The sequence below is a fragment of the Pontixanthobacter aquaemixtae genome (assembly GCF_009827395.1).
GTDB classification, from domain to species: Bacteria; Pseudomonadota; Alphaproteobacteria; order Sphingomonadales; family Sphingomonadaceae; genus Pontixanthobacter; species Pontixanthobacter aquaemixtae.
Map to the genome: position 1 here is coordinate 682,607 of NZ_WTYX01000002.1, position 57,671 is coordinate 740,277.

At 59.5% G+C, this 57,671-nt stretch carries 48 protein-coding genes (1 of these 48 cut by a window edge); 21 read left to right on the plus strand and 27 right to left on the minus strand.

Going from position 1 to position 57,671, the window contains the following annotated elements:
* From ribA to pabB, 7 genes are all read right to left on the minus strand, one after another.
* On the minus strand, positions 1-517 hold the 5' portion of the coding sequence (gene ribA, locus GRI41_RS12250; RefSeq protein WP_160605862.1) for a GTP cyclohydrolase II. It extends 509 nt beyond the left edge of the window; only the first 517 of its 1,026 coding nucleotides appear in the window; its start codon is at positions 515-517; the stop codon falls past the left edge of the window.
* 41 nt (positions 518-558) lie between these two features.
* Positions 559-1,353 (minus strand): exodeoxyribonuclease III, encoded by a 795-nt coding sequence (gene xth / locus GRI41_RS12255; protein WP_160605263.1) that lies wholly within the window; start codon positions 1,351-1,353, stop codon positions 559-561.
* A 552-nt stretch (positions 1,354-1,905) separates the two neighbouring features.
* Positions 1,906-2,568 carry a LolA family protein gene (locus GRI41_RS12260; protein WP_160605264.1) on the minus strand — a complete coding sequence of 221 codons (663 nt, stop codon included), beginning with the start codon at positions 2,566-2,568 and terminating at the stop codon, positions 1,906-1,908.
* A 79-nt stretch (positions 2,569-2,647) separates the two neighbouring features.
* On the minus strand, positions 2,648-2,815 hold the full coding sequence (rpmG, locus tag GRI41_RS12265; protein WP_160601956.1) for a 50S ribosomal protein L33: 168 nt from the start codon (positions 2,813-2,815) through the stop codon (positions 2,648-2,650).
* A gap of 122 nt (positions 2,816-2,937) precedes the next feature.
* Complete coding sequence (gene arfB / locus GRI41_RS12270) at positions 2,938-3,363, minus strand: alternative ribosome rescue aminoacyl-tRNA hydrolase ArfB (protein ID WP_160605265.1); 426 nt, start codon at positions 3,361-3,363, stop codon at positions 2,938-2,940.
* Positions 3,356-4,042: an RluA family pseudouridine synthase gene (locus tag GRI41_RS12275; protein ID WP_160605266.1), complete on the minus strand. Its 687-nt coding sequence runs from the start codon at positions 4,040-4,042 to the stop codon at positions 3,356-3,358. Before GRI41_RS12275 ends, arfB begins: the two co-directional genes overlap by 8 nt.
* Entirely contained in the window at positions 4,039-5,850 is a 1,812-nt protein-coding gene (gene pabB, locus GRI41_RS12280) for an aminodeoxychorismate synthase component I (protein ID WP_160605267.1), read from the minus strand. Before pabB ends, GRI41_RS12275 begins: the two co-directional genes overlap by 4 nt.
* Before the next feature lie 118 nt (positions 5,851-5,968).
* On the opposite strand from pabB, the gene GRI41_RS12285 reads away from it, so the two are divergent.
* The gene (locus GRI41_RS12285; RefSeq protein ID WP_160605268.1) at positions 5,969-7,543 is read left to right on the plus strand and encodes a helicase HerA-like domain-containing protein; all 1,575 of its coding nucleotides are present in this window, start codon (positions 5,969-5,971) and stop codon (positions 7,541-7,543) included.
* Here the strand turns inward: GRI41_RS12285 and GRI41_RS12290 are convergent.
* The 6 genes from GRI41_RS12290 to GRI41_RS12315 all read right to left on the minus strand — a co-directional run bounded on the left by GRI41_RS12290 (position 7,532) and on the right by GRI41_RS12315 (position 13,423).
* Positions 7,532-9,001 carry a sensor histidine kinase gene (locus tag GRI41_RS12290; protein WP_160605269.1) on the minus strand — a complete coding sequence of 490 codons (1,470 nt, stop codon included), beginning with the start codon at positions 8,999-9,001 and terminating at the stop codon, positions 7,532-7,534. The two genes, GRI41_RS12285 and GRI41_RS12290, sit on opposite strands and share 12 nt — an antisense overlap.
* Before the next feature lie 2 nt (positions 9,002-9,003).
* Entirely contained in the window at positions 9,004-9,738 is a 735-nt protein-coding gene (locus GRI41_RS12295) for a response regulator (RefSeq protein WP_160605270.1), read from the minus strand.
* Between the two features lie 62 nt (positions 9,739-9,800).
* Positions 9,801-10,529 carry a hypothetical protein gene (locus GRI41_RS12300; protein ID WP_235901221.1) on the minus strand — a complete coding sequence of 243 codons (729 nt, stop codon included), beginning with the start codon at positions 10,527-10,529 and terminating at the stop codon, positions 9,801-9,803.
* Positions 10,530-10,754: 225 nt separating this feature from the next.
* Positions 10,755-11,150, minus strand: coding sequence for a cupin domain-containing protein (locus GRI41_RS12305; RefSeq protein WP_160605271.1), 396 nt, complete (start codon positions 11,148-11,150; stop codon positions 10,755-10,757).
* Positions 11,147-11,524 carry a VOC family protein gene (locus tag GRI41_RS12310; protein ID WP_160605272.1) on the minus strand — a complete coding sequence of 126 codons (378 nt, stop codon included), beginning with the start codon at positions 11,522-11,524 and terminating at the stop codon, positions 11,147-11,149. Before GRI41_RS12310 ends, GRI41_RS12305 begins: the two co-directional genes overlap by 4 nt.
* A gap of 81 nt (positions 11,525-11,605) precedes the next feature.
* Positions 11,606-13,423: an aminopeptidase P family protein gene (locus tag GRI41_RS12315; protein ID WP_160605273.1), complete on the minus strand. Its 1,818-nt coding sequence runs from the start codon at positions 13,421-13,423 to the stop codon at positions 11,606-11,608.
* Positions 13,424-13,530: 107 nt separating this feature from the next.
* Between GRI41_RS12315 and GRI41_RS12320 the strand changes: the two genes are divergently transcribed.
* The 3 genes from GRI41_RS12320 to GRI41_RS12330 are packed head-to-tail and all read left to right on the plus strand — an operon-like array spanning position 13,531 to position 17,392.
* A complete protein-coding gene (locus GRI41_RS12320; protein ID WP_160605274.1) occupies positions 13,531-15,717 on the plus strand; it encodes a S9 family peptidase in 2,187 nt (728 codons plus the stop codon).
* The gene (locus GRI41_RS12325) at positions 15,714-16,118 is read left to right on the plus strand and encodes an acyl-CoA thioesterase (protein WP_328600556.1); all 405 of its coding nucleotides are present in this window, start codon (positions 15,714-15,716) and stop codon (positions 16,116-16,118) included. The genes GRI41_RS12320 and GRI41_RS12325 overlap by 4 nt, the downstream gene beginning before the upstream one ends.
* 5 nt (positions 16,119-16,123) lie before the next feature.
* Positions 16,124-17,392 (plus strand): NADH:flavin oxidoreductase/NADH oxidase family protein, encoded by a 1,269-nt coding sequence (locus GRI41_RS12330; protein ID WP_160605275.1) that lies wholly within the window; start codon positions 16,124-16,126, stop codon positions 17,390-17,392.
* Here the strand turns inward: GRI41_RS12330 and ald are convergent.
* Positions 17,389-18,504, minus strand: coding sequence for an alanine dehydrogenase (gene ald / locus GRI41_RS12335; RefSeq protein ID WP_160605276.1), 1,116 nt, complete (start codon positions 18,502-18,504; stop codon positions 17,389-17,391). The two genes, GRI41_RS12330 and ald, sit on opposite strands and share 4 nt — an antisense overlap.
* Before the next feature lie 172 nt (positions 18,505-18,676).
* On the opposite strand from ald, the gene GRI41_RS12340 reads away from it, so the two are divergent.
* From GRI41_RS12340 to GRI41_RS12360, 5 genes are all read left to right on the plus strand, one after another.
* Positions 18,677-20,068, plus strand: a complete 1,392-nt coding sequence (locus GRI41_RS12340) for an OprO/OprP family phosphate-selective porin (RefSeq protein ID WP_160605277.1) — start codon at positions 18,677-18,679, stop codon at positions 20,066-20,068.
* 68 nt (positions 20,069-20,136) lie between these two features.
* Entirely contained in the window at positions 20,137-21,168 is a 1,032-nt protein-coding gene (locus tag GRI41_RS12345) for a substrate-binding domain-containing protein (RefSeq protein WP_160605279.1), read from the plus strand.
* A 279-nt stretch (positions 21,169-21,447) separates the two neighbouring features.
* Entirely contained in the window at positions 21,448-22,692 is a 1,245-nt protein-coding gene (locus GRI41_RS12350; protein ID WP_160605281.1) for a putative DNA modification/repair radical SAM protein, read from the plus strand.
* The gene (locus GRI41_RS12355; protein ID WP_160605283.1) at positions 22,689-24,131 is read left to right on the plus strand and encodes a UdgX family uracil-DNA binding protein; all 1,443 of its coding nucleotides are present in this window, start codon (positions 22,689-22,691) and stop codon (positions 24,129-24,131) included. The genes GRI41_RS12350 and GRI41_RS12355 overlap by 4 nt, the downstream gene beginning before the upstream one ends.
* A 98-nt stretch (positions 24,132-24,229) precedes the next feature.
* Entirely contained in the window at positions 24,230-24,610 is a 381-nt protein-coding gene (locus GRI41_RS12360) for a hypothetical protein (RefSeq protein ID WP_160605285.1), read from the plus strand.
* 58 nt (positions 24,611-24,668) lie between these two features.
* On the opposite strand, the gene GRI41_RS12365 is transcribed toward GRI41_RS12360, so the two are convergent.
* Both GRI41_RS12365 and GRI41_RS12370 read right to left on the minus strand, forming a co-directional pair.
* Complete coding sequence (locus GRI41_RS12365; protein WP_160605287.1) at positions 24,669-27,017, minus strand: DNA translocase FtsK; 2,349 nt, start codon at positions 27,015-27,017, stop codon at positions 24,669-24,671.
* 101 nt (positions 27,018-27,118) lie between these two features.
* Positions 27,119-27,667 (minus strand): thiamine phosphate synthase, encoded by a 549-nt coding sequence (locus GRI41_RS12370; protein WP_160605289.1) that lies wholly within the window; start codon positions 27,665-27,667, stop codon positions 27,119-27,121.
* 21 nt (positions 27,668-27,688) lie between these two features.
* Here GRI41_RS12370 and GRI41_RS12375 point away from each other — a divergent pair, with 21 nt between their 5' ends.
* Positions 27,689-28,351 carry a YggS family pyridoxal phosphate-dependent enzyme gene (locus tag GRI41_RS12375; RefSeq protein WP_160605291.1) on the plus strand — a complete coding sequence of 221 codons (663 nt, stop codon included), beginning with the start codon at positions 27,689-27,691 and terminating at the stop codon, positions 28,349-28,351.
* A gap of 72 nt (positions 28,352-28,423) precedes the next feature.
* On the opposite strand, the gene GRI41_RS12380 is transcribed toward GRI41_RS12375, so the two are convergent.
* The 3 genes from GRI41_RS12380 to GRI41_RS12390 form a co-directional block, all read right to left on the minus strand.
* Positions 28,424-30,748 carry a TonB-dependent receptor gene (locus GRI41_RS12380; RefSeq protein ID WP_235901222.1) on the minus strand — a complete coding sequence of 775 codons (2,325 nt, stop codon included), beginning with the start codon at positions 30,746-30,748 and terminating at the stop codon, positions 28,424-28,426.
* Positions 30,749-30,818: 70 nt separating this feature from the next.
* Positions 30,819-33,578 carry a [protein-PII] uridylyltransferase gene (locus tag GRI41_RS12385; protein WP_160605293.1) on the minus strand — a complete coding sequence of 920 codons (2,760 nt, stop codon included), beginning with the start codon at positions 33,576-33,578 and terminating at the stop codon, positions 30,819-30,821.
* Positions 33,579-33,596: 18 nt separating this feature from the next.
* Positions 33,597-35,297, minus strand: a complete 1,701-nt coding sequence (locus tag GRI41_RS12390; protein ID WP_160605295.1) for a class I adenylate-forming enzyme family protein — start codon at positions 35,295-35,297, stop codon at positions 33,597-33,599.
* A 172-nt stretch (positions 35,298-35,469) separates the two neighbouring features.
* On the opposite strand from GRI41_RS12390, the gene lgt reads away from it, so the two are divergent.
* The 8 genes from lgt (at position 35,470) to GRI41_RS12430 (ending at position 42,340) form a co-directional block, all read left to right on the plus strand.
* Complete coding sequence (lgt, locus tag GRI41_RS12395; RefSeq protein WP_160605866.1) at positions 35,470-36,393, plus strand: prolipoprotein diacylglyceryl transferase; 924 nt, start codon at positions 35,470-35,472, stop codon at positions 36,391-36,393.
* A complete protein-coding gene (locus GRI41_RS12400; RefSeq protein WP_160605867.1) occupies positions 36,393-37,454 on the plus strand; it encodes a class I SAM-dependent methyltransferase in 1,062 nt (353 codons plus the stop codon). Before lgt ends, GRI41_RS12400 begins: the two co-directional genes overlap by 1 nt.
* A gap of 104 nt (positions 37,455-37,558) precedes the next feature.
* Complete coding sequence (locus tag GRI41_RS12405) at positions 37,559-38,725, plus strand: isovaleryl-CoA dehydrogenase (RefSeq protein ID WP_160605297.1); 1,167 nt, start codon at positions 37,559-37,561, stop codon at positions 38,723-38,725.
* Between the two features lie 23 nt (positions 38,726-38,748).
* Positions 38,749-39,003 (plus strand): DUF5076 domain-containing protein, encoded by a 255-nt coding sequence (locus GRI41_RS12410; protein ID WP_160605299.1) that lies wholly within the window; start codon positions 38,749-38,751, stop codon positions 39,001-39,003.
* Positions 39,000-40,604, plus strand: a complete 1,605-nt coding sequence (locus tag GRI41_RS12415; protein ID WP_160605301.1) for a carboxyl transferase domain-containing protein — start codon at positions 39,000-39,002, stop codon at positions 40,602-40,604. The genes GRI41_RS12410 and GRI41_RS12415 overlap by 4 nt, the downstream gene beginning before the upstream one ends.
* 2 nt (positions 40,605-40,606) lie before the next feature.
* Positions 40,607-40,963, plus strand: coding sequence for a hypothetical protein (locus GRI41_RS12420; RefSeq protein ID WP_160605303.1), 357 nt, complete (start codon positions 40,607-40,609; stop codon positions 40,961-40,963).
* Between the two features lie 62 nt (positions 40,964-41,025).
* On the plus strand, positions 41,026-41,652 hold the full coding sequence (locus GRI41_RS12425) for a 1-acyl-sn-glycerol-3-phosphate acyltransferase (protein WP_160605305.1): 627 nt from the start codon (positions 41,026-41,028) through the stop codon (positions 41,650-41,652).
* Positions 41,653-41,713: 61 nt separating this feature from the next.
* A complete protein-coding gene (locus GRI41_RS12430; protein WP_160605307.1) occupies positions 41,714-42,340 on the plus strand; it encodes a hypothetical protein in 627 nt (208 codons plus the stop codon).
* Here GRI41_RS12430 and GRI41_RS12435 read toward each other — a convergent pair.
* The 5 genes from GRI41_RS12435 to gyrB are packed head-to-tail and all read right to left on the minus strand — an operon-like array spanning position 42,337 to position 49,810.
* Complete coding sequence (locus tag GRI41_RS12435; RefSeq protein ID WP_202388805.1) at positions 42,337-44,094, minus strand: bifunctional metallophosphatase/5'-nucleotidase; 1,758 nt, start codon at positions 44,092-44,094, stop codon at positions 42,337-42,339. The two genes, GRI41_RS12430 and GRI41_RS12435, sit on opposite strands and share 4 nt — an antisense overlap.
* Positions 44,095-44,140: 46 nt before the next feature.
* Complete coding sequence (locus tag GRI41_RS12440; RefSeq protein ID WP_160605309.1) at positions 44,141-45,325, minus strand: BaiN/RdsA family NAD(P)/FAD-dependent oxidoreductase; 1,185 nt, start codon at positions 45,323-45,325, stop codon at positions 44,141-44,143.
* 6 nt (positions 45,326-45,331) lie between these two features.
* Positions 45,332-46,432 carry an AI-2E family transporter gene (locus GRI41_RS12445; protein ID WP_160605311.1) on the minus strand — a complete coding sequence of 367 codons (1,101 nt, stop codon included), beginning with the start codon at positions 46,430-46,432 and terminating at the stop codon, positions 45,332-45,334.
* A 28-nt stretch (positions 46,433-46,460) separates the two neighbouring features.
* The gene (locus tag GRI41_RS12450; protein ID WP_160605313.1) at positions 46,461-47,252 is read right to left on the minus strand and encodes a M50 family metallopeptidase; all 792 of its coding nucleotides are present in this window, start codon (positions 47,250-47,252) and stop codon (positions 46,461-46,463) included.
* A 14-nt stretch (positions 47,253-47,266) separates the two neighbouring features.
* Positions 47,267-49,810: a DNA topoisomerase (ATP-hydrolyzing) subunit B gene (gene gyrB / locus GRI41_RS12455; RefSeq protein WP_202388806.1), complete on the minus strand. Its 2,544-nt coding sequence runs from the start codon at positions 49,808-49,810 to the stop codon at positions 47,267-47,269.
* A 126-nt stretch (positions 49,811-49,936) separates the two neighbouring features.
* Between gyrB and GRI41_RS12460 the strand changes: the two genes are divergently transcribed.
* Positions 49,937-51,319, plus strand: coding sequence for an L-serine ammonia-lyase (locus GRI41_RS12460; RefSeq protein WP_160605315.1), 1,383 nt, complete (start codon positions 49,937-49,939; stop codon positions 51,317-51,319).
* A gap of 4 nt (positions 51,320-51,323) precedes the next feature.
* On the opposite strand, the gene GRI41_RS12465 is transcribed toward GRI41_RS12460, so the two are convergent.
* On the minus strand, positions 51,324-52,172 hold the full coding sequence (locus GRI41_RS12465) for a PIG-L deacetylase family protein (RefSeq protein ID WP_160605317.1): 849 nt from the start codon (positions 52,170-52,172) through the stop codon (positions 51,324-51,326).
* A 91-nt stretch (positions 52,173-52,263) separates the two neighbouring features.
* Between GRI41_RS12465 and GRI41_RS12470 the strand changes: the two genes are divergently transcribed.
* Entirely contained in the window at positions 52,264-53,802 is a 1,539-nt protein-coding gene (locus tag GRI41_RS12470; RefSeq protein WP_160605319.1) for a class I adenylate-forming enzyme family protein, read from the plus strand.
* Between the two features lie 386 nt (positions 53,803-54,188).
* On the opposite strand, the gene GRI41_RS12475 is transcribed toward GRI41_RS12470, so the two are convergent.
* Complete coding sequence (locus GRI41_RS12475) at positions 54,189-55,421, minus strand: TCR/Tet family MFS transporter (protein ID WP_160605321.1); 1,233 nt, start codon at positions 55,419-55,421, stop codon at positions 54,189-54,191.
* 127 nt (positions 55,422-55,548) lie between these two features.
* Here GRI41_RS12475 and guaA point away from each other — a divergent pair, with 127 nt between their 5' ends.
* A complete protein-coding gene (gene guaA / locus GRI41_RS12480) occupies positions 55,549-57,138 on the plus strand; it encodes a glutamine-hydrolyzing GMP synthase (protein ID WP_160605323.1) in 1,590 nt (529 codons plus the stop codon).
* A 43-nt stretch (positions 57,139-57,181) separates the two neighbouring features.
* Here guaA and GRI41_RS12485 read toward each other — a convergent pair whose 3' ends face one another.
* Positions 57,182-57,550: a DUF7662 domain-containing protein gene (locus GRI41_RS12485; protein WP_160605325.1), complete on the minus strand. Its 369-nt coding sequence runs from the start codon at positions 57,548-57,550 to the stop codon at positions 57,182-57,184.
* Positions 57,551-57,671 lie beyond the last annotated feature (121 nt).

Genomic DNA, 57,671 nt, shown 5'->3' on the forward strand with positions numbered 1-57,671 from the left:
CGCGCATGTCATCCGCGCTGCGAAAGGCGATGATCTGCGCATTGTCGCTGGCGCTGACGGGGAGCTTGGCCCGCGTCGCTATGCTGAGGCGGGCGGTTTCGGACCATTCGCTCAGATCGCTTGCGGACACGCTTTCCGCTTCACCCGCTTCCGCAGGATCGACCAGAAAAGCCGGAAGAATGCCGGCGATGCGCGCCAGTTCCATCGCAGCGAGTGCTTGTTCGTGCCACGCAATCGGATCGGCTTTGAACGGGCCCTTGAGAGGGCTGGAAAGATCGAGCGCGGGATCGGCAATCGGCAAAGCGGTTCGCAAATCGAATGCCTCTGCCCCGCGAATCAGGACGGGAGCGTGGGGTTCTGCTGCGTCGCGCTGATTGGCGAGCTTCAAAGTCGCCGCCCGCGCAGAAGATATGAGCATCTGGCTCGAACTGGCGTGCGCGGCGATTGCGGTTTCAACGGGCAGCAATAGCGGGCCGCCGTCCAATGCAATGGGCCAGCCATGGCGCAGCGCATCGATTGCGTGCGCGACGCGCCGCGAAGGAGAGGGCGCGGCGGTGCTCAGAGAGCAAACTCCGTCACGATCGGAATATGATCGGAGGGTTTTTCCCAGCCCCGGCAATCTTCGTAGATGCGGTGACCAATCGCTTTCGCGGCAAGATCGGGCGATGCCCACATATGGTCGAGCCGCCGCCCGCGATCACCCACGCGGTAGTCCTTGGAACGGTAACTCCACCAGCTATAGTACCGGTCGGGATCCTTGATGAATTCGCGGCCCAGATCGACCCAGCCATGCGCATCCTTGAAGCGCTGCAATGTCTCGACTTCGATCGGCGTATGGCTGACCACTTTGAGCAGTTGCTTGTGGCTCCACACATCGCTTTCCAGCGGGGCGATATTGAAATCGCCGACGATCAGGGAGGGCCGGTCGATCTTGCCTGCCCAATCGGTCATCCGCCCCAAAAAGTCGAGTTTCTGGCCGAATTTGTCATTCACTTCACGATCGGGGACATCGCCGCCTGCGGGGACATAGACATTCTCGATCACCATATCCTGACCGGGGCCGGTCAGTTCGACACCCACATGCCGCGCTTCGCCATTGTCCTGCCAGTCATGGCGGCTGAACTCTTTCATCGGGATCCGGCTGACCGTGGCGACCCCGTGATAGCCCTTTTGCCCGTGCACCGCGTGGTGGGTGTAACCAAGCGCGTTGAACGCTTCGAAGGGGAACGTTTCCTCAACCGTTTTGATTTCCTGAAGGCACAGTATGTCGGGCGCTTGCTCCTGTAGAAACTGCGCCACGATGGGCATGCGAAGGCGGACGGAGTTGATATTCCAGGATGCTACAGAGACCATGGGGCCGCGATAAGGTGGCGAGGCCGCGCTGTCCATTCTCAGTTGTGCGAGTTGTGGTTGGCTGCCGGATCGCGAGGCGGCTTTTTTGTTTTTGCCCTCAAACGCCGGGCGCCTGCATCCGCAGGCTTGGCTCCTCGCATAAGCTCGGGCGGCCGGTCGGCCTTACGGTTCACTGGTCGTGAACCGAGCATTCCGAGCAATCAGTATCGCGCCCGCACTTGGTCGCGGCAGCCATAGGGCCGCGCGGCCCGCCCGCAGCGCAGCGACCGTCAGGGAGCGAAAGCGAGGAAGCAAGCGAGGCGGATACCTCGCGCCCGCAGGGACAAAACAAAAAACACAAAAAACCCCCGCGCCGGGGGCATTGGCACGAGGGTTTCCTTGTTAGCGTTCGTCACGCTGTCTGCAGCGGGGTTGTACCGAAGACTGGGATAACAGGGGGAAACCCGTCTTCAACCGCGTTGCACAATGAAGAATATGCCTGTCTGCCTTTCTACCCAATGAACAAATGCGTGCAGCCCGTCTTATTCGCAGGGCGATACAACGGCGATCTGTTTACCGGGGGCGGCGGGATGAGCGGCGCGGGTCCTTATAGGTAAATTCCTTGTCGGACACCGACATTCCATAACGGTGATTCGACAGACGAACCGTTGTCCGGTGGTTCTGCGAATCGAGCGCAACCCAGCTCGAAAGCTGCAATCCGCCGGGCGCGGAGCCTTTGCGGATGAAAATCAGATTCATCACGCCAAATTCGGGCCGGCCGGGGTCGCGCACTTCGACGCTGACCACATTGGGATTGGTGGTCTGGATCAGCTTTCCGTATTTCGCCACATCGCGGCTCGGATCAAGCAGCGCACCGAGCGGAGAATTGCGAATCGGCCAGCGCTGGACCTGATTCACTTCATAATCGATCAGTGTCAGCGATTTGCCGTTGGAAACGAGCAGCAGCGGCACCCCGTCCTGATACTGGAAACGGATCTTGCCGGGGCGTTTTAGCGTCAGCTTGCCCGAAACCGTCTGACCTTGGCGATCGGTCTGGGTGAAACTCGCCTGCATGGTCGAAATTCCGCGCAAAGCGGTAACCGCTTTGTCGAGATCGCCTGGCGCGGCTTCAACCGGCGCTGCGGGCGCCAGAACCGCCGTGGGAAGGGCAAACGCCAACGCACCGACAATCGCGGTGCGGACAGGCTTACGAAATAGAGATGTCATTGTGCTCATGCTCTGCTTTTTAGCGCCAGAGCGTTGAACAGTCACTGAACTAATGCACTTTGTGCGGTTCAGCTTTCCGGCAAGAAGCTTACTTGATTTTCGCTTCTTTGAACTCGACATGCTTGCGCACGACGGGGTCATATTTGCGGAAAGTCATCTTCTCGGTGATGTTCCGGGGATTCTTCTTCGTAGTGTAGTAGAATCCGGTGTCTGCGGTCGAGACGAGCTTGATCTTGACGGTTGCTGGCTTCGCCATGACAGTTTCCTAAAAAATCGAATGAGGCCGGAGCGAATCAGGCCGGAAAAACAACGGGCGACGAAGCCGCCGCCCTTCAAGCCGCGCCCAATGGGAGATGTGCGGGCGAAAGTCAAGCATTCTCACCAGTCGCGGCGGTTCACCTTGCCGCGATTGGCCTTGATCGCGCCGCGGTTCTTTTTCGCTTTGATACGTTTTTCTTTGCCGACCCTGTTCACCCGGCTTTTCTTGCGTGTCTTGGGCTGGCGCTGCGCCTCTTCGAGCATCGCCGCCAGGCGATTGCGCGCGTCTTCGCGATTCTGCTCTTGCGTGCGATAAGTGCGCGCGGTCAGCACAATTTCGCCTTTGGCGGTCATTTTGCTGCCCGCAAGCGCTTTCAGCCGGTTAAAAACCGGCGGGCTCAAGCGCAGAGCAAAGACATCAAGCCGCAATTGAACGGCGGTTGCGACCTTGTTGACGTTCTGCCCGCCGGGGCCCGAGCTGGCGATGAAGCTTTCCTGTGCGCGGGTCAGAGCGCGGTCCACCAGCGACGAGTTTGTGTCATCCATCGCCGAAGCCGAGAGCCGTAAAATCATCCGGCATCGGCGCGGTAGCGGAAATCTGCGGCTTGTTTTCGCGTTGGATGGTGATGGCAGAGGCGTGCAGCATTGTCCGCTTTGCGCCTTTCGATTGGCCATGCACCGGCCCGTAAACCGGATCACCGATCAGTGGGAGGCCCAGCCCGGTCTCTGCATGGACCCGGATCTGGTGCGTACGGCCCGTTTCGGGGCGAAATTCAACCAGCGTGTTTTCGCCGACAGTCTGCAGGACTTTCCAATGGGTGACAGAAGGTTTGCCATCGGGATCGTGCACCATCCGCCAGCCTTTTTCTGCACTGCTGATCTTGCCCAGAGGGAGATCAATCGTGCCTTCGCGCTGCGCCGGAAGCCCGCCAATAATCCCGAGATAGACTTTCCCGACCAAACGATCCTGAAAGGCCTGCGCAAAGCGTTTCACCGCCTTGGGATTGCGCGCAAGCAGCAAGCAACCTGATGTGTCGGTATCAAGCCGGTGGACCGCGATCGGGCGGCGTTTGAAACCCAGTTTCAGCCCTTCGAAATAGTCTTCCAGACAGGTGCCGCCATTGCGCGGTGGATCGACCGGTAATCCGGCGGGCTTGTCTATCACCAGCGCTTCACCGTCTTCATAGACAATCGGGATGCGTGCGATGATCGGGGCGGTGTTCATAGTTTCAGCTTTCCGGGGAATAGGCCGCGCACGGCGTTTCCAAGCAGGAAGCCCTGGGCCAAATCGTCGAGTGTCAGTTCGGCTTCTTCGGCCTTGCCCGCCTCGATCAGCGACCTGCGCAATATCCCGGGCAACAAGCCCAGCGACGCCGCCGGGGTCAGCAGCCTGTCACCGCGCTCGACAAAAATATTGGTCCAGCTGCCTTCGGTCAGCAGCCCGTCATCGCGCACCAACAGGGCTTCGGACGCGTCCTCTGCCTCTGCGACAGTGCGTGCTGCCTCGTAAAAACCGCGATCGGTGGTCTTGTGCCGCAAACGCCAATCGCTGGGATCGACCGGGATAGGCAAGGCGATACATTGCGCTGTGCCGGTCGGTTTCGGCGGAAGGTCCGATGTCACCAGCGATATTGCACCGCTGCGTGCCGCCAGCAGCCGCACTTTTGCCGGCCTTTCCAACTCAAAGCACAATGCATGAATCTGGTTGCGCGCCGCGTGCCTGTCGAAGGAAAAGCCAAGTTCGGCGGCGCTTGCCTTGATCCGTTCAAGATGCAGTTCGAGCAATTCGATCCCTGTTTCAGGATCGAAGCGCATCGTCTCGATAAGATCGAATTGCGCCGCCACATGATTGGGGGAGGATTGCCGCGCAAAGCCGCCTTTGATGATGCTTTCGCGCCATTCCTGCATAGCATCGCTATCAGCGACAATTGCCGATCCCACGCCAAGGATGGCATCGCCCTGCGCATTCTCGACAGGGCTGAGGCGCAATGTGCGGATCGCAACGTTGAACGCCGCATCGCCGTTGGCATCTATCCGCCCAATCGCCCCGCAATAGGGCCCGCGCGCATCGCGTTCGACTTCACCAATCAATTCCATCGCCCTGATCTTGGGCGCGCCGGTGATCGAACCGCAGGGGAAGATCGCGCGGATCAGATCGTCGGCGCCTTTGCCCTCTTGCAAAATTGCGCGGACAGTGGAGACCATCTGGTGAACGGTCGGGTAGCTCTCAACCGCAAACGGGGCATCGACTTGCACGGTCCCCGCTTTGGCAACGCGCGACAGATCATTGCGCATCAAATCGACGATCATCAGGTTTTCGGCCTTGTCCTTGACCGAAGCGGCAAGTTCATCCGCGAAAGCCTGATCCTCGGCTTCGGTCTGGCCGCGCGGGCGAGTGCCTTTCATCGGCTTCACTTTGGCGTCGCCGTCTTTCAGGCTGACAAACAGTTCCGGCGACAGGCTGAGCAGCCAGTGCGATCCATCGAACAGGATCCCGCCATACCCGGCCTTTGCCGCTGGCCGCAGCGCCCGGTAGAGCGCGATGGGATCGCCGCGATACGAGCCTGCGAGCGGGAATGTCAGATTTGCCTGATAAATATCACCGGCCCGGATCGCTTCCTGCATGGTCTCGAAATTGGCGACATATCCGCCGGGCGAAATTTGCGGCTCCAGCGGACCGATCGATGCGTCACCAGCGCCGTTTTCGCCAAGCCAATCTTCAACCTTGTCTGCCGCGATGGTGCGTTCACGATCAAACAGGCCGAGCCACACCAACGGCCCGTTCGCGCCCGACCTGGCATTCGCAAGCGCGCGCAGTTTTGGCTCGAGAGCCAGCCCCGCTTCATAGGCGACATATCCGGCCAGCGTCCCGCCGGTTTCGCGCCGTGCACGATCAGCGCGGCCCAGAGTTTCCGCCACATCTTCTGCGCGCCGGGCGATGAATATCTCTACGGGCGCTTCGAACAGATGGGCAGGCGCAGCCCCGCTTTCGCGCGCATCATCTAGCAATATAAAGGGTTGCCGGTCGGACATCAGTTCTGCCTTAGCTTCTCTGACGCGCGAGTCGAGATGCTTGACGGCACACTTGACCATCGGGGCAGGGCTGCGCCACAGCGAATGTCAAAGAATTTCGAGCTGGAGACCGAGCATCATGGGTACGATTTTTCTGGGACTGGGCGCAAATGGAGAGCAGCAGACGCTCGATCTGGGCCGGGCGAACCGGCACGGGCTGATCGCTGGCGCAACCGGTACGGGTAAGACGGTGACGCTTCAGGGCATGGCAGAAAGCTTCTCTGCTCAGGGTGTTCCGGTGTTCGTCGCCGATGTGAAAGGCGATCTGTCGGGTATTTCGATGGCGGGTTCGCCCAATTTCAAACATGCCGACAAATTGGAAGGCCGGGCCAAAGAGCTGGGCATGGATGACTATGCCTATTCGGACAATCCGGCGGTCTTCTGGGATCTCTATGGCGAACAGGGCCATCCGGTCCGCACAACGATTTCGGAAATGGGGCCGCTGCTGCTTGCGCGCCTGCTGGATCTCAACGAAACGCAGGAGGGCGTTCTCCAGATCATTTTCCGCTATGCCGACGACAATGGTCTGCTGCTGCTGAACTTTGAAGATTTGCAGTCGATGCTGATGTATGCATCGCAGAACGCCAGCGAATTGTCCGGCCTCTACGGCAATGTCAGCAAGCAAAGCGTCGGGGCGATCCAGCGCCAATTGCTGAGCTTTGAAAGCCAGGGCGCGGACAAGTTTTTTGGCGAGCCGGCTTTGGAAATCGATGATTTTATCAAGACCGACGAGCAAGGCCGCGGCTATATCAATGTGCTAGCCGCCGACAAGCTGATGCGCAGCCCCAAGCTTTATGCGACCTTCCTGCTGTGGCTGCTCGCCGAATTGTTCGAAACGCTGCCCGAAGTGGGCGATCCGGAAAAACCCAAGCTCGTTTTCTTCTTCGATGAAGCGCATCTTCTGTTCGATGATGCGCCCAAAGCGCTGGAGGAGAAGATCGAGCAAGTCGTCCGCCTGATTCGTTCAAAAGGCGTTGGCGTTTTCTTCGTAACCCAAAATCCGATCGACATTCCGGCCGAAGTCGCCGGCCAGTTGGGCAACCGTGTCCAGCATGCGCTGCGGGCTTTCACGCCCAAAGACAAGAAGGCAATTCGCGCGGCGGCTGACACTTTCCGGATCAATCCCGATCTGGATGTCGAACAAGCGATTACCGAACTTAAAGTCGGTGAAGCGCTGGTTTCGACTCTGCTCGATGATGGTGCGCCTTCGATTGTCCAGCGCACATTGATCAAACCGCCGCGCTCGCGCCTTGGTCCGGTCAGCGCGAAGGAACGTGCAATTATCAACTCGATCAGCCCGGCCGAAGGCAAATATGACGAGGAAGTTGACCGCGAGAGCGCCGAAGAAGTTCTGCTCGCCAAAGCAACAGATGCGGTCGAGACGGCCAAAGAAGTAGAGGCGAATGGCAAGGAAGAAGTCGCCAAGCAGCCGCGCAAATCCACCAGCATCTGGGAGAAGGCGCTTGGTCGCGGGACCAAGGTCGCCATTGGATCGGCTGCGGGTATGGCTGCTGCCAAAGTGTTGGGTCAGAAATCCCGCGCCAATCCGATGCGTTCGGGCGTGACTTCGGCTGCAGGATCGATTGCCACCGATCTGGCTGGCCCGGTTGCGGGCCGTTTTGTCCGCAATCTGATTGGCGGCTTAATGCGCTGAACCGGCAGAAGGCAGGCTGATCTCTGCGCGCAATCCGCCTTCGGGCCGGTTGCTCAGGGACAGCGTCCCGCCATGCTGTTCGGCAATCGCGCGCGCCAGCGTCAGGCCCAGCCCGGCACCGCCCGTATCGCGGTTTCTGGAACTTTCGCCGCGCGTGAAAGGTTCAAGCATGTCGGAAATCCTCGCCTCGGGAATGCCGGGCCCGTGGTCTTCCACGGTCAGAACGACCCGGGCATCATCATGGGTCAGCGACACTTCCGCGCTTCCGGCATAGCGCAAAGCATTGCTGATCAAATTGCGCAGCGCACGGCGCAACCATGTCACATAGACGGGATGGGTGATCCGCGATGTCGCCGCAAGCGATACCGCTTCGCCCATATCTTCGAATTCTTCGACCACCGAACCGACCAAGGCTGAAAGTTCTGCCTTCTCCGGCGGCAAGCTGCTGCGGCCCACCCGCGCGAGCGAGAGAATATCGTCGAGCGAATGGGTGATATCTTCGATGCTGGCTGCCATCTTGCCGCGTTCGACCTCGTCCTCGACGCTTTCGATGCGCACGCGCAGGGCGGCCAGCGGGGTTTTGAGATCATGTCCAATCGCGCCGAGCATCACGTCCTTTTCGTCAAGCAACGCGGCAACGCGGGCCTCCATCACATTATGCGCTGTGATTAGCCGGCGCAGATCTTCCGGGCCTTGCGGCTCCATCGGCCCTGTCTCGCTCGCCTGTTTGCCGAAATTCTCGGTCTTTTGGGTCAATGCCTTGAGCGGTTTGGTAATCCGCCTGAGCAGCAAGAACAGCAGCCCGACCAGAAACAGATAGATAAGCAGCGTCTGCAAAAAAATCGAACGCGCTGCTCCTTCCGGAGGAGGCGGTTTCAGGGCGCGTGCGATGCGCCATTGATCATCGCCCGGCGCGCGGATCCCGGCGACAATCAATTGCATCTTTGCATTGCTCTGTTGCGAGACGCGGCTGAGCAAACGCGGGCGTGACCGGACAAAGGGATCGCTGCGCGCCGCGCGCTCGAGCACGACGATCTGGTCAACGGCAAGACCTTCGCGTTCGAGAATGCTGGTCAGCCCTTTTTCCAGTTCGGGCTCTCGCTTCTCGCCGGTGAGCAAGGGTGACGCATCGCTGCGCTCAATCCGCAAGACGTGGGGGAAGCCGCCCGTTTGACCTGCGCCAAGCAAGCGATTGCGCCGGTCGCCACGGCGGCGGTCCCCCCTGTCAGAGCGGCCATTGCGCCTTTCGGCTCTGTCGGTCAGCGCTTCCCTATCGCGGCGCGTTTGCCGGACATTGTCCGTAACAAGCCGGAAAGCGGCAGTATTGAGCGCGGCTTGGTCGCGGCGCGAATCGGCCGCGCGCCACAAAAGCACGGCCGATATGGCCTGAGCGACCAGCAACGCAGCGGCGACAGCGAGCAGCATCTGGCCGATCAGGCTTCGGGGCCAAAACCGCATTCTTAGTTCCGCTCTGCTGCCACACGGCTGACATCGGCCGCAAGCCGGTATCCGCCCCCGCGCACAGTCTGGATAAGTTGGGGGTTGCGGCTGTCCTGTTCGATCTTGCGGCGCAGGCGGCTGACCTGATTGTCCACCGCGCGGTCAAACAAATGCGCTTCGCGGCCCTGCACCATATCGAGCAGCCGGTCGCGGTCCATCACTTGCCGTGGATGATCGAGGAACGCGCGCAAGAGGCGAAATTCGGCGGTCGAGATCGAGACAATGGCATCGTCTCGATCGGTCAGCTTTCGTTTCAGCGGATCAAGCCGCCATCCTTCAAATTCATACAGTGCATCTTCTTGGGGCTCGGCCGATTGCCGGCCCGCGCGGCGAAGTACGGAACGGATTCGCGCGACCAGTTCGCGCGGCTCAAAGGGTTTGACGACATAATCATCTGCGCCGATCTCGAGGCCGATTATACGGTCGGTCGGTTCGCCTTTGGCGGTGAGCAAAATGACCGGCAATTCGCGCGCTTCGATCAAGTGGCGACAAAGCGACAGGCCGTCTTCGCCGGGCATCATGATGTCGAGCAGCACCAGATCGGGTGTAAAACCCAACAGGGCACTGCGGGCAGCGGCTGCGCTTTCTGCTTCTTGCAATTCGAAGCCTTGGCGCGTGAGATATTCGGCCAGTGGCTCGCGCAGGCTGGGCTCGTCATCGACCAGCAACAAACGGGTAGGCGCGGTCTCGGTCATAAGCCGAAACCGCGCCTGTCACAGTTAAAGATGGGGCAAAAAGGCGCCATATAGAGCTTGCCTCAGGCGGCAGGCTGTCCGTCGCGTTTGGCGCCGCGCCGTTCCTTGCGCAGCTGGCGCATTGCTTCGCGCGCAGCCTTGCGTTCGTCCTGCGAAAGCGCACCGTCTTTATTGGTGTCTACTTTGGCAAACCGGGCTGCGCTAGCTGCATTGAATTCTGCGCGGCTAATTGCCTTGTCACCATTCGTGTCGGCTTGGCGAAGCATTGCCATTGCGCCGCCGCGTCCGCCGCGGCGCATCCGGTCACCGCCGCGCTTGCCGCGCCGCTCTGCACGATCGCCGCCACCTTTGCCGCGCTGCCCGGCACGGGCCTCGCGCGCCGCATCCATTTCGGCTTGGGAAACGCCGCCGCTATTGTCGGTATCGAGCTTGGCGAAGCGCTGTGCACCGCGCGCGGCGCGTCGTTCAGCACGTTGTGACTGCCGGGCTTCGCGCGCCGCAGCCATTTCGGCCTGGGTCAATTCGCCATCATTGTTGGTGTCGACTTTGGCAAAACGTTCTGCGCGGCGCGCGTCGCGGTCAGCCGCGTCGATCGTTCCGTCGCCATTGGCATCCATGCGCGCAAAGCGCAGCGCGGCATGTGCGTTATACTCTTCCTTGCTGATGATCTGGTCACCATTCGTGTCCGGGCTGGACTTGCCGCTCTGATTTGCGGCGATGGCTGTTCCGCCAGCCAGGGCCAATGCGCCAGCAGACAGGCTCAAGATCATTTTCTTGGTCAGGTTAGGCATATCATTTCTCTCCAATCAAAAATTGATTGAGCTGCGGCAGTACCCTGTTTGGGAGGGGGAGGAAACGGTACCGCCGCAACTCGTGATATGCTTCTAGCGCGCGTTTGTCGCAGCTTTATCCCGTATCGCGCCTGAATTGTCGCAAATTGTCGCAGCAGGGCGTGTCCGTTCATCCCGCTGACATTCTGCACGGCCCGCTGCGACCGTAGCGCGATCTTGGAGCGTTTAGCGGGGGCGGTGCTCTGTGCCCTCTCCGGCGGTGATGAACACAGCCGTCGCCGTTTTCGCAACATTTGCCGTGTGCCATACGCCCGGCGGGTTCACCGCATATTCGCCCGGACCCAGCGTGATCGTCTGCTCGCGGCCATCCATTTCCTGGACCAGCTCTATCAAGCCTTCGGTACACAGCACCATCTCGGCGCCTACGGGGTGCATTTCCCATGAGTCCCAATCGCCCGAAAATGTGTGCATGCTGACAAGACGCCCTTCGGCACCGTCATTTGCGGTCCGCTCGCCATAGGCTTCGTACCATTCCATGCCGTCAAATGGTGGCTGGGCCTCGGCAGTTGCGCCGAGACCCAGATGCACCCAGTTCTGATCGAGCCTTTTGGGGCTGCTCATCCTTTTACCATGGTGAAAACGTTGAGCTTATTACCATCGGGATCGCGGAAATAGCCGGCATAGAAGCCGTCATCGCCCCGCGGTCCGGGGGCGCCTTCATCGGTCCCGCCATTGGCAAGCGCTGTGTCATACACCGCTTGCACCTTGTCAGTGCTATCGACCATCAGCGCCGCCATGGTGCCGTTGCCCACCGTCGCAGGATTTTCGTCAAAAGGCTTAGTGGCAGCGATGCCGGGGGCGCCGCCCGCATCACCCCAGGCGATGAACTGGTCAAATTCCATCATCCGGCCCACGCCCATTTCCTTGGCAACCGCATCATAGAATTTCGCCGCGCGCGGCAAATCGTTGGTTCCGAGTGTGACATATCCAAGCATGCTGTTCCTCCTTTTTCGGGCCGCCCCTGCGACTCGCGATATAGGAACATTACTAGAACATTCGCATTCGAACAAGCGGCTTTAGATAGGCTGGCAGGCATCCTCCAGCCACGCCAGAACATCGCCATCCAATTGCGGCGCGAGGATCGCCTGTGTCTTGGCGTGATAGTCGTTCCACCACTGTTTTTCCTCGGCGGTGAGCAAAGACATGTCGAGCATATCGCGCGCCATCGGGACCCAGGTGAGATTCTCAAAACCCAGATAGGTCCCTTCCGCGCCATCAATATCCTGTTCCTCGACCAGCACCAGATTTTCGATCCGGATGCCGAATGCGCCGTCTTTGTAATAGCCGGGTTCGTTCGACAGGATCATGCCGGCGAACAATTCCTGATTGGTGCCCGGCTGGCCGCCCGACAATTTGGCAATCCGCTGCGGACCTTCGTGCACGCCCAGAAAGCTGCCGACACCGTGGCCGGTGCCATGTGCATAATCGACGCCAGCTTCCCACAGATATTGGCGGGCAAAGGCGTCAAGCTGTCCGCCCGATGTCCCTTGCGGGAAAATCGCCCGGGCAATCTGGATATGCCCTTTGAGCACGCGCGTATAGCGATCGCGCACTTCGGCGCTGGGTTCGGCTTTGTCGCCCGGCCCTTTGATCCACACGGTGCGGGTAATGTCGGTGGTGCCATCGAGATATTGCCCGCCCGAATCGCACAGGAACACGCTGCCCGGCTCGATATCGAGATTGCTTTCTTCATCGACGCGGTAATGGCACAGCGCCCCATGCGGCCCTGCGGCGGAGATCGTGTCGAAGCTCTGGTCCTTCAGCACGCCGGTCTGTTCGCGGAATTCGCGCAATTTGGCCACCGCAGACAGCTCGGTCTGGCCGCCTTTGGAGGGTTCAACCGAAAGCCAATGGAGGAACTTTGCAACAGCTGCGCCATCGCGCGCTTGCGAATCGCGGTGCCCCTGCTGCTCGACCGGATTCTTGATGGCTTTGGGAAGGATTGCGGGATCGCGAACCGATATGGCTGTCGCGCCACCCGCTTCCAGAGCCTGATAGATCGCCGCCACGCCAAAATCGGGATCGACCGCGACGGTTTTTCCCGAAAGCGTACCAAGGTTGGCGGTGAATTCGGCACGGTCGCGGATCGTGACCGCGTTGCCGAGATGCTGCTCCAGCTCAGGTGTCACTTTCTCAGGAGCGATAAACAGTTCCGCGGTGCCGTCCGCATGCGCGATCAGATAGGATAGCGCCACCGGTGTCCGGTCCACGTCTGTGCCGCGAATATTGAGCATCCAGGCAATCGAATCGAGCGCGGAAATAACCGCTGCGTCCAGCTCTTCTTCTTTCAGCCAATCGGCGATCTGGGCGCGTTTCTCTGCACTGGATTGGCCCGCATGCGCGTCTTCATGGATTACAGCGACATCGCTCGAAGGCGCGGGTTGGTCGATCCACACCGCGTCAATCGGGTTGCCGTCAACAGCAACCAGTTCAACGCCCTTTTTGGAAAGCGCCGCTGCCAGATCATCGGCCCAGCCCTTCGAATGGAGCCACGCATCATAGCCGATCCGCGCGCCTTTCTGGGCATTGGCAAGGAGCCATTTTGCGTGGTTGGTTTCCAATGTCGATTCATAGTCAAACAGATTGCCATCGACCTGTTCGCGCACCTGAATCGTATAGCGGCCATCGACGAACATCGCGGCTTTGTGCTGCAACACAATCGCGCTGCCCGCCGAACCACCAAAACCGGTGAGCCAGCCCAGACGCTGCGCGTAAGACCCGACATATTCGGACATGTGTTCATCCGAGATCGGCACAACGAAGCCGTCCAGATCGCGGCGTTTCAACTCCTCGCGCAAGGCAGAGAGGCGAGCTTCGTGGGTTTGCATCAGCATTTTATCTATCCTGAATTGCTTTCACTGCGGGTTACAGTATCACCCGCGACATAGTTTCATTTGTATCGATTACCACATCAACCGACATTCCAACAGGGACATCCGCCATGAGAATTGCATCCGTCGCGCTAGCCGCGCTCGCTACAGGCCTCGTCGCAGCGCCGCTTGCCGCGCAGGACGCCCAGACTGCAGAGGAAACCAGCTTGACCGAAACCGCGCCTACTTCCCCTCCCGTCGCTGAAAAACGCGAACACACCTCCACGCATCACGGGATCACCATTTCGGACCCGTATCACTGGCTGAAGGATCAATCCTATCCCAAGATCGATGACGAAGATGTGCTGGACTATGTGAAAGCCGAAAATGCCTGGTTCGAAGCGCAAATGGCGCCGCGCCAGAATCTGGTCGACACGCTGTTTGAAGAACTGAAAGGCCGCGTCAAAGAGGACGACAGCTCGGTCCCGCAGAAAGACGGCGACTATCTTTACTGGACCGAAGTTGCCGAGGGCAAAGAGTACCGGCTGTGGTACCGGCGACCGGTGGCTGGCCCCCAGACAGATGACGCGAAGCAGTTGATGCTGGACGAAAACCAGCTGGCCGAAGGTAAGGATTATTTTCGCCTGGGCGCAATCTCGGTGAGCGATAGCGGGCGCTATCTGGCCTATTCCTATGACGATAACGGGTCAGAGCGGTTTCTGGCGCGGATCAAGGATCTGCAAACGGGCGAACTGCTCGCGGACGAGATCCCCGAAACGCTGTCGGGCCTGATCTGGGTCGCGAATGATACCGGCATCGTTTACGGCAAGGCCAATGCCAATTGGCGCGTCGACAATGCGCGGCTCCACCGGATTGGAACCCCGGTTGAAAGCGACATCGAAATCTTCCGCGAGGCGGATGAAGGCTTCCGCGTGGGCACAGGCCTGTCGGCGCAGGAAGACTGGTTGATTATCGCCACCGGTGACAACGAAACAAGCGAAGTGCGGATTGTCCGCCGCGATGATCCGACCGGCGAACAAGTGCTGATCAAGCCGCGCAATAAGGGCGTCGAGTATGATGTCGATTTGCGCGATGGCACGCTCTACATCCACACCAATGACGAGCATGTGAATTTCCGGCTGGCCACTGCGAGGCTCAACAATCCGGGCGAATGGACCACGCATATCGCCGGATCCGATGAATTCTACCTTCAGGGGTTCAGCCTGTTCAAAGACTTCTACGTGACCGAGGGGCGATTGAACGGCCTCGATCAGGTCCAGATCCGCGACTATCAGGACGCGTCGAAAATCACTCCGGTCGATTTCCCCGAAGCAAGCTATTCGGCGGGTCTTTCGAACAATCCCGAATATGATGTCAGCAAGCTGCGGCTGACCTATGAAAGCATGGTCACGCCGGATTCGGTCTATGACTATCATCTGTCAGGTGCGAAGCTTGAGCTGCTTAAGCAGCAGGAAATCCCCAGCGGATATGACGCCTCGCTTTATATGACTGTGCGTGAGACCGTGACAGCACGCGACGGCACGCAGGTTCCGGTCAGCATTGTGATGCGCAAGGATCGCGGGATGGCAGAAGGTGGCAAGCCGGCTCCGCTGCATCTCTATGCCTATGGCGCCTATGGCTATGCGGTGCCGCCGGGATTCTCCTCTTCACGGCTCAGCCTGATCGATCGCGGTGTCGCCTATGCCATCGCGCATATTCGTGGCGGCGATGATCTGGGCCGCAATTGGTATCTGCAAGGCAAAATGAACGAGCGGACCAACACCTTCAACGACTTCGTTGATGTCGCAAAAGGGCTCGCGGCCAAAGGCTACACCCGCGAAGGCGAAATCAGCGCCTCGGGCGGTTCTGCGGGTGGCGAGCTGATGGGCGTGGTGGTCAACACCGATCCGCAGCTTTGGAAAGCCGTGGTGGCCGACGTGCCTTTCGTCGATGTGCTCAACACCATGCTGGATGACAGCCTGCCGTTGACGCCGGGCGAATGGCCCGAATGGGGCAATCCGATCGAGAGCAAGCAGGCCTTTGCCTATATCTTGAGCTACAGCCCCTATGATCAGGTGGTGGCGCAGGATTATCCGGCGATGCTGGTCACCGCAGGCCTCAACGATCCGCGCGTGACCTATTGGGAACCGGCCAAATGGGTCGCACGACTGCGCGACACCAAGACCGACGATAACGAGCTGCTCCTCAAAACCAATATGGGCGCGGGGCACGGCGGAAAATCGGGCCGTTTCACTTCGCTCTACGAAGCGGCAGAAGAGTTCGCCTTTATCCTGAGCCATCACGGGATTGATGAGTGAGCGAACCCTTCGCCAAAACCTTCACCGCCGCGTCTGAGCACATCGATGTGATGGGCCATGTCAATAATGCGGTGTGGGTCCAATGGGTGCAGGATATGGCCACCGCGCATTGGGATGCGGTGGCTGATCCGGCGCATGCAAAGGCGTTTGTGTGGCTCGTGGTCCGGCACGAGATCGACTATCGCGGCAATATTGCCAAGGGTGAAAGCGTGACCGGTGAAACATGGATTCCCGGCCCCGCCAAAGGCGCAACATCGAACCGCCGCGTGCAATTTCGCAATACAGAGGGCAAAGTCATCGTTTCTGCGCTGACCAATTGGGCGATGCTGGACCGCGAGACACATCGGCTGGTGCGCATTCGCCCCGAAGTGATCGCGCCCTTCCTGATCGAACAAGAGTAAATCGCATGTCCGCATCCGCAATTTTCCAGCCCCTTACTTTGCCCAATGGCACCGCCGTTCCCAATCGCCTGTGCAAAGCAGCGATGGAGGAAAATCTGGCGGTGCAGCCCGGGCAATTACCGGGAGAAAAGCTGTTTGCGCTCTATGACCGCTGGGCCAAAGGCGGTGTGGGCCTGATCCTGTCGGGCAATGTGATGGTCGATCCCTCTGCATTGACCGGCCCGGGCGCAGTTGTGCTGCAAAAGGGCACCGATCTGGCACCGTTCCGCGAATGGGCGGAAATTGGCAAGGCAGGCGGCGGCCAGTTCTGGTTGCAGATCAGCCATCCGGGACGGCAACTCTACAAAGCGACCGGCGAGACAGCGGTGTCTCCCTCAGGCATCTCGCTCGATATGGGCAAGCTCAACGCCATGTTCGCGCCCGTTCGCAAGCTGGACGAGGCGGAGATCGAAGCAATCATCGCGCGCTTTGCCGATACTGCCGAACAGGCCGAGGCTGCCGGATTCGACGGCGTGCAAATCCATTCCGCGCATGGCTATCTCTCCAGCCAGTTCCTCTCGCCACTGACCAATCGCCGTGATGACAAATGGGGCGGCAGCTTGGAGAACCGCGCGCGCTTCCTGCTCTCGATCATCGAAGCGGCACGTGCGCGGGTGAAGCCGGGATTTGGCATTGGGATCAAACTCAATTCGGCCGACTTCCAGCGCGGCGGTTTCGAATTCGACGATGCACGGCAAGTGGTCGAATGGATGAAAGGCAAGGGCGTTGATTTCGTCGAATTGTCGGGCGGCTCCTACGAAAGCCCTGCAATGATGGGCTCCGACGCCGAAGGTCAGGACGTCCGCTCGGAATCGACCAGCCAGCGCGAGGCGTATTTTGTCGATTTTGCCCGCGATATCGCCAAAACTGCCTCGATGCCGATCATGGTCACCGGCGGCATCACCAAACGCGCCACGGCTGAAGAAGCGCTTGAGCATGATGCCGCAGGCTTCGGCGTTGAATTGCTGGGTATCGCCCGGGCAATGGCTTTCAATCCGGATTTGCCCGATGACTGGAAGGCGGATCGCGAACTGGAATTTACCTTTCCCGATCCGGGATGGTCGAACAAATCGCTCAACGGCCTTGCGAATATGGCGCTTACGAAAGCGCAGCTTGAGCTGATGGCCACGGGCAAACCATCCAACCCCGGCGTTTCACCGGTGCTGTCGATGATTGCCGATCAATGGAGAACCGCGCGGCGGGCAAAGAACTATCGCAAGTGGCGCGCTGCCTAGGCGAGCACTTCTTCGATGGGCATATGCTGATAGCCCAATTCTTCGGCCACGGCCTGGTAGGTGACTTTTCCGTCATGCACATTGAGCCCTTCCGCCAGATGCGGATCGCGGCGCATTGCTTCTTTCCAGCCGTCGCGTGCCATCCGTAAGGCATGCGGCAATGTGACATTGTTGAGCGCATAGGTGCTGGTCCGCGCAACCGCACCGGGCATATTGGCAACGCAATAATGGACAATGCCATCGACAGTATATGTCGGCTCTGCATGCGTTGTTGGTTTCGATGTTTCGAAGCACCCGCCTTGATCGATTGCAACATCGACGAGCACCGCGCCCGGCTTCATTTCCTTGAGCAATTCGCGAGTGATCAGTTTTGGCGCGGCGGCACCGGGAATGAGCACGGCGCCGATCACCAGATCGGCTTGCCGTACCGCATCTTCCAAATTGGTCTTGTTGGAGAAACGCGTGCTCGCGCGGGCTTCGAAGAAAGTGCCGACTTTCTCCAGCACTTCGGGATCGCGGTCGAGAATTTCGACATCGCCGCCCAGCCCAACCGCCATTTGCGCCGCGTTGAAGCCGACAACGCCGCCGCCGATAACCACGACTTTGCCCGGAAGAACTCCTGGAACGCCGCCGATCAGCACGCCGCGGCCGCCATGCGCTTTTTCCAGGGCCGATGCGCCCGCCTGAATGCTCATGCGCCCGGCAACCTGGCTCATCGGTTTGAGCAGGGGCAAGCTTCCGCGGGGACCGGTGACGGTTTCATAAGCAATCGCGGTGACGCCCGATTTGACCAGATCGGCGGTCTGCTCCGGATCGGGGGCAAGATGCAGATAGGTGTAAAGAATCTGTCCGGGTCGCAGCATGGCGCGCTCGCCCGCTTGCGGTTCTTTGACTTTCACCACCATTTCGCATTCGGCAAAAATCGGCTCGGGGCCGTCGACGATCTTGCAGCCTGCATCGCGATATTCATCGTCGGTTGCACCGATTCCCATGCCGGCGCCGCTCTGTATCCAAACATCATGCCCGTTGACGCCCAGCTCGCGGGCGCTCTCGGGCGTCAGGCCGACGCGATATTCGTGGTTCTTGATTTCTGACGGGCAACCGATGCGCATGGGGAGGTCTCCTTGTTGCGCATGTAGTTACAAGTGAAACGATATCGGTTCAAGAATTGTCTTCGCAGTTTGCCTTTTCCGGTCAGGGGCAATTTTTCCACAGTCTCTAAACTGTCACAAAACAGACATACCGGCGTCACCAATCCTTCAAAAATCTGTAAAGGTGATGATCATGACAATTCGGGCCGGTGCAACAGGATCTGCACTCGCTTTCGCCTTGGCTTGCGGCTGGGTCCAGCCCGCAATTGCTCAGGATGCTCCCTCTGTCCAAGAGGAACTGGCGGCCATGCGCGCCGAAATGGCGGCGATGGCGCAGCGGATTGAAACGCTGGAAAACGAGCTTGAGCAAGCCGAAGAGCAAGCCCAGGCCGCATCGCAAACTGCCGCGAATGCTGCAGCGCAAGCGAGCGAAGCAAAAGCAGCTGCCACACAGGCATCCGCCGATTCGACAAGTATCGCATTCAAGGGCGCGCCCGAGATCAAAGGCGACGGCGGGTGGAGCTTCAAGCCGCGCGGACGTCTGCAATATGATGCGGGCTTTACCAATGTTCCCGATGCCACGGGCCGCAGCGAAGGCTTTGGCAGCGAAGCCCGCCGTGCGCGGATTGGCGTTTCGGGCGATATGCCCGGCGGCTTCGGCTATAAGTTCGAAGTGGATTTCGCGGGCAATGAAATCGCGGTCGCAGACGCGCTTCTTTCTTACGAAGCGGGCGATGCGGAGTTGACCGTCGGCCAGTTCAACAATTTCCAGTCTTTGGAAGAACTCACCAGCAGCCTGCACACCAGCTTTATCGAACGCGCCGCCTTTACCGATGCGTTTGGTTTCGAACGCCGCGTGGGTGTCGGTGCACAATTCAGCAGCGATGCGGTGATGATCCAGACCGGTCTGTTTACCGACAATATGGGCGACCTGTCGAACAAGCGCTGGAGCGCCGATGGCCGCATCGTGGTGATGCCGAAAATGGGCGATGCACAGCTGCATCTCGGTGCCTCTACGCATTACACTGATCTCGAGGCAGGCGACACGGTTCGCTATCGCCAGCGTCCGCTGGTCCACTTCACTTCGGAACGCTTCATCAACACCGGTAATCTCGGGGCGAGCAGCGAGTTCGGCTTCGGGCTCGAAGGTGCGGTGATTGCCGGGCCGTTCCACGCGGCTGCCGAGGGATATTGGCAGAACGTCAATCGCACCGGCGGGATGTCCGATCCGACATTCTTCGGCGGATATGCCGAAGCGGGTGTATTCCTGACCAAAGGGGATACGCGCGGGTACAAAGGCGGCAAATTTGACCGCGTGAAACCGCAAAACCCGGTCGGCGAAGGCGGCACCGGTTCGATCCAGATCAACGCCCGCTACGACTATCTCGATCTGACCGATGGCGGTGTCGTCGGCGGAACCCAGAACGGCTTTATGCTGTCGCTGATCTGGAAGCCGACGGATTGGGCGCTGCTGCTCGCGAATTACGGCAAGCTTGAATATGACAATGCCGTTTTCGCCGGGCCGCTGGGTAGCACTTCTTACAGCGTGGATGCCTTTGGTGTTCGTGCGCAGATTGATTTCTAAACTGTCATACTAACGTCACACCGCGCCCATATGCGCGGGCCATAGTTTCAAATAGGGAAACCAATATCATGCGTTTTACTACCAAAATTGCCCTCGTCGCAGCGTCTGCACTGACACTGTCTGCGTGCAGCGACACTGCCGCTGAATCGGTCCATGTTGTCGGTTCTTCAACCGTATTCCCCTTTGCCAAAGTGATTGCTGAGAACGCCGTTCTGGCCAATCCCGGCATGGCCGGCCCATTGATCGAATCGACCGGCAGCGGCGGCGGGATCAAGCAGTTCTGCTCCGGCGTTGGCCCTGACACGCCGGATGTTGCAAATGCTTCGCGCCGGATGAAAGCATCCGAATTTGAAGATTGCGCCGCCAATGGCGTGACCGAAATCGTCGAAATCCAGGTTGGTCTGGACGGTATCGCATTCGCTTCTGCGCAAGGCGGCATCACCATGAACCTGACCCCGGAAATCGTTTATCGCGCTTTGGCGGCGAGCCCATATGGTGAAGAACAAACCGCCAAAACCTGGGCAGATGTTGACGCTTCGCTGCCGGCAGAACCCATTCTGGTTTACGGCCCGCCATCCACTTCGGGCACGCGCGATGCGCTCAAAGAACTGGTTCTCGAAGCGGGCTGCAAAGCCAATGAGAGCATGAAAGCGCTCAAGGAAAGCGACGAAGACAAATATGACCAGATCTGCACCGAAGTGCGCAGCGACGGCATGTATGTTGACCAGAGCGAGCAGGACAATCTGATCGTTCAGAAAATCAGCAACAACCCCAAAGCGATCGGCGTGTTCGGCTATTCCTATCTCGAAGAGAATGCTGACAAGGTTCAAGGCCTTCCGATGAACGGTCAGGAACCGACTTACGAGAACATTTCGACTTTTGCCTATCCCGGCGCGCGTCCGCTGTTCATGTATGTCAAGAAACAGCATCTCGATGCGATCCCCGGCCTGCGCGAATATATCGCCGAATGGGCCAAGAGCTGGGACGCTGACGGCCCGCTTGCCAAAATCGGTCTGGTCGCTTCGGCTGACGATGTCCGCGCAGCGAATGTCGCGAAGACAACCGATTTCACCGTGCTCACGGCTGATGAACTGAAATAAACAGCGAAATTTGCGCCGGGTGCCTGTTGCATCCGGCGCAAATTAAAGAAGTAGAGTCTGCGGGCTTGCCCAAGTGCATCCATAGGGCCCGAATGCAAAAAGCCCCGCTGAGAAGCGGGGCTTTTTTGTTTCCGCGATTGGTCGGCAGAGAGCGCCGCTTACCCGGCAAGCTATCCGCCAATTGGCCGCCAACTGACCGCACACCGCAAATAGCCCCATGTCGCTGAATTTTCGGGCAAACCTCTTTCTTTTGCGGCCATAAGAACATATAGCGAACATATGGATTCGCTCTCTACCTTGGAAAAGCTGGAAATTCTCGCGGACGCGGCGAAATATGATGCGTCCTGCGCGTCCTCGGGCACGGCGAAGAAGAATTCGCTGGGCGGGAAAGGCATCGGTTCGACCGAAGGCATGGGGATCTGCCATGCATATGCCCCTGACGGGCGTTGCATTTCTCTGCTCAAGATCCTGCTGACCAACCATTGCATTTTCGATTGCCATTACTGCGTCAATCGCAAGAGCAGCAATGTCCGCCGCGCGCGTTTCAGCCCGTGGGAAGTCGCCGATCTCACGATCAGCTTTTACCGGCGCAATTATATCGAAGGTCTGTTCCTGTCTTCGGGCATTGTCAAAAGCTCCAACCATACGATGGAGCAAATGGTCGAAGCCGCGCGGATCCTGCGCGAGGAACATGATTTTCGCGGCTATATCCATCTCAAGACCATTCCCGAGGCCGATCCCGAACTGGTCTATCAGGCGGGGCTTTATGCCGATCGCGTATCGATCAATGTCGAACTGCCGACCGACAGCGGACTGAGCCGGCTCGCGCCTGACAAGAATGCGCGGCAGATCGAAGGCGCGATGGGCAAGGTGAAATCGGATATTGTCGAAGCGAAGGACGCAAAGAAACGCTTCAAAAACGCGCCGCGCTTTGCGCCCGCCGGGCAATCGACGCAAATGATCGTTGGCGCGGATGCCGCAACCGATGCCGATATCGTTGGCAAGGCAAGCCGTCTATATGATGGCTTTCGCTTGCGCCGGGTCTATTATTCGGCGTTCAGCCCAATCCCCGATGCAAGCGCGGTGTTGCCGCTCAAGCGGCCGCCGCTCATTCGCGAACACCGGCTATACCAGTCAGACTGGTTGATGCGGTTTTACGGCTATCGCGCGAACGAAGTGATTCAGGCGACCGAGAAGGACGGCAATCTGCCGCTCGATATCGATCCCAAGCTCGCCTGGGCACTCAAATTCCGCGAGCAGTTTCCGCTCGACGTCAACCGTGCCCCGCGCGAGCAATTGCTGCGCGTGCCGGGGCTGGGGGTCACTGCGGTTAACCGGATCATCGCGGCGCGGCGGCATCGCAGCTTGCGGCTAGATGATGTGGGCAAGCTGACCGTGTCGATTGCCAAGGTCCGCCCGTTTATCTGTGCCACCGATTGGCGCCCGACCGCGCTGACCGACCGCGCCGATCTGCGCAATCTGCTTGCGCCGAGGCAGGAGCAGCTGGAGCTGTTCGCGGCATGACTGTGCTCGCCCGCACCGAGGCCGATACGCACTATACTGTCACGCTTGCCGAGCCGGACGATTTCGTTTTCTGGCGCGAGGCGGCGCGCGGACTGGTGCAATGCGCGGTGCCTCCCGAGCGGGTGGGTTGGGTCGAGCCGGGTGGGTCGGGCGATCTGTTTGCAACGGCGCTTGCTCCCGAAAATGGGGCTTTGCCCGCGCCGCCAGCAGACGCCCCCGATGTTCGGGCGAGCAAGCGTTTTTTGACGGTGGCGCGCGGTGCGGCGCTCCATTCCGATCCGCAACGCTTCGCGCTGCTCTATCGCCTGTTGTGGCGATTGCAGGACAATCCGCGGCTGATGGAGGATAAGTCGGACGGCGATGTCCGCTACGCCGAAGACCTGTCCAAAAGCGTTCGCCGCGACAGTCACAAAATGCACGCCTTTGTCCGTTTCCGCGAAGTCGAAGAAGATGATGGCGGCACACGCTATGTCGCATGGTTCGAACCCGATCATCATATCCTGCGCGCCAATGCAGGCTTCTTCAAACGCCGCTTCGCCAATATGCGCTGGTCGATCCTGACGCCGCGGAGCTGCATCCATTGGGATGGCGAAAGGATGACGCAAAGCCCGCCTGCATCGCGCAAGGATGCGCCCGACGGCGATCCGACGGAGGAATTGTGGCGCAGCTATTACGCTTCGATTTTCAATCCGGCGCGGCTGAAAGTGGGCGCGATGATGAGCGAGATGCCCAAGAAATACTGGAAGAACATGCCCGAGGCGCAGCTGATTCCGGAAATGATTGCTGCGGCGCAATCGCGCGAGGCGCAGATGGTTGATGCGGGGGCGATCGATCATGCGCCGCAGCCCGCTACGCTAGAGGCATTGCGCTGCGCGATTGGTACCTGCTCGCACTGTCCGATCAGCGCGCTCGGCGGGGAAGCGGTGGCGGGTGAAGGGCCGCGCGGAGCCCCGCTAATGATTCTGGGCGAGCAGCCGGGTGATCAGGAGGATGTGGCGGGCCGCCCCTTTGTTGGGCCGGCGGGGCAATTGCTGGACGAATATCTGATCCAAGCGGGTATCGAGCGCGAGCGCGCCTATGTCACCAATGCGGTCAAACATTTCAAATTTGCCCAGCGCGGCAAGCGGCGGATCCATCAGACACCCAATGCCAAGGAAATCGACAGCTGCCGCTGGTGGGTCGAAGCGGAGCGCGCAATCGTGAAGCCGAAGCTGATACTGGCATTGGGGGCGAGCGCCGCCCGGTCGGTTCTGGGCAAGACGGTCAGCGTAACCGCTGCGCGCGGCGCGCCTATCGCTTTGCCCGACGGCAGCGAGCTATGGGTGACGGTGCATCCATCCTACCTGCTTCGTTTGGACGGTGACGCGCGGGCGGAGCAGGCGAAGCTGTTCGCGCAGGATTTGTCCGAAGTTGCAAAACGTATTGCAATGTTGGGATGATAGATCAAAACCTGTCGCGTCTGTGCAAGTGCTCGCGCCGCGAAAAGCTGCATTGGCGCTGACAACCAGTTGAAAGGTATACTATGCGCTTGTTTTTCATGGCTCCCCTCTCTGTTCTGGCACTGGCGGGTGCCAATCTGTCTGCCAACGAACCCGAATTGCTGGACTATAAAGCCGCGATGCGATGCAGCGCGCTGCACAGCTTTTACGCTGGGGTAAGCGAAGATGAGCCCGAAGCCGAGGCCCTGCATGAAGAGGTTGCTCTCCGCTGGCTTACCTTGGCGATGGCCCGTGACGGCGAAGAGGGGGAACGTGCCCTGGAAGAGCACGAGGCGGTGGTTGAACTGCTGATCGAACGGTTGAACGAAATGGAAGACGATCCCGAAGGGATCGAAGAGTTCCTGACGGAAGCCTATGAAACCTGTGAGGAACTCCAGCTCGCCCATGCCGAAGAATTCGATGCGGTAGAAGTCGAATAGCCTTCGGGCCATTTGCGCGCAGGCGATACCGCCCGAAACGCCTTGGGTCTGAAGCGGCCTAGATCGGATTGCCGTCCTGATCGCGGAAGATTTCGCGGCGGCCGACATGGTTTGCCGGACCGACCAGCCCTTCGCTTTCCATCCGTTCGATCCATTTGGCAGCGGTGTTGTATCCAACGCCCATCTGGCGCTGCAGCCAGCTGCCCGATGCTTTCTGGTTCTCGATCACGATCTGGCAGGCCTGACGGTATTTGCGTTCGACCGGATCGTCGCTGGCGGTCATATCGTCTTCGAATGACAATCCGCCGCCATCTTCGGGTTCTTCGGTGACCGCATCGACATAGTCGGGCTTGCCTTGCGCGCGCCAGTGATCGGCAACCGCTTCGACTTCCTCATCGGACACAAACGGGCAGTGAACGCGGATCGTCGCGCCGCTATTGGGTTTGTAAAGCATGTCGCCCTTGCCCAGCAGCTGCTCGCTGCCTTGCTCGCCCAGAATGGTGCGGCTGTCGATCCGGCTGGTCACTTTGAAACTGATCCGCGTGGGCAGGTTGGCCTTGATCACGCCGGTGATAACATCAACCGATGGGCGCTGCGTCGCCATGATCAGGTGGATGCCCGCCGCGCGCGATTTCTGGCTGAGCCGCTGGATCAGGACTTCGATTTCCTTGCCCACCGTCACCATCAAATCGGCCAGCTCGTCAACAATCAGGACGATCTGCGGCAGCACTTCGTAATCGAGCTGTTCTTCCTCGTAAATTTCCTCGCCGGTTTCGGGGTCGAACCCGGTCTGCACGCGGCGGCCAAGCGGCTTGCCCTTGGCAATCGCCGCGCGAACCTTGTCGTTAAAGCCCGCCAGATTGCGCGAATTGACGCTGCTCATCATCCGGTAGCGGCGCTCCATCTCCTCCACCGCCCACTTCAGCGCGCGCACCGATTTATGCGGCTCGGTCACCACCGGGCTCAGCAGATGCGGAACGTCCTCGTAAACGCTCAGCTCGAGCACTTTTGGATCGATCAGGATCAAGCGGCATTCGGCGGGCGTGAAGCGGTAAAGTAGCGAGAGCAGAATGACGTTGAGGCCCACCGACTTACCCGAGCCGGTGGTGCCCGCGACCAGCAAGTGCGGCATCGCCGCGAGATCGACCACGATCGGTTCGCCGGCGATATCCTTGCCCAGAATGATCGGCAGCGCACCGCCCGCATCGGCGAAATCCTCGCATGCGGCGAGTTCCTTGAGCACCACCATCTGGCGGTCGGCATTGGGCAATTCGATGCCCATCACGGTCTTGCCGGGAATGGGCGAAACGCGCGCGCTGATCGCGGACATATTGCGGGCAATATCTTCGGCAAGCCCGATGACCCGCGCGGCCTTGATCCCGGGTGCGGGCTCCAGCTCGTACATGGTCACCACCGGGCCGGTGCGCACCGCGGTGATCTCGCCTTTGACGTTGAAATCGTCGAGCACGGTTTCGAGCAGTCGTGCATTGCGTTCCAGCGCCAGCTTGTCGAGCTTGGGCGCGCTGTCTTCGGGTGCATCGGACAGCAATTCGAGACTGGGCAGCGCGAAGTCTGCGAACATGTCGCCTTGCTTGGCCTTGGCCAGCGGGGCCTTTTTCGGCGGCTTTGTCGGATCCGAAATGGTCGGCGCGCGGCGCGGTTCGGCGTCGATGACCGGTTCGGCGGGTTTCGCGGCTTTCGCCTGTTTGGGCTTGCGCGCGGGAACGAAGGGTATCCTGGCGTCGCCCAGCTTCTCTCCCAGCGATGAGGAGCGTTCGAGGAATTTGGGCAAAGTCAGCAATTGCGCCCAGTCGATCGCGAAGACGCGTGTGACCAGCGCAACACCGCCGGCAAGGCTGAGCAGCGCCAGCCCCAAAATCGTCCAGCCTTGCGCGCCTTCGGGAAGCCGCCCGGCAATCGCTTCGACCGCGCCTGCGCCCAGCAATCCGGTCATCCCGCCAAAGGATGCGGGCAGATTTCCATTGGGTGCCTCGAAAGCCAGCGACAGAACCGTGCCCAGCAAGGCCATCGACAGCAGCAGCATGCCCACCGGCGTCCACCAGCGGGTTTCGGTATCGATGTCCTCTTCCTCCACATCGCGCCACAATTTGCGCGCAAAAACATAGAGCAGCGGGAGCAGCAAGACGCAGGGAAAGCCGAATATCATCAACGCCATATCGGCGGTCCACGCGCCGCTGCTGCCCATCCAGTTGGAAATCTGGCCGGCATCTGCGGCAGTGGAGGAGCTGGCATCGGTCTGGGTGTAGCTGACCAGCGACAAAGCGAGGAACAGCATCGATCCGAACAGCAATCCGGCGCCAACCATCTGCGCAGCGCGCCGCATCGAACGGCGCCAGGCCGCACGCCAGTCTGTTTTCTGCGATTTTCCGATGGCGCGGCTGGCCATAATCTACCCCTGTTCTCGCGTGAGAACGCACCATGAATCGTCGCGGACTCGGGGTCAAGCGGTCTGCGGTTATTCGTTGTGTTCGCGAGGGGGTGCTTCGTTCAGCTAAGCCCGTCAATCGCCGCCCAGCGCGGCCAATCGAGCCGCCGCGCACGCTCCGCATTCATTCCGCCCAATGCAATAATCGGGGCCTTGGCCTTTCTTGCAAGCATCCGGAACCGCAGCGGTCCGAGCGGTTTGGTTCCGGGGTGCGAACGGGTTGCGAATATGGGTGAAAGCAGAATGCCATCAGCCCCCGCGCGATCGGCCGCGACAATTTCCTTCCAATCATGCGCGGTGACCAGTTTCAGCAGATCATTGCCCTTGGGCATACGCCCCGCCGCGCCATAAATCCCGTCGGCCTTCCACTGTTTTGCTTTCACCGGCGTATCTGAGAGAACCGTCAGATGGCCTTGCTTGCGCGCGATCTCTTGCAAAGCGGCGAAGCGCGCGCGCCTTTCGTCCGGGCCAAGATGATAATGCCGGTAAATAAAGCCCGACCCGCGCGGCAAATTCGCCAGCGCGCTCTCAAGCGCATTGTCATTGCGCGCATCGCTCAGCAGCCACAGCTTGGGCAGCACCTGCTCAGGAGAGGACTGGTCTTGCGTCATATGCACGTTATAGCGCGCGCTATGGATAGTGCAGTATCCCCTTTGGACGAGGTCCACGAGAAAATCGCCAAAGCGGCGCGGATTGCGCGGCGCGAGCTGGACGAGATAACGCTGATCGCGGTCAGCAAGACGCATCCGGCCGAACGGATCGAACCCTTGTTGGGGCAAGGCCACCGCGTCTTTGGCGAAAACCGCGTGCAGGAAGCGCAGCAGAAATGGCCCGCCCTTCGCGAGGCTTTTCCCGATGCGCAGCTGCATCTGATCGGCCAATTGCAATCGAACAAGGCCGATGACGCGGTCGAACTGTTCGATGCCATCCATTCGCTCGACCGCCCCAGCCTGCTCAAAGCGCTGGCGAAGGCGATGGACAAGGCGGGCAAGCAAGTGCCCTGCTTCGTCCAGGTCAATATTGGTGACGAGGATCAGAAAGGCGGTTGTCCGATTGCCGAACTGCCCGCGTTTCTGGGCGCAATACGCGAAACCGATATCCCGCTCGGCGGGCTGATGTGCATTCCGCCCGCTGATATCGAACCGGCGCCCTTTTTTGCCTTTCTCGACAAGCTCGCGCGCGACAACGGGATTAACGGGCTCAGCATGGGCATGAGCAGCGATTATGAAACCGCGATCATGCAGGGCGCGACGCATATCCGCGTGGGTACGGCCTTGTTCGGCGCACGCGGATAACGGCGCGCAATTCCGAAACAAAAAGGGCGCCCCAACCGGGACGCCCTTCTCGTTTTCGATTGATCGCGTGGATCAGAATTCGAAAGTCATCTCCGCGCCGATCTGGCGGCCCTTGCTGAGCGGCGAGAGCGTGCCAGCAGCCGGAACCGGATCGAACGGACGGTTTACACCGTTCGAAAGCGGACCGCCGAATGGCAGCTGCGTGTCACCACCAGCCTGCACACCGTCGAGCAGGTTCTTGCCGTAGATCGAGAACGCGAGCCCTTCGACCGGCGTGTTCCAGGTGACGTTCGCATCAAGGCTGGTAATGTCTTGAATGTAACCGAAATTGTTATCGGTATAGGCGAACTCGTCACGATATTGCAGGTTTACACGGCTGACGACCGAGCTTGCACCAAGGTCAAGCTCGTGGATCGCGCCGACACCGGCTGTGACTTCGGGCACGCGCGGCAGGCTGAGGGCCAGATCGGCATCGTCAATCACACCATCGCCCGAAATGTCGAAGCGTACTTCGTCATATTCGGCATCGATCAGGCCGACATTGGCAGTGAACAGCAGGCTGTCCGAAACACGCATGCGCGCCTCGGCCTCGACACCGAAGATCGTCGCGTCGGCAGTGTTCAGGATGAACTGCGAAACACCGGCAGTTGGCGAGGACTGGTTGACCTCGCGCTGCATGTTGCCGATCTTGGTGATGTAAGCCGCCGCGTTCAGAGTGAACGAACGGTCGTCGGTCTGGAATTTGCCGCCGATTTCGTAGTTGTCGACTTTCTCTTCATCGAAGGAGAAATTGCCGCCCGTTGCCGGGACCACGACATTCTCGAACACGTTCGCATTGGTGATACGGAAGTTGTAACCACCCGAACGATAGCCGCGTGTCCAGTGGGCATAGACCTGGCTGTTCGCGAATTCATACTGAAGGCCGAATTTCGGCGACCAGTTCGACCAGCTATTGCTGTCCGTAAAGCCGTTATTCTCGGTCGGGATGAAAGGGTTGGTCCCTGTTGTCGGGCAAGTGCCCTGAACGACAGAGCACATCGGACGCGGACGGACATAGGTCACGCCGGCATCTTTTTCTTCGCGCGACCAGCGGATGCCACCAATAACGCTCAGGCTGTCTGTCAGGTAGACTTGGGCATTGGCAAATGCACCGATCACTTCATGATCCTGCTGGCCGCCACCATAAAAGGTCAGCGCGCTGAGCGGGGGCAAATCGCGAACTTCGGTGTAGGCAATCGACTGGTCGAAATAGAAACCACCAATTGTCAGCTCCACACCGTCAAAGCTCATCGCATAGCGCAGCTCGTTCGAAATCTGCTCTTGCTCGGTTTCGGTTGCCGAGTGGAACAGGAACGCAGGAAGCGAATCGATATCGCCATCAGTGGCCGCCGAATATTCGCGGTAACCGAACACATTGGTCAGTGTGCCGGGGCCGATGTCGAGTTCTGCGGTAACGCTGCCGGTCCAGATTTCGTTGGCATAAAAGCCGGCATTGTCGATGGACATGTCGAAGGTTTCACGATCGAACAGACCGCGGTTCTGGCCCGAAGGACCATCGCCATCGCTTTCGAAATAGTCGAGCTTACCGGTCAGCGTCAGATCGCCGAAGCGGCCTTCGAGAGCACCACGGAAAATCTTGGTTTCCGCTGCGCCGTGGTTGGTGTTGTCGAACAGGTTGGTAAAGTAACCTTCGTCTTTGTTGTAATAGGCGCCAAGTTTGAACAGCAGCGTGTCTTCGACAATCGGGCCCGATACTACGCCGCTAACGGTGTAGTTGGCACCGCCGCGACCGCCATCGACAAACGGTCCGTCAACGGCTGCGCGGAACTTGCCCTGGAATTCTTCGGTCGGGTTGCCGGTGTTGATCAGCACGGCACCGCCGGTCACGTTGCGGCCGAACAACACGCCTTGCGGGCCGCGCAGGATTTCAACGCTGTCGAGGTCGAACAGGTCAAACACGACGCCGCCGTTGAAGCCGAGATAGACACCGTCAACGAACACGCCAACGGTCGGGTCGATCGACGGGATCGAGGAGTTGATGCCTAATCCGCGGATCGAGAAGTTGGCTGTGCCGCGGCTGGTGCCGATCTGGTCGAGCGATACGTTTGGTGCGGAATAGGTCAGCGACTGGACATCGCGCACTTTGAGCGCTTCGAGGCTTTCCGAATTGAAAGCGGTAACCGCCAGCGGCACATCCTGCACATCTTCGGCGTCTTGCGTTTTGGTGCCGGTGATGACGATAACGTCAAAAGTGTCGAGCGCGCTGCCGCGATCTTCGCTTTGTTGATCTTCGTCAGCATCCTGAGCGAAAGCGGTTTGTGGCACAAGCGCCAGAGCCGAAGCGGCGAGCGCCAGCGTAGAAGTTCGACGCGCGAAATTGCGGGGGGTATTCATCATTTCTTCTCCCAGAATTGAAACGTGGCCGGCCCCTGTACTGGGGCACGCTGAAAATGCAATCGAGAACTGATTAAGCGCTTTCCATTTCTGCTTGGCGTGCATCGCTGGCGGCTTCGAGCAGTGCTTTTTCGATCGCTTTGAGCCGCGGCTCTGCGGTCACTTTTCCGCCGGTCAGATCGGTCACATAGAACGTATCGGCCGCGCGTTCGCCATAGGCAGTGATATGCGCTGAATGGACGATCAGCTGGCTTTCGAACAGCGCCCGCGCCAACCGGTTGAGCAGCGCCGGACGGTCGCGCGCATTGACTTCGATCACGGTGAATTTGTTCGACGCATTGTTGTCGAAAATCACCCGGTGGCGGACATTGAACGCTTTGGACCGGCTGATCGGCAGCGGGCGCTTGGCCAGCTGCGGGGCCAGCTCGATCCGGTTGGCCAGCGCATCGCCAATGGCCTTGGTGATCCGCTCCAGCTGCTGTTCCTCGTGGAACGGATTGCCGGTGGGGTCTTGCACCAGAAAATTGTCAATCGCCCAGCCGCTGCGCGTTGTGTGGATCCGCGCGTCGATGATGTTGGCGCCCGCAAGATGGATTCCGCCAGCGATGCGGTAGAACAGGCCGGGATGGTCGGTGGCGATGACACTGACCAGCGTTGCGCCGCGCGCTTCGTAAAATTCGCATTGGATCGACAGGCTCTCATCAAGCTTGAGTGCCTCGGAATATTGGACCAGATTTCGCGCGATGATGTCTTCGGGCTCGGCGATCCAATAGGCATCGGTAAAGGCATCGCTATGCAGCGCGATCAGATCGCTGCGTTGTTCCAGTTCCTCGGCCACAAGCTGTTTCTTCGCGGCGACACGTTCTGCGCGGCCATGCTTCACATGGCCAAGGCGCAGCCGTTCCTGCGCGTTGTCATATAGCTCGCCCAGCAGCTGGCCTTTCCAGCTGTTCCATGTGCCCGGGCCAACCGCGCGGATATCGACCGCGGTCAGAATCATCAGATTGCGCAGCCGCTCCAGGCTTTGGACTTGGCCGACGAAATCTTCGATCGTCTTGGGGTCGGTCAAATCGCGCTTGAACGCGGTTGCGCTCATCAACAGATGCTGCCGGACCAGCCACGCAACCAGCGCGGTTTCCTGTTCGCTCAGCCCGAAACGCGGGCACAATTCTTCGGCAACTTCGGCGCCAAGCACCGAATGGTCGCCGCCGCGGCCCTTGGCGATATCGTGCAGGAGAACCGCCACGAAGATCGCGCGGCGCGAATTGAGCCGGTGGATCAGCTTGGACGAACGCGGATGATCGTCTGTCAATTCGCCTTTCTCGATCCGGCTGAGTAGGCCGATCGCGCGGATAGTATGCTCGTCCACCGTATAGTGGTGGTACATATCGAACTGCATCTGCGCGTTGACTTTCCCGAAATCGGGCACGAATTTTCCGAACACCCCGGCTTCATTCATCCAGCGCAGCACCATTTCGGGGTCGTTGCGCCCGGCAAGCAGATCGAGGAACAAGGCATTGGCGCGCGGGTCCTTGCGCACCTTTGCCTTGATCAGGCCGGAATCGCGCCCCGCCTGACGCATGGTGTCAGGGTGGATTTCCAGGCCTTCTTCCTCGGCAATCTGGAACAGCTCGATCAGCCGCACCGGATTTTTCTGGAACCAGTCATCGGTGGGCGCGGCGATCTTGCCGCTATAGACCTTGTATCCCTTCACGGTGCGCGCTTTCGCCTTGAACCCCGCGAAGAAGCCTTTGCGCGCGCGTTTCTGGGCAAATTTCTCGTCAATATGGGCGAGGAAAACGCCCGTCAGGCTGCCCACACGTTTGGCCTGAATGAAGTAGAATTGCATGAACCGTTCGACCGCGCTTTTGCCCGGGCGGTCGGAGAAATTCATGCGAGCCGCCACTTCGCGCTGGAGATCGAATGTCAGCCGGTCCTCTGCGCGATTGGTGATGATGTGCAGATGCGAACGCACCGCCAGCATGAAACTTTCTGCGCGGCGGAAGGACCGGTATTCCTGCTTGGTCAGCAGCCCGACATCGACCAGATCGGCGGCGCTGCGCACCTTGTGGATATATTTGCCGATCCAATAGAGCGTGTGCAGATCGCGCAAACCGCCTTTGCCGTCTTTGACATTGGGCTCGACGACATAGCGGCTGTCGCCCATCCGTTTGTGCCGCGCGTCGCGCTCGGCGAGCTTTTCCGAAACATATTCGCGCTCGCTGCCGTGGACCACTTCCTTGTAGAACCGGCGGCTGCCCTCGTCATACAGGTCGCGGTCGCCCCACACATAGCGCCCTTCGAGCAGCGCGGTTCGGATGGTCAGATCCTCGCGCGCCATTTTGACCATTTCATCCAGCGTGCGGCTCGATTGCCCGACTTTGAGGCCGAGGTCCCACAGGAAATAGAGCATCGCCTCGATCACTTGCTCGCACCAGGGGGTGCGCCGTGCCGGTGTCAGGAAAGCGATATCGACATCCGAATGCGGTGCCATTTCGGCGCGGCCATATCCGCCCACCGCCATGATCACCAGCCGTTCGCTGGTAGAGCGATTGCCCGGCGGATAGACATTGGCAATGATGTGATCGTGCAACAAGCGGACAATCTGGTCGATCAGAAAGGTCTGCCCGCCAGCGCATTCGTGGCCCGAAGCCGGTTTCTCCGCCAACCGCCGCGCCAGTTCTGCGCGGCCATCATCGAGCGCGCTTTTGAGCAGCGCCACAATCGCCGGGCGTGCTTTTTCGCCTTGCTCTGTGACAAGCGCAGAGATTTCCCCGCCCAGCGCTTTGCGATCGATGACCGCGCGCTGTTTGGGGATTTTGGTCTGGTTCACGGAGACCCTTTTTCGTTTCTAGGCGATCAGTTCGCTCGCATACATCGTACGAACGGTGCGCTTATCGACCTTCTGCGTGCCGAGGCGAGGCAGTTTTTCTTCTGCTTGCCAAATATGTTCGGGCAGCGGCACTTTGAACGGCGCGAGTTTTTCAAGCATAAATTCGCGCAATTGTTCAGCGGTCAGCGAATGGCCGTCTTTCAGCAGATAGACCGCCGCAGGCACTTCGCCCATGCGTTCGTCGGGAATGCCGAAGACCGAACATTCGGCGATCGCTTCATGCGCGTAAATACCCGCTTCGACTTCGATACAGGTGATGTTTTCGCCGCCGCGGATGATGATGTCTTTCTTGCGATCGACGATGTAGAGATATTCGTCTTCATCAAGATAGCCGAGATCGCCGGTGCGGAAGAAACCGTCATCGGTGAAGGCCGCTTTGGTGGCTTCTTCGTTGCGCCAATAGCCTTTGAAATTGGCCACGGTGCGGAAACACACTTCGCCGGTTGCGCCCTGCGGCATAGCATTTCCGTCATCATCGAGAATCGCGATTTCGACGATTGGCTTGCTGGCTTTGCCGGTGCTGCCCGGTTTGGCCATATAGTTTTCGTTGAAATTGCCGCAGCCCACGCCGTTGGTTTCTGTCAGGCCATAGCCCAGCAGCGGGAAGCCTTCGGGGAAGGCGTCCTTGATCTTTGTGACATGGTCGGTCGGGCGCGGCGCGCCGCCCGCGGCGAAGCTTTTGCACGCAGACAGGTCGAATGTGTCGCGATCGGGATGCGTCGCGATTTCATAGCTCATCAGCGGAACACCGACAAAATAGCTGACCTTTTCCGATTCCATCAGCTGCAGCGCATGCAAGGCATCCCATTTGGGCATCATCACCAGCTTGCGGGCAATGCCGTAGCTTTGCAGGAACAACGGCACTTCGCCGGTGACGTGGAACAGCGGCACCGCGATCAGCGCGCAGGGCTGTTCGGTCGGTTCTTCGCCCTGCTGGGTCAGCAACAATTTTGCCATCGCGCTTTGCGAGATATAGCTCATGGTTCCGGCCATCACCGCGCGGTGATCGGACCATGCGCCTTTCGATGCGCCGGTCGAACCCGATGTATAGAGAATGGTCGCGAGATCATCGGGGCCCAGCTCTGCCAGCATGGCCATGGCGGTGTTGCCTTCTGCCCATGTGTTGGCGAGCCCGCTAGAGGCCGGCCCGTCATGGTCGAACATAACAACTTTCGCGCAGTGATCATTGCCTTCGATCCGCTTGGCGCGGTCTTCATCGGCCAGCACGATCGAACATTCCGCCAGATTGATCGCATCGGCGAGTTCGGGGCCGGTTGAAAATCCGTTGAGCAAGGTCGCGCAGCCGCCTGCCATGATAATGCCCATATAGGCGATGATCCAATTGGCAGAGTTGCGCGCTGCGAGGCCCACGCGGTCCCCTTTCTTGAGGCCGTGATCTTGCGCCAGGCCCGCGGCGACATGCGATCCCGCGACCCAGCATTCGCCGAAAGTCAGCCGCACGTCCCCGTCAACGAGGAAAGTCAGATCTTTGTTTTCGTTGCAATAATGGGCAAAATAATGCGCCAGGCTTGGCGGCGCATTTTTGAATGTCGGCATTTTCACGCCGTAAGCTTCGTAATCTTCGGTTTCGAACGGTTGGCCCGGGGCAATCAGGGCCTCGATGATAGTGTCGAGGGAATTATCAAGCTCTGTCGGCATCGGTGTACGTATCCTCTCCAATAGTCACGCCTCTTGTTTCCGAGGCGCATAAAAACGCGTAATTGTGTGAAGCGCAGGGTTCCCCTCAAACTCTGCCTATGCCAGAAGCCGCGCGAAACCTGCTCTCGCGGAATCCGATCTTCGCAGAGTTTCTTAGGGGGTAAGACACTTGCTGTCACTATTGTCTGCGGCTGCTCTTTCGAGCGTTACACCAGAGGTCGCCGCACCTGCGATTCAATGGGCCGATCTGGGCCTGACCGAAGGCATCGATCTGGGCTTTTTCACGCTGCGCTATTATTCGCTGGCCTATCTGCTCGGGATTATTTTTGCCTATTGGCACACGTCAAAAATGCTCAAACAACCCGGCGCGCCGATGGCGCAGCGGCACGCAGATGATCTGTTTTTCTACTCTACGCTCGGGGTGATCCTTGGCGGCCGTCTCGGCTATGCGCTGTTCTACAAGCCGGAACTGTTCAGCAGTTTCGAAGGCGATGGCTTCGTCAGTTGGGAATTGCTGCGGCTGTGGGATGGCGGGATGAGCTTCCATGGCGGCTTGATTGGTGTGCTGCTCGCGATTGCCTTTGTCAGCAGGCAGGGGAAACTGTCGTTCCTGCGCGTGTGCGATTACGTTGCGGTCAGCGTCCCGATGGGGATGTTGCTGGGCCGGCTGGCCAATTTTGTGAATGGCGAATTGTGGGGCCGCACCACCGATGTCCCATGGGCGATGGCCTTTCCCGAAGTGGTCAACGGTGTGCTGATCACCGGCCCGCCGCGTCATCCTTCGCAGCTTTATGAAGCAGCTCTCGAAGGGCTGCTTCTGCTGATCATTCTGCTGGTGATGTTCTGGAAAACCCGCGCCCGCTATCGCCCCGGCTTGCTTGTTGGCGTGTTCACCACGGGCATTGCGTTGGGCCGGTTCATCGTCGAATTTTTCCGTCAGCCTGACGAACATTTGACCGAATTCGCGGTCAATACCGGCCTGTCGATGGGCCAATGGCTGACAATTCCGCTGATCCTGCTGGGCGTGGCCATCACGATCCGGGCATTGCGCAATCCGCCTCTGGCCAGCGGGGCTGCGCAAAACACCGCCAACTGATGGATAATGCCGCGCAAAGTCTGGGCGACAGCTTTCGCCGGCTGATCCGCAACACCGGCCCGATCTCGCTTTCGCATTTTATGGGCGAAAGCAATGCGCGCTATTATTCGGGCAAGGACCCGCTGGGGGATGCGGGCGATTTCGTGACCGCGCCCGAAATCAGCCAGATGTTTGGCGAACTGATCGGATTGTGGCTTGCCGATATCTGGATCCGCGCAGGGCGCGAAGAGCGGGTCTATTATGTCGAGCTTGGTCCCGGGCGCGGAACGTTGGCCAAAGATGCCTTGCGCGCGGCGCGCAAATACGGGCTGGAGCCACGGATTCACTTTGTCGAAACCTCTCAAAAGCTGAAAGATATCCAGCTCAAGGAAGTTCCCGGGGCAATCTGGCACGATGATCTGTCCAGCGTTCCGATGGACGGCCCGATCCTGCTGGTTGCCAATGAATTTTTTGATGCGCTTCCGGTGCGGCAATTGGTGCGCGATGCGGATGGCTGGCGCGAAAGAATGGTCGGGCTGGACGGTGATGAATTTGTTTTCGTTGCCGGCAGCCAGCCGATGGATGCGGCGGTTCCGGCGCAATGGCGCGATGTCGAACCGGGCACCATTCTGGAATCGTGCCCGGGCGCGGCAGCGGTGATGTATGAAGCGGCGGGCCGGTTGGTCGATCAAAGCGGTGCGGCGCTGTTCATCGACTACGGCTTCGATACGCTCAAGCCGGGATCGACATTGCAGGCGGTGCACCGGCACCAGAAAGTTCCGGTCTTCGCCAATCCGGGCGGCGCGGATCTGACCGCGCATGTCGATTTCGAAACGCTTGGCCGAATTGCTGAATCGCGCGATGCGAAAATTCTGGGCACCGTCGGGCAGGGGGCGTGGCTGCGCAGTTTGGGGATCGAATCGCGCGCGCAGAATCTGGCCCAAACCGCCCCGCAATATGCCCATGAAATCCTCGCGGCGAAGGACCGTTTGGTTGCGGACGATCAGATGGGCAAATTGTTCAAAGTGATGGGTCTGACCTCTCCCGATTGGCCCGAAGGCGTCGGGTTTTCCCAAGACTAGCGCCCGATTGAGCATGCGCTCCGCAATGTGCGCAACATCAAAATTGCGGCTCTGCGCCCGCTGGTCTATGCGCAGCGCAACCAATCCAATTGATAGGCAATTCTATGCGCGCGACCCCTGATTTCGATTTCCAGCTTGGCGAAACCGCTGAAATGATTCGCGACACAACCGCGCGCTTTGCCGACGAGCAGATTATGCCGCTGGCTGAAAAGGCGGATCGCGAAGACTGGTTCCCGCGCGATTTGTGGCCGCAAATGGGGGAGCTGGGCCTGCACGGCCTGACGGTTGACGAAGAGGATGGCGGGCTGGGGCTGGGCTATCTCGAACATGTGATTGCGGTGGAAGAAGTCAGCCGCGCGAGCGCATCGGTCGGCCTGTCTTACGGCGCGCATTCCAATCTGTGCGTCAACCAGATCCGCCGCTGGGGCAATCCGGAACAGAAAGCAAAATATCTGCCCAAGCTGATTTCGGGCGAACATGTCGGCAGCCTGGCGATGAGCGAGGCAAGCGCGGGTTCGGATGTTGTTTCGATGAAACTCAAAGCCGATCAGGTGCAGGGCGGATATGTTCTCAACGGCACCAAGTTCTGGATCACCAATGCACAACATGCCGATACGCTGGTGGTCTATGCCAAAACCGCGCCCGAGCAGGGCAGCCGCGGGATCACTGCGTTTCTGATCGAGAAAGACATGCCCGGTTTCAGCATCGGCCAGAAGATCGACAAGATGGGCATGCGCGGCTCCCCCACCGCAGAGCTGGTGTTCGACGATTGCGAAGTGCCCGAAGAAAATGTGATGGGCGCGCTGCATGGCGGCGTGGGCGTGTTGATGAGCGGGCTGGATTACGAGCGCGTGGTGCTTGCCGGATTGCAGCTGGGCATAATGCAGGCGTGTCTTGATACCGTGATCCCCTATCTGCGCGAGCGCAAACAGTTCGGAAAGCCAATCGGATCGTTTCAGCTGATGCAGGCGAAAGTGGCCGATATGTATGTCGCGCTGCAATCGGCGCGCGCTTACACCTATGCGGTGGCCAAGGCCTGCGACGCCGACCAGACAACGCGCTTCGATGCGGCGGGCTGCATTCTGCTCGCCAGCGAAAACGCCTTCCGCGTGGCCGCAGAAAGCGTGCAGGCCTTGGGCGGGGCGGGCTATACGAAAGACTGGCCGGTGGAGAGGTATCTGCGCGATGCCAAACTGCTCGATATCGGCGCGGGGACCAACGAGATCCGCCGGATGCTGATCGGTCGCGAGTTGATTGGAGCGGCGGGGTAATGACGAACCAAGATGAGGCCCCGATGAACCTGATCGAAGCGCGGATCGGAGACAATGGCTTCCCAGAGGTAAGCATTGCCGCATTTCAGCTGGAGAAGCCTTTCGATTTCGGGCGCTTCATAGCTGATGTAGCTCGCCATGGAGCGAAGGCTTTTGCAACCACCTATTCTATGGACGAGGACGAGGCAATGCAGCAAATCTGTGAGGGTTTGACCGAGCAATTGCGTTGGCAGGACTCCAGCATAGAAATGATCAATCCAGGAAGTCTCGATTCATGACCGCACCCGTACTTACATCGAAACTCGATCTCGAAAGCCCCGATGCGAAAGCCAATGCGGCGCATAATCGGGCGCTGGTGGATGATTTGCGTTCGAAAGTCGCGGAGGCGGCTTTGGGCGGCAGCGAGGGCAGTCGGGAGCGGCATGTTGCGCGGGGCAAACTGCTCCCGCGTGAACGTGTAGAGCGGTTGCTCGATCCCGGATCGCCCTTTCTCGAGATTGGCCAGCTGGCGGCCAACGGCATGTATGGCAAGGATGAGATTCCAGCTGCCGGGATGATCGCCGGGATTGGCCGCGTTTCGGGGCGGCAGGCGATGATCGTGTGCAACGATGCCACGGTGAAGGGCGGTACCTATTATCCGATGACGGTGAAGAAGCACCTCCGCGCGCAGGAAATCGCGCAGGAGAATAATCTTCCCTGCGTCTATCTGGTCGATAGCGGCGGCGCGAATTTGCCGCATCAGGCCGAAGTGTTTCCCGACCGCGACCATTTCGGGCGCATCTTCTTCAATCAGGCCAATATGTCCGCCAGGCAGATTCCGCAGATCGCCTGCGTGATGGGCAGCTGCACCGCGGGCGGCGCCTATGTTCCGGCCATGTCGGACGAGACGGTGATTGTCCGCAACCAGGGCACGATCTTCCTCGCCGGGCCGCCGCTGGTGAAAGCCGCAACGGGGGAGGAAATCAGCGCTGAGGATCTGGGCGGCGGTGATCTGCATGCGAAGAAATCGGGCGTGGTCGATCACCTCGCTGAAAATGACGAACACGCGCTGACAATCGTGCGCGATATTGTCTCGCATCTGGGTGCGAATGAAGGGGCAAAGGTTGATCTGAAAGACCCGCGCCCGCCCAAATTCGATGCCGAGGAACTCTATTCGATCATTCCCGACGATGTCCGCGCGCCTTACGATGTGAAGGAAGTGATCGCGCGGATCGTCGACGGGTCCGAATTCCACGAATTCAAGGCGCAGTATGGCAGCACGCTGGTGTGCGGTTTCGCGCATATCTGGGGCATGCCGGTGGCTATCCTTGCCAATAATGGCGTGCTGTTTTCGGAAAGCGCACAGAAAGGCGCGCACTTTATCGAACTGGCCGCGCAGCGCGGCATTCCGCTGCTGTTCCTGCAGAATATTTCGGGCTTTATGGTCGGCGGCAAATATGAAGCGGAAGGCATTGCCAAGCATGGCGCGAAGCTGGTGACGGCGGTTGCCACTGCGCAAGTGCCCAAGATCACCGTGGTCATCGGCGGCAGCTTCGGCGCGGGCAATTACGGCATGGCGGGCCGCGCCTATTCCCCGCGCTTCCTGTTCACCTGGCCCAATGCGCGCATCAGCGTGATGGGCGGCGAACAGGCCGCATCGGTGCTCGCCACCGTCCACCGCGACGCTGACAAATGGTCGGAGGAAGAGGCAGAAGAATTCAAGGCCCCGATCCGACAGAAATACGAAGATGAAGGCAATCCTTACTATGCCACCGCGCGCCTATGGGATGACGGCGTGATTGATCCGGCGCAGACGCGCGATGTGTTGGGCCTGGCCTTCGCCGCGACGCTGGAAGCACCGTTCCCCGACAAGCCGCAATTCGGCGTGTTCAGGATGTAACGATGGAGCTTCATTTGCCCGGTGGTCGCTTGGTAGAAATATCGAGCGTTGAAAATCTGCGGACAGAGCTGTCATTGCTGTCGCGGATTGATGATGGCGAAGCTGTCGAACTCAAAGACGGCACAAAGCATTCCATCCGGGCGGAGCGCGATGACGCCTATTGGATTGTCACGGCAAAGCCGCGCGGTTGGTGGTTTCGCCAAACGTTGACGACCGGCGACTGGATTGACCGTTCCAAGCAGAAGCGAAAGCCGTTCTGGGTACGGCGAGGCAATTTGACCGAGGCAAAAACCCGCAAGGTCTTTGTGGAGTTTTTTGAAGGAAAGAAACTCAGTCAGCCGGTTGAAGGCGCAAACTGAAGCGCCAAACTTCGCTCGCTTTCCCCAATGTAGCTGCTAGGCAGTTTGCATAGGGAGAGAGAATGCCGGAAAATCCTCAACGCAAGCGTTCGGTCCTGTCGCGTATCGTGCGGCGGATCATCATGTTGATATACAGCTGGCAGGGCTGGAAGCTCGATGGCGGCTTGCCCAAAGATCTAAAAAAATATGTGATCGCGGGCGCGCCGCATACGTCGAATTGGGACTTCGTGTTTTTCGCCGGTGCGACCGCGAAACTGGGTGTGCAGCCCAATTTCATGGGCAAACACACGCTGTTTCAGGGCATCATGCGCAATTTCATGTTCGATATGGGCGGTATCCCGATCGACCGGACCAAACGCGCCAATGCGGTCGAACAGGTCGCGGCGGAATTTGAACGGCGCGATGAACTGGCGCTGGTCATCGCGGCGGAGGGATCGCGCACCACCGATGGCAGCTGGAAATCGGGCTTTTACAATATTGCCCGCGCCGCCAAGGTTCCGATCATTGCCGCATGGGTTTGCAACGAACGCAAGATATTGGGTTTCAGCGAGCCGGTTTGGCCAACGGGCAATTATGGCGAGGATCTCGCCAAGATTGCCGCATTCATGCGGTCCAAATTGCCCAATTACGAGCGTTACAAAGTGCTCGAAGCGCAAGCAAAGCGGGTAATTGCCGAACAGGGCGGTTGAGAAGCCGGCAATCTTCATTACATAGCCTTCAGCGCCAAATTTTTCGGCAGGAAGGTGCGCGATGACGCAAGACGATCTTCAGGAAGAACGCGGCGGCCTGGTCAGGCTGGCGATGAGGCTGATCGAAAGGCGCGGCAGCGAAGTCAGCCGTGCCATACTCGCGTCGGAAGCCGAAATCGCCCGTTCGCGCATCGATGCGATCTTTCCCGAAGAAGACGATCTGTTCCAGGCGATACTGGAAGACTGGTACGCGCCAGACATTGCGATCATGGAAGAGGTGATCGAATCCGATCTGCCGATCCAGCGCAAGTTCTACGAATTTTTCGCGCGGCGCTTTGCGCGTGAGATGGACCGTTACCGTCAGGATCCGGCGCAGTTCGCGCTCTATGTCGAACTGGGAACCGCACGGCTGGAGCAAGTGCGCGGCTATATCGATCTGGCCGACCACTATATGAGCATTCTCGTCGCCGAAGCGCAGGCCGAAGGATTCTTCGCGGATTTGAAGATCGATCAGGCGATGTCGCTGATCAACCAGATGGTGATCTGCTACACATCACCGCAAGTGATGATGATGCTGGGCGACAGGCTGACCGAGGAGAAGCTCGGCCAGATTATCGATACGCTGTTTGCCGGCCTGACCGCCAAGAAAGGCGGTGCGCGCGGCGTGGCAAGCCTGAAGCTTGCTTAATCGGCGCGGGTGATCCGGCCCAAAGCGGGCAGTTCGAGCACATCGGTGGTTTGCAAATAGGCCTCAAACGCGTCGAGATCGACCGGCCCCGTCACGACATCGCTGCCTTCTTCAAACACGGTGAAACTGTCCCCGCCTGCGGCCAGAAAGCTGTTCATGGTGACACGGTAGGTGGCGGATGGATCGATTGGTTTCCCCTCCAGCGTCACCGAGACTACACGGCTGCCGGCCGGGCGCGTCATATCATAGCTTAGCGCGAAGCCTTTCGACGCAGAGAATGTCTGGACAAAGCCTTCATCATCGAATTGCTGTTCCAGCAGAGCCAGCAATTGCGTGCCGGTAAAGCTCTTGGTGATCAGAGTATTGCCGAAAGGCTGGACGGCATAGGCATCACCATAGGTGATGGTCCCGTCGTCACCGGGCGCCAAGCCGGTGCGGATGCCCGAATTGTTCATGAATGCGATCTGCGCGCCCGCTTCTGCGGTGCCGAACAATTGCGCATCGGCAATGAAATTGCCCAGCCGCGTTTCTTCGGTTGCCGGGCCGGGGTCTTTGGCATCCCCCGATATCCGCCCGATGGGGCGCTCTGCCGCCGCGCGCGATGCCTCGACATAAAGCTTAACATAGGCCGCCATTTCGGGATTTGCGGCAAATTGTTGATAGTCCGCGCTGGGCACGGCTGGCGATCCGTCGCGGGTTGTTCCGACGCTTTGCACCACCACGTTGTTCGCGCTTTTCGCGGTGACATCGCCCGTTGCCGGATCAATCGTCAGAACAATATCGGTCAGCATCGATCCGCCATAACCGGCGCTGGTCACCAGGAAATCGCGCGCGGGATCGATCGCCGAATAGTCGCAGACATAGGCGAAATGCGTGTGGCCCGAAATCACCACGTCGATCTTGGGATCAAGCTGCGCCAGAATATCGAGCAGCGGGCCCGAAACGCCGCCGCAGCTTTTGTTATTATAGCCGACTTCGGTGTAGAGGCCCTGGTGGATTGACACCACGATCGCATCGGCACCGGCTTTCTCCAGATCGGGAATCAATGCGTTGATCGCCGCCGCTTCGTCGGTAAATTGCAGGCCCGCAACCCCGCTGGGCGTCACCAGAGTAGGCGTGTCTTTCAGCGTCAGGCCGATAACGCCAACCGCGATATCCTGACCACCGGCATCGAAGCGCTTGATGCCATAGGCAGGAAACAATGTGCTTCCGTCCGGCATCACGACATTGGCGGCGAGAAAGCGGAATTCGGCGCCGGGATAAGGGTTTTCGACCGCGCATGGCTGGCGCAGCGTGTTCTTTTCGCACCCGCCGTCCTGAATGCGCTTCAATTCTTTCCAGCCGCGGTCAAACTCGTGATTGCCGACCGCGTTGAAATCGAGGCCCATCCGGTTCATCGCGCCAATCGCGGGTTCATCAAGGAAGATTGACGAGGCCAGCGGACTGCCGCCGATCAGATCGCCCGCCGCAATCACCAGAGTATTGTCGAACCCTTCGCGATATTGCTCGATCACGGTCGCAAGATAGGCTGCCCCCGCTGCATAGATCTGCTGCGTTTGGCCCGCATCATCCATCACTCCGATCGGGCGGCGGATCGGCTCTATATTGCCGTGAAAATCGTTGAGCCCGATAATTTTGACGGTGACCGGGTCTGCCGATGCGATGTCGGTGGAACTGTCGGGGACCGTCATGCACCCGCCAAGCAGCGTGGCAGACAGAGCCGCGGTAAGAAATTTTGCTGTCGATTTGATCATCACCCGTCGATGCGACGCGATTGTGTCAATGTAAAGTCTCGCCGCGCTATAAATCCGCTGCCGCTGCGGCGGCCGATGCCCATGCCCATTGAAAATTATATCCGCCAAGCCATCCCGTCACATCGACCGCTTCGCCAATTGCGTAGAGGCGCGGGACTTTTTTGGCTTCCATCGTCTTGGATGACAATTCGCCGGTGTCGATGCCGCCCGCGGTGACTTCGGCCTTGGCGAAGCCTTCGGACCCGTTGGGCAAAAATTCCCACCGTGCCAGCTTCGCTTCTGCCGCGCGCAACGTCTTGTCGGGGGCATTGCCCAGCTCGACCGTGACGGACAGCTTTTCGGCGAGGATCGCCGCCAGCCGGTCTGGCAGAGCGTCTTTGAGAACGGACTTCAGATTGCTGCGCGGGTTTGCGCGTTTGGCGTCGAGCAGCCAGCCCTCTGCCCGGTCCGGCAGGAAATTGATCGCGACGGTCTTTCCGGACTGCCAATAGGATGAAATTTGCAGGATCGACGGGCCGGACAAGCCGCGATGGGTAAATAGGGCCGCCTCGCGAAAAGCGGTCTTACCGCTGCTGGCCACCACTTCGGCGGAAACGCCCGAAATATCGCGGAACAACACATCGTCCCCGCCCAGCGTCAGCGGGACCAGCGCGGGGCGCGGCTCCACCACTTTCAGCCCGAATTGCCGCGCAAGATCATAGGCGTAGCCGGTCGCCCCCATTTTCGGAATCGAAGGCCCGCCGGTCGCGATTACCAGCGAATGCGCGCCGTGCAATGCGCCATTTGCCCTGACCAGAAAGCTGCCATCGGCCTGCTCGACCGCGGTCACATGCTGGTCGCACATCACCTCGACATGCCCGCCTGCTTCTTTCGCCTTGTCGCATTCCTCCAGCAGCATCGCGACAATCTGCCTTGCGCTTTGATCGCAGAACAGCTGGCCCAGCGTCTTCTCGTGCCAGGCGATGCCATAGCTTTCGACCAGATCGAGGAAATCGCGCGGGGTGTAGCGGCTGAGTGCCGATTTCGCGAAATGCGGATTGGCGGAGAGATAATTGGCCGGGCCCGCGCCGATATTGGTGAAATTGCACCGTCCCCCGCCCGAGATCAGTATCTTCCTGCCCGGCGTGGGTGCTTTTTCCAGCACAAGTATGCGCTTGCCGCGCTGCCCGGCTCTGGCTGCGCAGAACAGACCGGCGGCACCGGCGCCAAGGATAATCGTATCATAGGCCATGCGCGGTCAGGCGGGCTCGGCCGCGTCCGGTTCCAGAGGGGTCAGATCGCGCTCGCGCTGTTCTTTCGAAATAGTCCATGCGGCGAGAAACAGCCCGGCAACCAAGGGGCCGACAACGATCCCCGAAAGCCCCATCAAGCCAATGCCGCCAAGCGTCGTCACCAGAATCATCCAGTCAGGAATTCCGGTGTCGCGCCCGACCAGAATGGGGCGCAGCAAATTGTCGGCCATGCCGATCACCACGATGCCCGACACGATTACCAGAATGCCTTGCCAGATTGCCCCGGTCGCGAGCAGCCAAACCGCCACCGGCCCCCAGACAATCGCCGGGCCCAAGGCGGGCAATAGCGAGAACACCGCCATCAGCAGGCCGAACAGCATTGCCGAAGGGACGCCGGCAATTGCAAAAGTGATTGCCCCGAGTGCGCCCTGAACAAGGCCGACCACCACCGATCCTTTCACGGTGGCGCGGACGATGTTGAGGAATTTGTCGGCCAGCCGCTCGGCAATATCGCGTTCCATTGGCAATGCGCCAACCACCGCGCGGCCGATGGTCTTGCCGTCGCGCAGCAGGAAGAAGGTTGCATAGAGGCCGACACCGAAAGCAAGCACGAAACCGGCGGCGCTGCTGCCAATGGTCACTGCCTGACGCGCAATTGCCCCGGTACTTTCGCGGGCGAAATCCTGCGCCTTGTCGAGCAGGCCCTGCAGATTGCCGAAGCCAGCATTGTCGAGCGAGGCCTGAATGCCCAGCGGCAATGCGTCGTGGATTTGGGTGAACCATGCAGCCACATCAATCTCGCCATCTCTGAAAGCGAAGAACACCTCGACCATTTGTTCGACCGCAATGCTGCCGACGAAGAAAGCCGGGATCAGCACGGCTACGGTGATGATCAGCAACGCCGCCGCCGCGCAGCGGCTGTCGCTGCCGCCCAGTTTCCGGCGGAACCATTGGAACAGCGGCTGGAACATGATTGCCGCCAATGTCGCCCACAAAAGCGGGCGCGCAAACGGCCAGATCACCAACAGCAGTGCCAACGTGACCAGCGCAAGGAACAGCACAAATCCGCCGCGCTCGATTGCGTTGTTCGGTGCGTTGGCTTCCATGGGTTGCTCCTTCAGCTTCGGATTGTGCTCAGCGCCGCGCGTCTTTGACCAGCACGCGGTACAGGCTGGCGCCCAGCATCAGCGCAGCGGCCGCGATGATCGCCCCGGCCCAGAACCAGTGCGCCAGCAAGAGCTCTTCGGCAATGGCTCCGGTGTCGGAATTCTGGTGCACGCCGCCAATGACGGCTCCGGTTGAAAACAGATAGCCCCATTGGCCAAACATGCTCACCGCCGCATGGATGCCCAGAAACTGGACGGCAAAACGGCTGACGGCCTCGCTTCCTTTTTGCGCGATGAACAGGATCAGCACTGCTGTGGGGAGCAATACCGCCCAGCCCACCACGCTGCGCACCCAGATTGCGGTGGTGATTATGATCACCCCGCCCAGCGCGGTCAGCGCCAGCCGCCGCATATTCTCTTTGGTTGAAGCAAGGATCATCAAGGAACCGGCGATGGCCGGGCCCAGCGGGCCGCCCGCGCTGACCAGCGCCTCTGTAACCGGCCAGGTGCCGGGCGGTGATCCGGTCATCGCATAGCCATTGCCATTGGCGAAAATAACCAATTCGTAGAAATCGAGGCCGAGCAGGATCGCGGTCAGCCCATGCCCCATCTCGTGAAACCAGGTGGTCAGGATGAAGAACGGGTAAGTGATGTAATTGCCCAGCGGCAGCTTGGGCAGGATGATAACCGCCAATGCCGCAAGCGCGAGCCAGCCGGGATGATCCTTGGCAGGCTTGTACGGGCTCGCACCGAATTTTGCAGGCTCGATCGCGCTGTATTTTTTCGGACGGCGGAACAGACCGGAAAGTTTGTCACGCACGCCCATTTCGCGCTCTAGATATCTAGGTTGGCGACATTCAGCGCGTTGTCCTGAATGAACTCACGCCGCGGTTCGACCACATCGCCCATCAGCCGCGTGAAGATCTCGTCGGTAATATCCGCATCTTCGACTTTCACCTGCAGCAGCGCACGGTTTTCCGGATCGAGCGTGGTTTCCCAAAGCTGCTCGGCGTTCATTTCACCCAGACCTTTATAGCGGGCGATCGACAGGCCCTTGCGTCCCGCCGCCATTACCGCGTCGAGCAATTGGGTTGGCCGGGTGATGGCGCCATCATCTGCGAAAGCGGGCGCCTCGGCGGCATCATCATTGTCGTCAGCAGCAGCGGCATCCTCGCTCGATCCTTTGACCAGACGCGAGGGATGTTCGTAGAGATCGGCATGATCCGAAGCGATGCGATGCAGCCTGCGGGCTTCGGCGCTGGTCAGGAATGCCGCTTCGATTTCGTGAACATCGGTCACACCGCGCCACAGCCGTTCAAAAATGACCGAACCGTCATCGCGGATTTTCGCGGACCATTTGGCCTCGCTGTCGCCCAGCTGGAGACGGCGCGCGGCATTGGTCAGCGCCGCCTGGCGGCCATTGTGGTCAAGCGCGGGATCAAGCGCGCCGCCCAGCGCCATCGCTTCTATCAGAGCGGCGTCATATTTCGTCGGCACAAACGCCATCAGATTGCGGATTTGCAAGGCATGCTCGACCAGCGCCGACAGCTCTGCCCCGCCGCGCGCGCCGCCTTGGGTTTCCAGCAACTGGCCCTGCAATCCGGCCTCGATCAGATAGCGGTCCATTGCCGGCTGGTCTTTCAGATAGACCTCGCTGCGGCCCTTGTTGACTTTGAACAAAGGCGGCTGGGCGATGAACAGATGGCCGTTCTTGATGATCTCCGGCATTTGCCGGTGGAAGAATGTCAGCAGCAGCGTGCGGATATGCGCCCCGTCAACATCGGCGTCGGTCATGATCACGATTTTGTGATAGCGCAGCTTGTCGATCGTGAATTCATCGCGGATACCGGTGCCCATTGCCTGGATCAGCGTGCCGACTTCCTTCGATGAAATGATCCGGTCAAACCGCGCGCGTTCGACATTGAGGATCTTACCTTTGAGCGGCAGGATCGCCTGATAATGCCGGTCGCGGCCCTGCTTGGCGCTGCCGCCCGCAGAATCGCCCTCCACTAGGAACAGTTCCGATTTCGCCGGATCGCGTTCCTGGCAATCGGCCAGCTTGCCGGGCAGGCTGGCGATATCCATCGCGCCCTTGCGCCGGGTCAGCTCGCGCGCTTTCTTGGCCGCTTCGCGCGCGGCGGCAGCGTCGATAACTTTCTGGATGATGGTTTTGGCGTTGGCAGGATTTTCTTCCAGCCATTCGGTCATCTTCTCGCCCATCAGCGCTTCGAGCGGCTGGCGGACTTCGGAGGAAACCAGCTTGTCCTTGGTTTGCGAAGAGAATTTCGGATCGGGCAATTTGACCGAAACAATCGCGGTCAGGCCTTCGCGCATATCTTCGCCCGACAGGCTGACTTTTTCCTTCTTCATCAGGCCCGAAGACGCGGCGTAATTGTTGAGCGTGCGGGTCAAGGCGGCGCGGAAGGCGGCCAGATGGGTGCCGCCATCGCGCTGCGGGATGTTGTTGGTGAAGCACAGCACGTTTTCGTAATAGGAATCGTTCCATTCCAGCGCGACTTCGATTCCGATCCCGTCTTTCTCCGCAGATATCGCAATCGGTTCTTCGATCAGCGCCTGCTTGTTGCGGTCAAGATAGGATACAAATGCCCCGATCCCGCCTTCATAGAACAAATCATGTTCCTGCGGTTCTTCGCCGCGATTGTCGCGGATCAGAATGCGCACACCCGAATTGAGGAAGGCCAGCTCGCGGTAACGATGTTCGAGCTTTTCAAAGTCATAGGAAGTGACGTTTTTGAAAGTTTCCTCGCTCGCCATGAAAGTGACACGCGTGCCCTTCTTCAGGCCGTCTTTATCGCCGTTGCTGTCAACCTTGGGGGCATCGCCTTTGACTTCCAGCGAATTGACCGCTTCGCCATGTTCGAAGCGCATCCAGTGCTCTTTGCCTTCGCGCCAGATCGTCAGCTCCAGGAACTCGCTCAGCGCATTGACCACCGACACGCCCACGCCGTGCAAGCCGCCGGAAACCTTGTAGGCATTGTCATCATTGGTGTTGTCGAATTTACCGCCCGCATGCAGCTGGGTCATGATAACTTCTGCGGCTGACACGCCCTCTTCCTTGTGCATCCCGACCGGAATGCCGCGGCCATTATCCTCTACCGAAACCGAACCATCGGGGTTGAGCTCGATCAGAACCAGATCGCAATGCCCGGCCAAAGCCTCGTCAATCGCATTGTCCGAAACTTCGAACACCATATGGTGCAGACCGCTGCCGTCATCGGTGTCGCCAATATACATGCCGGGACGTTTGCGGACGGCGTCCAGGCCTTTGAGAACTTTGATCGAATCGGCACCATATTCGCCCTGCTGGACGGCTTTTTCGGGCGGCAGATTCTCTGGAGTATCGGGTGTTTCGCTCATGCCCATTATATAGGTGCTGCGTGGGCATATCCAAAGCGTTTTGCCCCTTTTACCCACACCAATCGGCGGGATCGTTTCATATGAAACCGGTTGACGTCTGGCCGGCTACAGCGCAACGAGAATGCCATGCTGTCGGTGCTTGATATTTTCCGGATCGGGATTGGCCCTTCCAGTTCGCACACGGTCGGACCGATGCGGATTTCGAGCATGTTTGTGCGCGCGCTCAAACGCAGCGGAAAGTTCGCCCGTGTGGCCAAAATCCACATCGAATTGCAGGGGTCTTTGGCGCTGACAGGTATCGGCCACGGCACGCCGCGCGCGTCGATATTGGGGCTGATGGGTCACCGGCCTGAAACTTATGATCCGGCGAAAGGTGACGCCCAGCTTGACCGGATCGAGAGCGAGAATGTGCTGTCGCTCGGCGGCGAACGCGACATTGCCTTTGATAGCAGCGCCGATGTCGATCTGGCCGGGCATATCATTCCCGATCTGCACCCCAACGGGATGCGGCTGATCGCCTATGACAGCGCGGGCGAAGTGCTCTCGGACAGGCAGTATTTCTCCACTGGTGGCGGGTTCGTGGCATCGCAGCGGCAGCTGGAAAAGCCGGCCAAGAATGATCGCGTAAAGGCGGGCAGCCCGGTGCCGCACCGCTTTGCTTCGGCGGCCGATTTGCTGGAACTGTGCGCCGCAGAACAATTGTCGATCCACGATCTGGTGCTTCAGAACGAAGATGCGATGCGTCCGCGCGAGAAGACCCTGGCCGGGATCGACAAGGTTGCCGAGGCGATGGATGGCTGCATCGATCGCGGGCTGGCGCAGACGGGCATTCTTCCCGGCGGGCTGAAGGTCCGCCGCCGCGCGCCCGAACTTTGGGGCAAGCTGCAATCCAACCCGCAATCGAATGAGCGCGAACAATTGTTCGACTGGCTCAATTGCTTTGCGATGGCGGTGAATGAAGAAAATGCGGCGGGCGGCAAAGTTGTGACCGCGCCAACCAATGGCGCGGCGGGGATTCTGCCCGCGGTGATGCGGTTTTATTGCCTCGACGCCGAAGACAATGCGTGCACCGAAAGCCGCCGCAAATTCCTGCTCACTGCCGGGGCAATCGGCCTGCTGTACAAGCAGCGGGCTTCGATTTCGGGGGCGGAAATGGGCTGTCAGGGCGAAGTGGGCGTGGCCTGTTCGATGGCGGCCGGCGGGCTTGCGGCACTGTGGGGCGGAACACCGACCCAGATTGCCAGCGCGGCGGAAATCGGGATGGAACACAATCTCGGCCTGACATGCGATCCGGTGGGCGGGCTGGTGCAAGTGCCGTGTATCGAACGCAACGCGATCGGCGCGGTCAAGGCGGTCAATGCCGCGCGTTTGGCGCTTCACCGCGATGAAGTGTCGATCGTTTCGCTCGATCAAGTGATCGAAACCATGCGCCAGACCGGCCTCGATATGTCCACCAAATACAAAGAAACGAGCCAGGGCGGGCTGGCGGTCAACGTTATCGAGTGCTGACCCTCTATTGCTGCGCGCCTGTTGCTTGAGGCTGCGCTGCGGGTGCATCGTCGATCAGCGGCGGGAGCTCTGGCAAGCCGATGCGGAAATGCACGGCGCCCTGCCAAATGGTCTGGTCAAACAATTGGATCATGCCGGCCCGCGCCGCATCGTCGAACTGGCTCTTGTGACAATCCGCAGCGCGGATCGAAGCGGCCAGATCATCGGGCGAATAGTCATACGGCACTTGCAGCAATTCGGGATCGGTTTGTGCCCAGTTCTGCATTTCCGCCACCGGGGGCAGCGTGCCTTTGGGGATTCCCGGATACATCACCGCCGGGCGGTCCTCACCCATTTCCTGCACCAGCTGCGTGGTCACGGCGCTGACCATCCGGTGGTCGGCATGGCCATATCCGCCATCGGGCCCCCAAGTGAAAACGAGTTCGAAATTGCCCGTTCGGATCAAGGGTTGCAGCGCGGCAGACAGCTTCTGTGCGGGGCTGCCCGGATGGTGGGCATTGACGCCCAGCGTGCCATCGCCCAGCCGCAGGAATGTGACATCGGGATTGCCCAGCGCCTGCATCGAACAGCGCGCTTCATTCTCGCGGTGGGCGGCCAATGCCGCGCCGCGCTCCATCGTTGACACTCCCGGTCCCTGATCCCCGCTTGTGACGAATATTACCGTTACCGGCTGGCCCCTGCGTGCCGCCCGCGCCAGTACGGGGGCGACGAATAGCTCGTCATCGGGATGGGCAAACACAAACAGCAGCCGCGGCTTGCCTTTGGCCTCGGCTTCGACTCCGGCTTCATGCGCATGCGCTGGTCCGCCGGCCAACATCGCCGCCATTGCTGCCACCCAACCAATTGCACGCATCCGGAATCTCCTTGGCTTTGCTTGGCAAGCCTGCGTAAGTGCCGGCCGACCAATAGCATAGACGCATTATATCAGGAGCACCCGGTTGACGATGCTTGAGACCCTATCCGCCCCTTTCGGTTCCTATCGCACCATTTTGGACGGCTGGGCGCGTCAGCAACCCGATCATCCCGCTCTGCGCGACGACAATGGCAAATTGTCGTGGCAGGAAATGATGGAGCGCGTTGACCGGATCGCGGCGCAATTGCAGGCAAAGGGTCTGGAGCGCGGCCAATCGGTTGCGATTCTGGGCACTTCGACCGTCAATTATGCGCTGGTGTTTCTGGCCGCCGTTCTGGCAGGCGGTGTCGCTGCACCGCTGACGACGAGCGCCAGCCCAGAACAGCTCGACGGCATGGCTAAGGATTCGGGTGCGCGGCATCTGTTCGTCGATCGCGCAAAACTGACCGAGCTTGGAGAAGGCTTTGTACCCGATCTGGAACATATCGTACTGGATGAAGAGCTGGACAGCTGGATGGCACCGGCGGGTGCGCAGCCCGCTTTGATCGAGCCGACCGGCGATGAACCGTTCAACATTATCTATTCGAGCGGAACCACCGGTATTCCCAAAGGCATCGTCCATTCGCACACCATGCGCTGGCGCCAGTTTGCCGCGACCGCCGCGTCCTTTCTCGCGACCGGGCTGGAGGTGCGCTCGCTGACTTCCACGCCGCTTTATTCGAACACGACGATGGTGGCGTTTCTGTCGGCATTGCTCGCGGGCGGAACGGTGAGCATCATGGGCAAGTTCAACACCGTCCGCTGGCTGGAAATTGCCCAGCGTGACCGGATCACCTTAACCATGCTGGTTCCGGTGCAATATCAGCGGCTGATGGATGAACCGGCATTCGATGATTTCGACCTGTCCAACCTGCAGATCAAATATTGCACTTCGGCGCCGTTCTCTGCCGAGCTCAAGGCCCAAGTTCTCAAGCGCATGCCGGGCGGTTTGATCGAGATCTATTCGATGACCGAAGGCGGCGTGGTGTGCCTGCTCTATGCGCATGAACACCCGACCAAACTGCACACGGTGGGCCAGCCCGCGCCGGGCAGCGAGCTCAAAGTCATGGGCGAGGATGGGCAGTTACTGCCGCCGGGCGAGGCGGGCGAACTGATCGGGCGCGGTCCGGCGATGATGAGCGGGTACAAGAACCAGCCCGGCAAAACCTCCGAAGCGCAATGGATCGATCCGGAAACGGGCGAATGGTGGATGCGGATGGGCGATATTGGCCGTGTCGACGAGGATGGCTTTGTCGAGCTGGTCGGCCGCGCGAAAGACATGATCATATCGGGTGGCTTCAATATCTACCCCGTCGATCTGGAGAATGAACTGCTGAAAGAAGACGGCGTGGTTGAGGCCGCGGTGATCGGCGTGCCGAGCAAGGCCTGGGGCGAAACGCCGGTCGGCTTTGTGACGCTGAACGCGCCGAAGGATACCGCCGATATTCTCGGCACAGTGAATGCGCGTTTGGGCAAGACGCAGCGGCTATCGGCGCTGCACGCAATCGACGAAATGCCGCGCAGCCATATCGGCAAACTGCTCAAGACAGAGCTGCGCAGCGAAGCCGAAACTCGCGGGCTTCCGGATTAGGTATAGGGAAGATTTAGAGACGCGGCTGCCTGCAAAAGGGAGGGGGACTGTAGGTCAGCCGCGTCTCTGGTCGCTTCCATCTCTCTCAGCGGCGGGCCTGGGACTTTGCCTCGGGCCGGGCGCTGTGCCGCACTCGCGGGCAGCGGAGATTTCAGCCGGAAAAAGATGCGTTAAACGCTGTCATTTTCCCGTTCGTCCCCGGCAGCGGTTTTTGGGAGAGGAGACCGATCCGCCGGTTCGGAAGACGAAATAATAGTGCGCGCGAATTTATACAAATGACAAAACCTCAGGCATTGTTCACTTTTTTGCAACAAAACTTTGGGTCATGCGAGAGCCCGGGCGAGCATCAAACTGCCAGGTGAAACCGCGAATATTCTGGCCGGAAATTAGCCGCCCGAAGGCGCAATGTCCGCGGCTTTCTCAGCGCGGCCAAGGCCCATCAGGAACAGGGCGAGCGCGATCAGGGCAAAGCCCGCCGCCAGCAGGATCGGCATGCCCGGGAACCGGTATTCGGCGCCAGCAAATGCGGCGAAGACCAGCGTGTAAATCGGCGGGCCGATGACCGCAGCCAGGCTACCCACAGCCTGCGTTGCGCCCTGCAATTCGCCCTGGCTGGTCGCATCGACAAACCGGCTGTTCATCGCCGCGATCGAAGGCTGGACGAGGCCTTGCAATCCGCCGAACAGCAAGGCCGCGTAAATCAGCGGATCGAAACGGACAAAGGCATATACCAGGCTGACGATCAGCACCGAAGCGATGCCGACGATCACCGAATTGCGTTCACCCAGTTTGGGCGCAAGATATCGCAGGCCGAGGCCCTGCACCAGCGCGCTCGATATCCCCACGCAGGCGAGCGAGAAGCCGATTTCCGCCTCTCCCCAACCGAATGCGGCGATGGCGAAATAGGCCCAGATGATCGGATAGACCAAATGCGCCAGCTGCCACACGCCCAGCGCCGCCACGAACCAGAGCACGGTGGTGTTCTGCTGGCCCAGTGCCTTGAGGCTCGAAAAGGCATTGGCTCTCGCGAGATTGAACGCCCGCCGCTTTTCCGGCGGTAAGCTCTCGCGCAATACAAAGAAACCGATGGCGAAATTGAGGAAGGCCAGCGCCGCCGCGGCGAGGAAGGGATAGCGCGGGTCAAACACGCCAAGCGCACCGCCAAGCGCCGGACCGAATATGAAGCCCAGCCCGAAAGCCATGCCGACAAGACCGAAATTGGCCGCGCGTTTTTCCGGCGGGGTGATGTCGGCAATATAGGCATAGGCGGCGGAGAAGCTGGCCCCGGTAATGCCCGCGATCATCCGCCCGACGACCAGCCACCACAAAGTCGGCGCGAAGGCCATCAGCAGATAATCGAGCCCGAAGGCAAAGATCGAAGCGAGCAGCACCGGCCGCCTGCCGAACCGGTCCGACAGATTGCCGATGATCGGCGCGAAAATGAATTGCAGCGCGGCATAACCAGCGCCGAGCCAACCGGCCCATATCGCCGCGCGGTCCACCGGAAATGCGCCCAATTCCATGATCAGCGACGGTAGCACGGGCATAATCAGCCCGAAGCCGAGCATGTCGAGGAACACCACCATAAAAACGAATCCGAGGCTGGCGTGTTTCGTCATCGGTTCTGTTCCCCCTGATCGAAGCGACCGGCTAGATGAAATGGCGGGGGAACACAATCGATCCAGCCTCTGGGTTTACGGCCAAGCTATCTTGCCGGTTTGAAGCCGATTGCCTATCGCCGCGCGCATGGACCCAGCACACAATCTCGATTCCACCCGGCCCGATTCCATCCTGATCGTCGATTTCGGCAGCCAGGTGACCCAGCTTATCGCGCGCCGCGTGCGCGAAGCGGGCGTCTATTCGGAAATCGCGCCTTTCTCCATGGCGGAAGAAGCGTTTCACCGGATGAAGCCCAAAGGGATTATCCTGTCCGGTTCCCCCGCCGGGGTTCCCGAAGAAGGCAGCCCGCGCGCGCCCGAATTGCTGTTCGAGGCGGGCATTCCGATCCTTGGCATTTGTTACGGCCAGCAAGTGATGACTCACCAGCTGGGCGGCGAAGTGCGCCCCGGCCACGAAACGGGTGAGGGCGGCGAATTTGGCCGCGCCTTCCTGACCGTGACCAAGGATTGCGCGCTGTTTGACGGCCTGTGGAAAGAGGGCGAGCGCCATCAGGTGTGGATGAGCCATGGTGACAAGGTCACCCGTTTTGCCGACGGGTTCGAAATCGTTGCCACCAGCGACGGCGCGCCCTTTGCGGTGATCGCCGATGAAAAACGCCAGTTTTACGGCACCCAGTTCCATCCCGAAGTCGTCCACACGCCCGATGGCGGAAAGCTGATTGCCAATTTCGCGCATAAGGTTTGCGGGCTTAAAGGCGATTGGACAATGGCCGCCTATCGCGAAACCAAAGTCGCCGAAATCCGCGAGCAAGTGGGTGACAAGCGCGTGATCTGCGGATTGTCGGGCGGGGTCGATAGCTCTGTCGCAGCGATCCTGATCCACGAGGCAATCGGTGACCAACTGACCTGCGTATTCGTCGATCACGGCTTGCTGCGGCTGGACGAACGCCAGCAGGTCGAAACCATGTTCCGCGATCATTACAATATCCCGCTGGTCGTGGTCGATGCCGAAGAACGCTTCATGGCGGGGCTCGATGGCGTGTCCGATCCGGAGAAGAAGCGTAAATTCATCGGCGGCGAGTTTATCAATGTGTTCGAAGAAGAAGCGGCAAAAATCGGTGGCGCGGATTTCCTTGCCCAGGGCACGCTTTATCCCGATGTGATCGAAAGCGTGTCTTTCACCGGCGGGCCAAGCGTGACGATCAAAAGCCACCACAATGTCGGCGGCTTGCCCGAACGGATGAATATGGAACTGGTCGAGCCATTGCGCGAACTGTTCAAGGATGAAGTGCGCGATCTGGGCCGCGAGTTGGGCCTGCCCGATATCTTTGTCGGCCGTCACCCGTTCCCCGGACCGGGCCTGGCAATCCGCATTCCGGGCGAGGTGGACAAATCCCGCTGCGATATCCTGCGCAAAGCCGATGCGATCTATCTCGATGAAATCCGCAAAGCCGGCCTATACGACGCGATCTGGCAGGCCTTCGCCGTGCTGCTCCCCGTCAAAACGGTGGGCGTGATGGGCGATCACCGCACCTATGACAGCGTTTGCGGGCTGCGCGCGGTGACCAGCACCGACGGTATGACGGCAGATGTCTATCCCTTCGACGCCGCATTCCTGACGCAAGTGGCAACGCGGATTGTCAACGAAGTGCAAGGCATCAACCGCGTCGTCTATGACTACACCAGCAAACCGCCAGGCACGATCGAGTGGGAATAACGCGCGCGGCTTAGTTTCGACGAATCGCTAGACGACCCAGTTCTTATGCTCTGATGCTGATTTCGATTGCATCGAGGGGAACCCCAAATTTGGCTGCCAAACCCTCTTTCGCTTCAAGGATTGAGATCGGCTTCGGCAACGCGGTCTGTGCTGACTTCCGCTCATTTGAGAGACGAATGAAGCGAACGCGCTCACGACTCATGTCAACGTCGCGCGTTTCCCAGCCGACACTTTGCCAAGCCAAGTGCTGACCGCCGCGATCATCCGTGCGATTAGCCCACCAAGGACGATGCCGATAGGCACTATCTGGTAAGTCGCCATCAATCATGTCTCCGATCTGATTGAAGGTGAGCCAAACTTCGTTTCCATCATAGTCTGCGAGAAGGTTTGATAGAGGATCGTACTTTGACATAATGCACTCCGAGTACCAAGGTGTGATATATTTATATAATAAGTAATATTATGTCAAGTGTTTTTTGGCCTGCGCGCAGCTCCGATCCGCGCGCCGAAACGCTCCGACCTATCGATAGCCC

Excerpts from the sequence above, each read along its gene's own strand:
- GRI41_RS12305 (WP_160605271.1), bottom strand. The coding sequence starts at position 11,150 with ATGAGCAGCCCCAAAAGGCTCGATCAGAACTGGGTGCATCTGGGTCTC.
- GRI41_RS12485 (WP_160605325.1), bottom strand. The coding sequence starts at position 57,550 with ATGTCAAAGTACGATCCTCTATCAAACCTTCTCGCAGACTATGATGGA.
- GRI41_RS12340 (WP_160605277.1), top strand. The coding sequence starts at position 18,677 with ATGACAATTCGGGCCGGTGCAACAGGATCTGCACTCGCTTTCGCCTTG.
- pabB (WP_160605267.1), bottom strand. The coding sequence starts at position 5,850 with ATGTCCGACCGGCAACCCTTTATATTGCTAGATGATGCGCGCGAAAGC.
- GRI41_RS12310 (WP_160605272.1), bottom strand. The coding sequence starts at position 11,524 with ATGCTTGGATATGTCACACTCGGAACCAACGATTTGCCGCGCGCGGCG.
- GRI41_RS12390 (WP_160605295.1), bottom strand. The coding sequence starts at position 35,297 with ATGCCGACAGAGCTTGATAATTCCCTCGACACTATCATCGAGGCCCTG.
- GRI41_RS12375 (WP_160605291.1), top strand. The coding sequence starts at position 27,689 with ATGGATAGTGCAGTATCCCCTTTGGACGAGGTCCACGAGAAAATCGCC.
- GRI41_RS12330 (WP_160605275.1), top strand. The coding sequence starts at position 16,124 with ATGTCCGCATCCGCAATTTTCCAGCCCCTTACTTTGCCCAATGGCACC.
- GRI41_RS12400 (WP_160605867.1), top strand. The coding sequence starts at position 36,393 with ATGGATAATGCCGCGCAAAGTCTGGGCGACAGCTTTCGCCGGCTGATC.
- GRI41_RS12415 (WP_160605301.1), top strand. The coding sequence starts at position 39,000 with ATGACCGCACCCGTACTTACATCGAAACTCGATCTCGAAAGCCCCGAT.
- arfB (WP_160605265.1), bottom strand. The coding sequence starts at position 3,363 with ATGGATGACACAAACTCGTCGCTGGTGGACCGCGCTCTGACCCGCGCA.
- GRI41_RS12365 (WP_160605287.1), bottom strand. The coding sequence starts at position 27,017 with ATGGCCAGCCGCGCCATCGGAAAATCGCAGAAAACAGACTGGCGTGCG.
- GRI41_RS12440 (WP_160605309.1), bottom strand. The coding sequence starts at position 45,325 with ATGGCCTATGATACGATTATCCTTGGCGCCGGTGCCGCCGGTCTGTTC.
- GRI41_RS12445 (WP_160605311.1), bottom strand. The coding sequence starts at position 46,432 with ATGGAAGCCAACGCACCGAACAACGCAATCGAGCGCGGCGGATTTGTG.
- GRI41_RS12465 (WP_160605317.1), bottom strand. The coding sequence starts at position 52,172 with ATGCGTGCAATTGGTTGGGTGGCAGCAATGGCGGCGATGTTGGCCGGC.
- GRI41_RS12295 (WP_160605270.1), bottom strand. The coding sequence starts at position 9,738 with ATGACCGAGACCGCGCCTACCCGTTTGTTGCTGGTCGATGACGAGCCC.
- GRI41_RS12370 (WP_160605289.1), bottom strand. The coding sequence starts at position 27,667 with ATGACGCAAGACCAGTCCTCTCCTGAGCAGGTGCTGCCCAAGCTGTGG.
- ald (WP_160605276.1), bottom strand. The coding sequence starts at position 18,504 with ATGCGCATCGGTTGCCCGTCAGAAATCAAGAACCACGAATATCGCGTC.
- GRI41_RS12300 (WP_235901221.1), bottom strand. The coding sequence starts at position 10,529 with ATGCCTAACCTGACCAAGAAAATGATCTTGAGCCTGTCTGCTGGCGCA.
- rpmG (WP_160601956.1), bottom strand. The coding sequence starts at position 2,815 with ATGGCGAAGCCAGCAACCGTCAAGATCAAGCTCGTCTCGACCGCAGAC.
- GRI41_RS12425 (WP_160605305.1), top strand. The coding sequence starts at position 41,026 with ATGCCGGAAAATCCTCAACGCAAGCGTTCGGTCCTGTCGCGTATCGTG.
- GRI41_RS12405 (WP_160605297.1), top strand. The coding sequence starts at position 37,559 with ATGCGCGCGACCCCTGATTTCGATTTCCAGCTTGGCGAAACCGCTGAA.
- GRI41_RS12350 (WP_160605281.1), top strand. The coding sequence starts at position 21,448 with ATGGATTCGCTCTCTACCTTGGAAAAGCTGGAAATTCTCGCGGACGCG.
- GRI41_RS12320 (WP_160605274.1), top strand. The coding sequence starts at position 13,531 with ATGAGAATTGCATCCGTCGCGCTAGCCGCGCTCGCTACAGGCCTCGTC.
- GRI41_RS12460 (WP_160605315.1), top strand. The coding sequence starts at position 49,937 with ATGCTGTCGGTGCTTGATATTTTCCGGATCGGGATTGGCCCTTCCAGT.
- GRI41_RS12380 (WP_235901222.1), bottom strand. The coding sequence starts at position 30,748 with ATGATGAATACCCCCCGCAATTTCGCGCGTCGAACTTCTACGCTGGCG.
- GRI41_RS12435 (WP_202388805.1), bottom strand. The coding sequence starts at position 44,094 with ATGATCAAATCGACAGCAAAATTTCTTACCGCGGCTCTGTCTGCCACG.
- GRI41_RS12420 (WP_160605303.1), top strand. The coding sequence starts at position 40,607 with ATGGAGCTTCATTTGCCCGGTGGTCGCTTGGTAGAAATATCGAGCGTT.
- GRI41_RS12355 (WP_160605283.1), top strand. The coding sequence starts at position 22,689 with ATGACTGTGCTCGCCCGCACCGAGGCCGATACGCACTATACTGTCACG.
- GRI41_RS12290 (WP_160605269.1), bottom strand. The coding sequence starts at position 9,001 with ATGCGGTTTTGGCCCCGAAGCCTGATCGGCCAGATGCTGCTCGCTGTC.
- GRI41_RS12345 (WP_160605279.1), top strand. The coding sequence starts at position 20,137 with ATGCGTTTTACTACCAAAATTGCCCTCGTCGCAGCGTCTGCACTGACA.
- GRI41_RS12260 (WP_160605264.1), bottom strand. The coding sequence starts at position 2,568 with ATGAGCACAATGACATCTCTATTTCGTAAGCCTGTCCGCACCGCGATT.
- GRI41_RS12360 (WP_160605285.1), top strand. The coding sequence starts at position 24,230 with ATGGCTCCCCTCTCTGTTCTGGCACTGGCGGGTGCCAATCTGTCTGCC.
- GRI41_RS12275 (WP_160605266.1), bottom strand. The coding sequence starts at position 4,042 with ATGAACACCGCCCCGATCATCGCACGCATCCCGATTGTCTATGAAGAC.
- GRI41_RS12475 (WP_160605321.1), bottom strand. The coding sequence starts at position 55,421 with ATGACGAAACACGCCAGCCTCGGATTCGTTTTTATGGTGGTGTTCCTC.
- GRI41_RS12315 (WP_160605273.1), bottom strand. The coding sequence starts at position 13,423 with ATGCTGATGCAAACCCACGAAGCTCGCCTCTCTGCCTTGCGCGAGGAG.
- GRI41_RS12430 (WP_160605307.1), top strand. The coding sequence starts at position 41,714 with ATGACGCAAGACGATCTTCAGGAAGAACGCGGCGGCCTGGTCAGGCTG.
- GRI41_RS12470 (WP_160605319.1), top strand. The coding sequence starts at position 52,264 with ATGCTTGAGACCCTATCCGCCCCTTTCGGTTCCTATCGCACCATTTTG.
- GRI41_RS12410 (WP_160605299.1), top strand. The coding sequence starts at position 38,749 with ATGAACCTGATCGAAGCGCGGATCGGAGACAATGGCTTCCCAGAGGTA.
- GRI41_RS12285 (WP_160605268.1), top strand. The coding sequence starts at position 5,969 with ATGGGTACGATTTTTCTGGGACTGGGCGCAAATGGAGAGCAGCAGACG.
- gyrB (WP_202388806.1), bottom strand. The coding sequence starts at position 49,810 with ATGAGCGAAACACCCGATACTCCAGAGAATCTGCCGCCCGAAAAAGCC.
- xth (WP_160605263.1), bottom strand. The coding sequence starts at position 1,353 with ATGGTCTCTGTAGCATCCTGGAATATCAACTCCGTCCGCCTTCGCATG.
- guaA (WP_160605323.1), top strand. The coding sequence starts at position 55,549 with ATGGACCCAGCACACAATCTCGATTCCACCCGGCCCGATTCCATCCTG.